Annotated in this window: 35 protein-coding genes; 20 read left to right on the plus strand and 15 right to left on the minus strand. The window is 41.8% G+C overall.

Going from position 1 to position 52,541, the window contains the following annotated elements; genetic code table 11:
• The first annotated feature begins 344 nt into the window (after positions 1–344).
• The 8 genes from H5185_RS05005 (at position 345) to purF (ending at position 11,790) form a co-directional block, all read left to right on the plus strand.
• Positions 345–1,481: a 4-phosphoerythronate dehydrogenase gene (locus tag H5185_RS05005; protein WP_182741527.1), complete on the plus strand. Its 1,137-nt coding sequence runs from the start codon at positions 345–347 to the stop codon at positions 1,479–1,481.
• A gap of 180 nt (positions 1,482–1,661) precedes the next feature.
• Positions 1,662–2,678: an aspartate-semialdehyde dehydrogenase gene (locus H5185_RS05010; RefSeq protein WP_124016162.1), complete on the plus strand. Its 1,017-nt coding sequence runs from the start codon at positions 1,662–1,664 to the stop codon at positions 2,676–2,678.
• A 290-nt stretch (positions 2,679–2,968) separates the two neighbouring features.
• Positions 2,969–6,634 (plus strand): FimV/HubP family polar landmark protein, encoded by a 3,666-nt coding sequence (locus H5185_RS05015; protein WP_182741528.1) that lies wholly within the window; start codon positions 2,969–2,971, stop codon positions 6,632–6,634.
• Between the two features lie 128 nt (positions 6,635–6,762).
• Positions 6,763–7,548, plus strand: coding sequence for a tRNA pseudouridine(38-40) synthase TruA (gene truA / locus H5185_RS05020; protein WP_182698500.1), 786 nt, complete (start codon positions 6,763–6,765; stop codon positions 7,546–7,548).
• Between the two features lie 89 nt (positions 7,549–7,637).
• On the plus strand, positions 7,638–8,915 hold the full coding sequence (gene folC, locus H5185_RS05025; RefSeq protein ID WP_182741529.1) for a bifunctional tetrahydrofolate synthase/dihydrofolate synthase: 1,278 nt from the start codon (positions 7,638–7,640) through the stop codon (positions 8,913–8,915).
• Between the two features lie 71 nt (positions 8,916–8,986).
• Positions 8,987–9,601 (plus strand): SPOR domain-containing protein, encoded by a 615-nt coding sequence (locus tag H5185_RS05030; protein ID WP_124016158.1) that lies wholly within the window; start codon positions 8,987–8,989, stop codon positions 9,599–9,601.
• A 152-nt stretch (positions 9,602–9,753) separates the two neighbouring features.
• Positions 9,754–10,242 carry a CvpA family protein gene (locus tag H5185_RS05035; protein ID WP_182741530.1) on the plus strand — a complete coding sequence of 163 codons (489 nt, stop codon included), beginning with the start codon at positions 9,754–9,756 and terminating at the stop codon, positions 10,240–10,242.
• Positions 10,243–10,275: 33 nt separating this feature from the next.
• On the plus strand, positions 10,276–11,790 hold the full coding sequence (purF, locus tag H5185_RS05040; protein ID WP_124016156.1) for an amidophosphoribosyltransferase: 1,515 nt from the start codon (positions 10,276–10,278) through the stop codon (positions 11,788–11,790).
• A 481-nt stretch (positions 11,791–12,271) separates the two neighbouring features.
• Here purF and H5185_RS05045 read toward each other — a convergent pair whose 3' ends face one another.
• Positions 12,272–13,012 carry a tRNA (adenine(22)-N(1))-methyltransferase TrmK gene (locus H5185_RS05045; RefSeq protein WP_182741531.1) on the minus strand — a complete coding sequence of 247 codons (741 nt, stop codon included), beginning with the start codon at positions 13,010–13,012 and terminating at the stop codon, positions 12,272–12,274.
• A 177-nt stretch (positions 13,013–13,189) separates the two neighbouring features.
• Between H5185_RS05045 and H5185_RS05050 the strand changes: the two genes are divergently transcribed.
• The 3 genes from H5185_RS05050 (at position 13,190) to H5185_RS05060 (ending at position 18,237) form a co-directional block, all read left to right on the plus strand.
• A complete protein-coding gene (locus tag H5185_RS05050) occupies positions 13,190–15,157 on the plus strand; it encodes a DNA topoisomerase III (protein WP_182741532.1) in 1,968 nt (655 codons plus the stop codon).
• 520 nt (positions 15,158–15,677) lie between these two features.
• On the plus strand, positions 15,678–17,147 hold the full coding sequence (locus tag H5185_RS05055; protein WP_182741533.1) for an ATP-binding cassette domain-containing protein: 1,470 nt from the start codon (positions 15,678–15,680) through the stop codon (positions 17,145–17,147).
• A 433-nt stretch (positions 17,148–17,580) separates the two neighbouring features.
• The gene (locus H5185_RS05060; protein WP_182741534.1) at positions 17,581–18,237 is read left to right on the plus strand and encodes a nitroreductase family protein; all 657 of its coding nucleotides are present in this window, start codon (positions 17,581–17,583) and stop codon (positions 18,235–18,237) included.
• 368 nt (positions 18,238–18,605) lie between these two features.
• Here the strand turns inward: H5185_RS05060 and H5185_RS05065 are convergent, their stop codons facing one another.
• The gene (locus tag H5185_RS05065; RefSeq protein WP_124016150.1) at positions 18,606–19,895 is read right to left on the minus strand and encodes an alpha/beta fold hydrolase; all 1,290 of its coding nucleotides are present in this window, start codon (positions 19,893–19,895) and stop codon (positions 18,606–18,608) included.
• A gap of 194 nt (positions 19,896–20,089) precedes the next feature.
• Between H5185_RS05065 and H5185_RS05070 the strand changes: the two genes are divergently transcribed.
• The 6 genes from H5185_RS05070 to H5185_RS05095 all read left to right on the plus strand — a co-directional run bounded on the left by H5185_RS05070 (position 20,090) and on the right by H5185_RS05095 (position 26,883).
• A complete protein-coding gene (locus H5185_RS05070) occupies positions 20,090–20,734 on the plus strand; it encodes an MBL fold metallo-hydrolase (protein WP_124016149.1) in 645 nt (214 codons plus the stop codon).
• A gap of 123 nt (positions 20,735–20,857) precedes the next feature.
• Positions 20,858–21,880, plus strand: coding sequence for an XdhC family protein (locus H5185_RS05075; protein WP_124016148.1), 1,023 nt, complete (start codon positions 20,858–20,860; stop codon positions 21,878–21,880).
• A 15-nt stretch (positions 21,881–21,895) separates the two neighbouring features.
• Positions 21,896–22,504: a nucleotidyltransferase family protein gene (locus tag H5185_RS05080; protein WP_182723482.1), complete on the plus strand. Its 609-nt coding sequence runs from the start codon at positions 21,896–21,898 to the stop codon at positions 22,502–22,504.
• A gap of 2 nt (positions 22,505–22,506) precedes the next feature.
• Complete coding sequence (locus tag H5185_RS05085; protein ID WP_182698489.1) at positions 22,507–22,959, plus strand: (2Fe-2S)-binding protein; 453 nt, start codon at positions 22,507–22,509, stop codon at positions 22,957–22,959.
• Between the two features lie 2 nt (positions 22,960–22,961).
• A complete protein-coding gene (locus H5185_RS05090; protein WP_182741535.1) occupies positions 22,962–25,205 on the plus strand; it encodes a molybdopterin cofactor-binding domain-containing protein in 2,244 nt (747 codons plus the stop codon).
• Between the two features lie 232 nt (positions 25,206–25,437).
• The gene (locus H5185_RS05095; protein ID WP_182741536.1) at positions 25,438–26,883 is read left to right on the plus strand and encodes a methyl-accepting chemotaxis protein; all 1,446 of its coding nucleotides are present in this window, start codon (positions 25,438–25,440) and stop codon (positions 26,881–26,883) included.
• Between the two features lie 351 nt (positions 26,884–27,234).
• On the opposite strand, the gene xthA is transcribed toward H5185_RS05095, so the two are convergent.
• The 5 genes from xthA to astB all read right to left on the minus strand — a co-directional run bounded on the left by xthA (position 27,235) and on the right by astB (position 31,787).
• Entirely contained in the window at positions 27,235–28,041 is an 807-nt protein-coding gene (gene xthA, locus H5185_RS05100) for an exodeoxyribonuclease III (RefSeq protein WP_182698486.1), read from the minus strand.
• Positions 28,041–28,340 carry a YciI family protein gene (locus H5185_RS05105; protein ID WP_182698485.1) on the minus strand — a complete coding sequence of 100 codons (300 nt, stop codon included), beginning with the start codon at positions 28,338–28,340 and terminating at the stop codon, positions 28,041–28,043. Before H5185_RS05105 ends, xthA begins: the two co-directional genes overlap by 1 nt.
• A gap of 40 nt (positions 28,341–28,380) precedes the next feature.
• A complete protein-coding gene (locus tag H5185_RS05110) occupies positions 28,381–28,932 on the minus strand; it encodes a septation protein A (protein ID WP_124016141.1) in 552 nt (183 codons plus the stop codon).
• Between the two features lie 307 nt (positions 28,933–29,239).
• Positions 29,240–30,142, minus strand: a complete 903-nt coding sequence (locus H5185_RS05115) for a hypothetical protein (protein WP_259396170.1) — start codon at positions 30,140–30,142, stop codon at positions 29,240–29,242.
• Between the two features lie 310 nt (positions 30,143–30,452).
• Complete coding sequence (gene astB, locus H5185_RS05120) at positions 30,453–31,787, minus strand: N-succinylarginine dihydrolase (RefSeq protein ID WP_182698483.1); 1,335 nt, start codon at positions 31,785–31,787, stop codon at positions 30,453–30,455.
• A gap of 392 nt (positions 31,788–32,179) precedes the next feature.
• Between astB and topA the strand changes: the two genes are divergently transcribed.
• On the plus strand, positions 32,180–34,819 hold the full coding sequence (topA, locus tag H5185_RS05125) for a type I DNA topoisomerase (RefSeq protein WP_124016138.1): 2,640 nt from the start codon (positions 32,180–32,182) through the stop codon (positions 34,817–34,819).
• A 244-nt stretch (positions 34,820–35,063) separates the two neighbouring features.
• Here the strand turns inward: topA and pta are convergent, their stop codons facing one another.
• The gene (gene pta / locus H5185_RS05130; protein ID WP_124016137.1) at positions 35,064–37,211 is read right to left on the minus strand and encodes a phosphate acetyltransferase; all 2,148 of its coding nucleotides are present in this window, start codon (positions 37,209–37,211) and stop codon (positions 35,064–35,066) included.
• Positions 37,212–37,272: 61 nt separating this feature from the next.
• A complete protein-coding gene (ackA, locus tag H5185_RS05135; RefSeq protein ID WP_124016136.1) occupies positions 37,273–38,475 on the minus strand; it encodes an acetate kinase in 1,203 nt (400 codons plus the stop codon).
• Between the two features lie 227 nt (positions 38,476–38,702).
• On the opposite strand from ackA, the gene yfbV reads away from it, so the two are divergent.
• Positions 38,703–39,140 (plus strand): terminus macrodomain insulation protein YfbV, encoded by a 438-nt coding sequence (gene yfbV, locus H5185_RS05140; RefSeq protein ID WP_182698518.1) that lies wholly within the window; start codon positions 38,703–38,705, stop codon positions 39,138–39,140.
• Positions 39,141–39,193: 53 nt separating this feature from the next.
• On the opposite strand, the gene pflA is transcribed toward yfbV, so the two are convergent.
• The 6 genes from pflA to cysK all read right to left on the minus strand — a co-directional run bounded on the left by pflA (position 39,194) and on the right by cysK (position 50,872).
• A complete protein-coding gene (gene pflA / locus H5185_RS05145; RefSeq protein ID WP_182723504.1) occupies positions 39,194–39,934 on the minus strand; it encodes a pyruvate formate lyase 1-activating protein in 741 nt (246 codons plus the stop codon).
• A 74-nt stretch (positions 39,935–40,008) separates the two neighbouring features.
• Positions 40,009–42,291 carry a formate C-acetyltransferase gene (pflB, locus tag H5185_RS05150; RefSeq protein WP_182741538.1) on the minus strand — a complete coding sequence of 761 codons (2,283 nt, stop codon included), beginning with the start codon at positions 42,289–42,291 and terminating at the stop codon, positions 40,009–40,011.
• Between the two features lie 401 nt (positions 42,292–42,692).
• On the minus strand, positions 42,693–44,225 hold the full coding sequence (locus H5185_RS05155) for a DUF3360 family protein (protein WP_124016132.1): 1,533 nt from the start codon (positions 44,223–44,225) through the stop codon (positions 42,693–42,695).
• Between the two features lie 862 nt (positions 44,226–45,087).
• On the minus strand, positions 45,088–45,978 hold the full coding sequence (locus H5185_RS05160) for a LysR substrate-binding domain-containing protein (protein WP_182741539.1): 891 nt from the start codon (positions 45,976–45,978) through the stop codon (positions 45,088–45,090).
• Between the two features lie 365 nt (positions 45,979–46,343).
• Positions 46,344–49,211, minus strand: coding sequence for a TonB-dependent receptor domain-containing protein (locus tag H5185_RS05165; protein WP_182741540.1), 2,868 nt, complete (start codon positions 49,209–49,211; stop codon positions 46,344–46,346).
• Between the two features lie 695 nt (positions 49,212–49,906).
• Positions 49,907–50,872: a cysteine synthase A gene (gene cysK, locus H5185_RS05170; protein ID WP_182741541.1), complete on the minus strand. Its 966-nt coding sequence runs from the start codon at positions 50,870–50,872 to the stop codon at positions 49,907–49,909.
• 398 nt (positions 50,873–51,270) lie between these two features.
• Here cysK and H5185_RS05175 point away from each other — a divergent pair, with 398 nt between their 5' ends.
• Entirely contained in the window at positions 51,271–52,392 is a 1,122-nt protein-coding gene (locus H5185_RS05175) for a beta-ketoacyl-ACP synthase III (RefSeq protein WP_124016127.1), read from the plus strand.
• The last annotated feature ends 149 nt before the right edge of the window (positions 52,393–52,541 follow it).

Raw genomic sequence — 52,541 nt, forward strand, 5'->3', positions numbered from 1 at the left:
GTCTTTGATATATCTAAACCAATTGTTGTAATCTTCATATTCGGACCCGCCCTTTGTTGATAAAGTGTACAAACTTATCATTGCTCACTATGAAGCCGATTAGAAGGGTGGGTCCATCTCATTATCCCGGTAACGCTTTTGAGCCGGGATCCATTCTTGGCTTTAGCTTTTCATTCCATAGCGCCGATGTCGCTTTGCAGTTAGGGGCTATAACATTAAAGTCTACCGCTGGACTCCCAATAACCGATCTTGGGAATGACGAGCTGGGTGCATTTGGTATAAGATACTGGCCATAAAAAAACGCGATACCTTGTCGTTAAACTCGCAGTGAATAAGATACCCAAATGAAAATAATTGCCGATGAAAACATGCCTTATGTTGATGCCTTATTTGGCTACTTAGGCAAGATAGAATATGTAAACGGCCGAACCTTGACCCCTAAACAAGTCGAAGATGCTGATGTGTTACTGGTGCGTTCGGTGACGAAAGTGAATGCTGCATTAATTAACAATGCACATAAACTTAAATTTGTCGGCAGTGCGACCATTGGTACCGATCATGTTGATCTTGAGTATCTTTCGACACGCAATATTTACTTCACTAACGCCCCTGGTTGTAACGCCACAGCAGTCGGTGAGTATGCTTTTATTGCCATGTTGGAATTAGCTCAGCGTTTTGGTGAGTCTTTAGCCGGTAAAGTGGTGGGGATTGTCGGGGCTGGTAATACCGGCACTGCAGCCGCGAAGTGTATGCAAGCTTATGGGCTAAAAGTGTTGTTGTGTGACCCCATTAAAGCCTTGCAAGGTGATACCCGTGAGTTTGTGTCACTTGATACGATTATTGAGCAGGCCGATATTATCAGTTTGCATGTACCTATCACCAAAGAAGGTGAGCATAAAACTTGGTACTTGTTTGATGAAACTAGACTGAATAAGTTAAAACCCAATACTTGGTTACTAAATTGCTGTCGAGGTGAGGTGATTGATAACCGAGCGTTGATCAGATTTAAACAGCAACGCGATGATGTCAAACTGGTGCTTGATGTGTGGGAAGGTGAACCTAACCCAATGGCCGAATTAGTTGCCTTGGCAGAGTTTGCAACACCGCATATTGCTGGTTATAGCCTTGAAGGCAAAGCTCGCGGTACGTTTATGTTGTATCAAAAGTGGTGCGAGTTACTTGATTTTCCAGTAAAGAAATCATTGGAGAGTTTATTACCGGCGTTTCAATTTAACCAAATTGTTAGCCAAGGCGATTTAACTGAAGGCCAATTGCTGAAATTGTCGCGTTTGGTCTATGATTTACGTGATGATGATTTTAACTTTAGGGGGTGTTTTTCAACCGCGACAGGTTTTGATCTAATGCGTAAAAATCACACTTATCGTCGTGAATATAGTGCTATCTCGTTAACGCAATCTGTAGACTATTTATCTGCTGGTTCGATAAACCCATCGATGTTGAATGCTTTAGGTTTTAATTGATAAGCTAATGTGAATATTGCCGACAAGCGTACAGATTAAGGCTAAAAAACAGTAATTTTAGCCAGTTGAGAAAAAATCACTTCAAAGTCGGCTTTTTTAGTACATTAACCCTAGTAAAGCACAACTAAACTAGGGTAGATTGATTGTTCAAACTGGAAAATATGGAGTCGGGCGTTAATTATGTCTCAAGAATTTAATGTAGTCGTTTTAGGTGCATCGGGCGCAGTGGGTCAAACTATGATTGAGATCCTCGAGCAGCGTAATTTTCCGGTTGCTAAGTTGTTTCCATTAGCGAGCAGTCGCAGTGCTGGCGAAACGGTCAGTTTTCACGGTAAACAAGTTGAAATTCTTGACGTAGAAACGTTTGATTGGACCCAAGCACAAATTGGTTTCTTTTCTGCTGGTGGCGATGTTTCGGCTAAATGGGCGCCTATTGCAGGTGAAGCAGGTTGTGTCGTTATCGATAATACTTCACATTTTAGATATGACGTTGATGTGCCATTGGTCGTGCCTGAAGTTAATCCAGAAGCGATTGCTGATTTTCGAAATCGCAATATTATCGCCAATCCTAATTGTTCAACCATCCAAATGTTAGTGGCGCTTAAGCCTATTTATGATGCGTTTGGCATTTCACGTATTAACGTGGCGACTTATCAGTCTGTATCGGGTACCGGTAAAAAGGCGATTGATGAGTTAGCGGGTCAATCTGCTAAATTACTGCAAGGTTTGCCTTCAGAGCCGTCGGTTTATCCAAAGCAAATTGCGTTTAACGTATTGCCGCAAATCGATGTGTTCATGGAAAACGGCTACACCAAAGAAGAAATGAAAATGGTGTGGGAAACGCAGAAAATTTTTGGTGACGATGAGATTGTCGTTAATCCAACGGCTGTGCGCGTGCCTGTTTTTTATGGTCACTCAGAAGCTATCCACATTGAAACTCGTCAACCTGTTGATGCCGAAGATGTTAAAGCCGTATTACGTAACGCACCTGGCGTAGAATTATTTGACGATGATAGCGAATATCCAACAGCTGTCACTGAAGCCGCTGGTAACGATCCTGTTTATGTTGGTCGTGTTCGTAAAGATATTTCTCATTCTCACGGTATAAATTTATGGGTTACTGCCGATAATATTCGTAAGGGTGCAGCATTAAACAGTGTGCAAATCGCCGAGATTTTGATTAGAGATTATTACTAGTCACGTTTTTATGATCAGTAATGACTTAATCAGTTACGCGATTTAGTTTAAAAAGCCTGCAATGCGCAGGCTTTTTTCGTTTTACTGATCCCAATAGTAGCAGGTGTGGTAAATCTAGTTTATAGTCGTAAACATATCATTTTTAACATCAATAACATTGAAATTGCCTGCGAAATTGGCTCATCATGGATGTGATCAGATATAGTTAACGACCATAATACTAACGATAAAAATTGCCTAAAGCCTGTTGCCAAGTCGGTAACTCAATAGCGCTAAATGGGAAGGATGGGATGACTTTGCGTACTTCATATATTGTAGGTTTGATCGCCTGCACAGCCGTTGGCTTAACCAGTGTACAAATTATTGAGTCGGCACAAGCTGAAACGCTCAAAATTACTGGTCCCAATGGCGAGGTTAAACAACCAGCCAAACGCCAATATGGTCCGACGACGTCAAGAGATACCTTTTGGAGTATTGCGCAAAAAGTCAGACCCAGTGACAAGGTTAGTGTTTATCAAGTGATGGCGGCGTTATTTGATGCTAATCCGCACGCATTTAGCGGTAATAATTACAATACATTAGAGCGAGGAATGATATTACTGATTCCTTCTGCCGATGAGATAGCCGCTATTCCCAATGATGTCGCTAAACGCCGCGCAGAGCAAGATGACAGCCGCATGAGTAGACAAACTCAGCCCCGTCCCGCCAGCAAACCGGTGCAATCTCCTAAAGTGGATATTGCCAAAAAACCTACAGCAACAAAACCACTGCAAATAGCCCCACAACCCCCTGCTGTTGAGGTTCAAACCAAAGCGATTAACCAAGCGAATGTTGTTGAAGTGAGTGAGCTAAACAGCTCGCTAGATAAAGCGAATGCAAAAACATTAATGCTTACCGATGAGTTAGCGCGCTCACAAGATGAGTTAATGGTCAGTAACAATGACAATCAAGCGTTAAAAAACAAAATTGAACAAATGTCATTAAACATTTCGTCGCTTGAAGAAGATTTACAGCTATTACGCGAAAAATTTGATGCCCTAAGTTTAGAAAATAAAAAACTCGTAGACCAAGGCGAGAATGCTGCGCCCGTTATTGAGGAGCCGACTGACTTTTGGCGCAGCTTAATGGACAACACTATGTTGCTGATCTTGGCTGCATCGGTGCCACTTTTGGCGATATTTGGGCTTATATTTTGGTTACTCAGTCGCCGGAGTAAGAAGTCTCAGCTTTCTGAAGCAAATACAGAAACTCAAGCCGAGAAAGCGCTCGATCCAACACAAGCCGCTGACGACTCTGACGATATAGTGGTTCATTTAGATACCGATGATGAAGAGTCGATTGATGATTTATTGGATTTAGATAGCGTTGATTTACAGCCTGAAGTCCAAATGAGCGGTGATGCTGAGATGGACATGGCTTCAGATATGTTCATTGATGAAAAAGTGCCTGAAGATGAGGGCACTTCTTTAGACGATTTATGGGCTGAAGCCATGGATGATCAAGATTCTGATCTGCCACCGCTTGAAGATGACGATGATCTAGACAGTCTGCTTGCTGGGTTAGATGATGATCCTGATCAATCCCTAGATTCTACCGGGTCAGAGGATGATATAAACTCCTTATTAGCTGAGCTAGATGCTGACGACATTGTAAATAATGACACTGATGCTTTAGATGCAGCTGCCGAAGATGACATTGATTCGTTATTAGCTGAATTTGATATGCCAGCAGAGTCGGTTGCTGCAGCTGCTGCTGTAAAACCTCAGCAATCAACTGCCGAAGATGATATTGACTCTTTATTGGCTGAATTTGATATGCCGGCTGAGTCTGACGATGCTGATACACCCATTATTGCGGATAGCGCCGAAGATGATATTGATTCGTTATTAGCCGAATTTGATCTGCCAGCTGAGTCTGATGCTGCGCCTGCAGTAAGCAAATCCGAAGCGGCCACAGCCGAAGATGATATCGATTCGTTATTGGCTGAATTTGATCTGCCAGCTGAGTCTGATGCTGCGCCTGCACAGAGTAAACCCGAAGCGGCCACCGCCGAAGATGATATCGATTCATTATTGGCTGAATTTGATCTGCCAGCTGAGTCTGATGCTGCGCCTGCAGAGAGTAAACCCGAAGCGGTCACAGCCGAAGATGATATCGATTCATTATTAGCTGAATTTGATATGCCGGCTGAGCCTGATGCTGCGCCTGCACAGAGTAAACCCGAAGCGGCCACAGCCGAGGATGATATCGATTCATTGTTAGCTGAATTTGATATGCCGGCTGAGCCTGGAGATGTGGCTGCTGAATCGGATGAGACTATATCTGCAGATGACGCTTTATCCACTGATGACACCAATGATAATGCTGACGAGCTGCTTGCTGGCTTATCTGCCACCAAAGATGAGAGTGATCAAGACGGTTCGCAGGATAGCGGCGATAACCGTGCTGAAGCAGACGAATTGGCACCTCTTACCAGCGATTCGGTTGACAATGATGATGACATTGCCGCGTTAATTGCTGCTGAGTTACAAGATGATGCTGATGACCAGGATGAACAGAGTAGTGATGAAGATATTGATTCATTATTAGCCAGCTTAAATGAACCGGTTATTGATTCTACATTTGCCGAAGAAGATGATGATTTAGCTGCGCAAATTGCGGCAGAATTAACTGATGAAGATATCACTGATGCTAATGACGATAATGAAACCAGTGATGATGACATCGATGCATTGTTAGCTAGCCTTAATGACCCGGTTATTGAGTCTGATACCACTGATAAGGACAATGCTGCGCTACAAGCACAAATTGCCGCTGAGTTAGAGGATGATACCGCTGCTGAAGAACTTGTCGCCGATGATGAATCTATCGATGATGATATTAATGCTCTATTGGCCAGCTTTGAAGAGAAAGCAACCGACGATTCACCTTCTGCCACTGATGCTGAGAGTTCGACATCTGTCGAAGAAGCTCTTGAAGATAATGAATTATTTGACGAGTTTGACCAATATCTTACTGAAACTGAAACTGACTTGGCTTCAACAGACGATGATGTTGAAGCTAACCAAGCTCCTGCGGCAGCAGAACCCAAAGTTGATACTGCAGTCGACAGCGAAGAGGAAGACAACAGCTGGTTGGAAGCTGAACTTGAGGCTGCATTAGCATCAAGTAGCGCGACTGACAGCGATGTTGATAGTGATACCGAGGTTGAGCCAGAGCCTGCTACTAAAATAGCGGCAGAGACAGATGATGATGGTCTTGAGGCATTGTTGGCTCAAATGGACGATGACGATACGCCGCCATCGGTCGCGCAAAATAAGGCCAATAAAGATTCTGGTTTCTTTAATGATCTTAAATCGAGCAAACCTAAACCTGAGTTATTAGATTGGGAAAGTGATTTACTTAATGCGGTTGAGTCAGCGGCTGATGAAAGAGAAGTCTATGAGCCACAGGTAAGTGATGATGATCTATTGGCAGCATTTTCACAGTCATTAAAAGATGATGACAATGATGATGACTATAGCTCTGAAGACGATTATATCCTTAGCGATAACAACTTAACGGTTGATGAAGCATTAGCGGCACTTGACGAAAAAGAACGTAGCAAATCTTCAGCATATAAAGCCAGTGATGATGACTTAATGCGTTTTGAACGTGAAAATGGCTACATTGATATCGATAAATTGTTGAACGATGCGGATGAAGATGACGATAAAACAGATCAATATAAAGACGTTAGTGTTGATATGGGCTCTGTAAACTCGTTAATCGGCAATCCAGATATGGTTGATGTTGATGATGAAGAAAACTCTGTTAATGCCAAACTTGATTTAGCCAGGGCATACATTGAAATTGAAGATCAAGACAGTGCTCGAGCATTATTAAAAGAAGTGCAAATCGACGGTAATGAACGTCAACAATTAGAAGCTAAGAATTTAATTAACAGTTTCAGTTAACCCACTAAATGAGGTTTCATAGGCTTAAAATACAGGCTTATGTTGACCATATAAAAGCAAACGGCGCAGATACATGCGCCGTTTTTTTGTGATAAACTGCGCGCCATTATTGAGTAGAGGATATAGGCATGCGGGTCGCGTTAGGTGTTGAGTATGATGGTAGTGGGTTTTGTGGGTGGCAGCGCCAACTCGATGTCGATTCAGTGCAAGCCCAGATTGAGAAAGCGTTAAGTTATGTGGCTAACGAGCCTATAACCGTATCGTGTGCTGGACGAACTGACACCGGAGTACATGGTACTGGGCAAGTGGTGCATTTTGACACCAATGTGCAACGTCCAATGACGGCGTGGACACAAGGCGTTAATGCTAATTTACCCAACAGTGTGGCGGTGAGATGGGCAAAAGAAGTTGATGACAGTTTTCATGCCAGATACAGTGCATTGGCCAGACGCTATCGTTATGTCATTTATAATCATAAGCTACGCCCTGGTATTCTCAGTGCCGGAGTGAGTCATTATCACGGCGATATTGATGAAAAACTGATGCATCAAGCTGCGCAACTTTTTGTTGGTGAACACGATTTTACCAGTTTTAGAGCGCTGCATTGTCAATCTAAAACCCCATTTCGTAACGTGCATCAAGTCAATGTGACTCGCCAAGGCATGTACATCATGGTCGATATTCAAGCTAATGCATTTTTACATCACATGGTGCGTAATATTGTGGGTTCATTATTGCAAATCGGTTTAGGCAATCAACCTATCGAGTGGATCTCTGAACTGTTGGCTCTGAAAAATCGCAAGCAAGCTGCTGCGACGGCTAAACCTAATGGATTGTATTTAGTCGATGTGACTTACCCAGAGCAATATCAACTGCCTAAGTTGTCTCTCGGGCCATTGTTTATGCTCGACTAAAGTGATGTTAGTCATTTTTGAGTTGTTAAACCCAGAGTATATTACTGCAACACCTGCTAAGGTTTGCATACGTTAAATGGTATTGAATTATGTCAATCGCGTCTGAAATTACTGTTCCTAATCAACAATCAAGCTTAAATCAATGGCTGGATTATTTACTGGCTATTCATCCTAGTGAAATTGATATGGGATTAACTCGAGTGAGCGCTGTTGCTAGGCGTCTTGAGGTGATTGATTTGGCTCCTGCTAAAGTGATTACTGTAGCCGGTACCAATGGCAAAGGCACAACCTGCGCCATGCTCGCGTCGATTTTACGCCAAGCTGATTTGTCGGTGGGTGTTTACAGCTCACCGCATTTACTGCACTACAATGAACGAGTACAGATTAATCAGCAAGACGCCAGTGATGCCTCTCTTATTGAAGCCTTTTGTGCCATTGAGGCCGCTCGTGGTGATATTTCATTAACCTTTTTTGAATATGCTACCTTAGCCGGTTTATATTTGTTTAAAGCTGCTAAAGTCGATGTGATTATTCTGGAAGTGGGCTTAGGGGGCAGGTTAGATGCCACCAATATAATTGATTCCACCGCCACGATCCTTACCTCTATTGATCTTGATCATCAAGAATATTTAGGTGATACCCGTGAACTGGTTGGCAGAGAAAAAGCCGGTGTGTTTCGCCCCGATTGCCTGGCCATTATTGGTGAACCCGATTTGCCGATGAGCGTCACTGAATATGCGCATCAAATTGGGACTACACTTTATCGTGTTGGTCATGAGTTTGATTACCATAAAGACCAGAGCCATTCAGACCAATGGCATTTTACATCGATGCAGCAAACATATTCAGGGTTGAGTGTACCAAAGCTACCACTGGCCAATGCGGCGAGTGTTGTAGCCTTGCTAAGCCATATTTGGCCGCACATTAGTCAGCAGCAGATTAACCAAGGTTTGCAGCAAGCTCAACTCGCTGGACGATTAGAGCAAGTCAGTGAGCAACCATTAGTACTCTTAGATGTGGCACATAATCCCCATGCGGCCAGATATTTAGCCCAGCAATTGCAGGCGTATCAAGGTCGTCGTATTGTAGCCTTGTGTGGCATGCTTAAAGATAAAGATATTACGTCAGTATTAGCGACATTAGCCGAGCAAATTAGTCACTGGAACTTCGTCAGTTTAGATATTCCACGTGGCGCATCAGCGCAAGCTCTACGTCAAGCATTGCCTAATGATATATGCCGTGACCGTGCCAGTGAGTTTGTTGATATCAGCAGTGCATGGCACGCGATCCAAACGACAGTGAAAGCCGATGATGTAGTCATTGTATTTGGCTCTTTTTATACTGTCGCAGGGTTTAAATTGTTATAAACACTATTTGTTTAAGACGTCGTTTTTAGAAATCATCATAAACGTCATTTGGTTAAAGAAGGGAATTAGCTTTGAATCGTCAATTTCAAAATCGTTTGGTAGGAACCATAGTACTCGTGGCCTTGGGGGTGATTTTTTTACCTGATTTATTAGACGGTAAAAAAGCTCAGGTTGTTGAGGAGTTCACTGAAATTCCTTTACGACCAGCTAGATTAACAGCTCCAAATCGCCCTAATTCTGCTGAAAAAGTAGAAGAGTTCCAAGTATTAACGATTGCAGAACCACAAGACCTTAGCAACGATATTGTGGCATTAGGTGAAGAGGAAGCAACCAAAGAACCGGCTAAAGAAGTGGCTCAAGTAGTTGAAAAGCCTGCTGTGGTTAAAACGGTCAAAAAACCTCAAGTCCAGGTAGCGAATAAAACCTCTGCACCGATCACCGCAGGCTTTACGCTGCAGTTAGGCGGTTTTAACAATATTACTAATGTAAAAGCGTTGATTATTCAACTGCGTAAAGCCGGATTTACGGCTTACACACTGCCTAAAACACCTGTCGAGGGAAAACTCACCCGAGTGTTCGTTGGCCCTGAAGTATCAGAAGATAAACTTAAAGCTCGTCAGCAACCTATATTCAAATTAACCGGATTAAAAGGCAAAATCGTTGCCTATAATCCACAAGAACAATAACCTATTCAGACGGTATTTTGCTTGGGTGATTAATATTTACAATTTGATTGTTCTTAATCACGCAAGAATAATTTGTACAATCAGAGGTGAGAAACATCTCTGTCTCTGTTAGAATCCCGCCGTCTTGAACCCTATACCGGATCCCCATCTTCATGGTTTGGATTGATTACGCAATTATTATCGTCATCGGGTTATCAACTGTAATCAGTTTGATCCGCGGATTTGCCAAAGAAGCCATGTCTCTTGTGGTTTGGTTTGCTGCATTCTTTATCGCTAGCCAGTTTTACCTCGATCTTGCTGCTCATTTAACCCAAATGCAGGACGAGTTAGTCAGAAACGGTGTGGCGATTGCTATTCTTTTTATCATTACCCTGATCTTAGGGGCTCTCGTTAATTATTTACTCGGCCAGTTAGTGGCCAAAACAGGCTTATCGGACACAGACCGAGTGTTAGGCCTGTGTTTTGGTGCCATTCGTGGCGCGTTGATCGTTAGTGCTTTACTGTTTTTCATGGATGCGTTTACAGCATTTCCAGATTCTAAATGGTGGCACGATTCTATACTTGTACCTGAATTTGGTGTGGTTATTCAGTGGTTTTTTAACTATCTGGAAAACACGTCAAGCTTTGTACCCCAAATATAAACATAAAACACTTTACAGTGAGGAACCTTACCCATGTGTGGTATCGTCGGAATAGTAGGAAAATCAACAGTTAATCAGACCATTTATGATGCGCTAACTGTGCTTCAACATCGTGGTCAAGACGCAGCAGGTATTGTGACTGTTGACATGAATGCGTTTCGTTTACGTAAAGCAAACGGCTTAGTCAAAGATGTGTTTGAGCCTAAACATATGCAGCGTTTACAAGGCAATGCCGGTATTGGACATGTTCGTTATCCTACTGCTGGTAGCTCGAGTGCATCAGAAGCTCAACCGTTTTATGTTAACTCGCCATTTGGTATTTCGTTAGCACATAACGGTAACTTGACTAATACGATTGAACTGGCTGAAAGCCTAGTGACAAAGCGTCGTCATGTTAATACTACTTCTGACTCCGAAATCTTGTTAAACCTGTTAGCCGATGAGTTACAAGAAACGCGCAGTTTAACCTTAAGTGCTGATGAAGTGTTTGATGCTGTTGCCAAAGTGCATGCGCAAACCCGCGGTGCTTACGCTGTAGTGGCCATGATCATCGGTCAAGGTTTAGTTGCATTTCGTGACCCATTTGGTATCCGTCCATTGGTACTTGGTAAGCATGAAACGCCTACCGGCACTGAATATATGGTTGCTTCAGAAAGTGTTGCTTTAGATGCAGTTGGCTTTGAAGTGATGCGTGACGTGGCACCTGGCGAAGCTATTTATATTTCACTTGATGGGCAATTATTTACCCGTCAATGTGCTGCAGATCCTAGCTATGCTCCGTGTATTTTCGAATTCGTGTATTTTGCACGTCCTGATTCGAGCATTGATAAAGTGTCTGTTTATGCTAGTCGTGTAAACATGGGCGCCAAGTTGGGCGAAAAAATTAAGAAAGAATGGGAAGATCATGACATTGATGTGGTTATTCCTATTCCTGAAACCTCGTGTGATATCGCCTTAGAAATTGCCCGTTGCATGGATCTACCGTATCGCCAAGGTTTTGTTAAAAACCGCTATATTGGTCGTACGTTTATCATGCCTGGTCAGCAAGAACGTAAAAAATCAGTTCGTCGTAAATTGAATGCGATTAACACTGAGTTTAAAGGCAAAAACGTACTATTAGTTGATGACTCAATAGTACGTGGTACTACGTCTGAGCAGATTATTGAAATGGCGCGTGAAGCAGGAGCAAAGAAAGTGTACTTTGCATCAGCAGCTCCTGAAATCCGTTTCCCGAATGTCTATGGTATCGATATGCCGACCTCAAATGAGCTTATTGCTCATGGTCGTGATGCTGACGAAATTGCTAAAATCATTGGTGCCGATGGCATTATTTTCCAAGACTTAAGCGACTTAATTGAAGCCGTAAGAATGGAAAATCCAGAGATTAAGCGTTTTGAAACATCAGTGTTTGATGGTCATTACATTACTAATGACGTTGACCAAGCTTACTTGGACCATTTAACACAATTACGTAATGATGATGCCAAAGCTAACCGCTCAAAAGACATTGGAACTAACTTAGAAATGCACAACGAGTGTCATCCATAAGCTAGCCAGGTTTTCATAGCCATAGAAAGCCAGCATGAAAATGCTGGTTTTTTTATGTCCGCTTTAAACACTCGGTATTACTTGATAACAGACGATAACAAGATAGATTCTCGATACTAGGTCGCTTCGCGGCTAGTAGCCGTAAGATCGATAAGATCGATGACAAGTGATAACCTGAGAATACAAGCGCATCGGATTTAAGGGCTCGCTTTCATATATGACCATACAGCAATATTGTCTACACCTTCTATCAGACATCATTAGTTCGCCTTCAATCAGATAGCGATTGCTATCACCGCAACCAGATATGATTATTACAGCATCAGTCCGATAGCGATTACTTTCATCGTCAGACGAATATGTCTGCTACTCCATCAATCAAATAGCGATTACTTTTATCGTCAACCAGATATGATTCCTTTTACCGTCATCCCGGTAATGCTTTTGAGCCGGGATCCAGCGTCTAAAATAGCGCCGTACTCTAGGAGGTCGACGTCCGTTCTTTACGCTCGACTTGTGCTTTAATTGCTAGATAATCTTGCAACGCCTGTGATGCTTTTTGCGGATTCGACAGGGTTATTTTTTGATAGTGAGTCAGCACTTTGTGTAAATATCGTATAGCAATATTGCGCTCGTGGTCATTGTTACATTGCCAAAATTTATCGCCCACAGCGCTAATGTTAGTGGTAGAACTATCACTATCACTTTCTATTCGCGACGATGTACTGTCACGCCTCACATAGATAATTTCATAAAAGCGGCGATTTTCTTCAATCAGTTTTTCATCAATTAAACGGCAATCAAGTTCAATGAGTTGGTGGCGAAGTTCGTACTGGTGATGGACCGGACACAAGATAAAATCAATTTGACGGTTAGGGTGCAATTGGCAAAGTGTATTCACTAACTCGATCATCAAATCTCCGCCAATACCAGCAATGATCACTAATGGGGTTTGCTCATCTTGCTCCAGAGGTATCGCTGACACATCTAAACAATGTACTTGCCATTGATTGGCAGTTTGCCGTGGGTAAAAAAGTTCAAGCTTAGCGGTTAACTGCTGCATTAATGCCGGCACAATATCGACAAAATGGATCGTGTTTGCAGCATCCCTATCGAGTAATGCCGCACCAAGAAATCCATGGTCGCAACAACAATCCCAAATATGGCTATAACCCATGGGGATCATACTGTTGATTTGTGCTAAACGCTGGCCGAGTTTCATCTGTTCATCGTGTTTGGGATTTAAGCTGCGTATTGTAATATTTTGACGATATAAGTGGTGAATTATTTCGTATTTGCAGCTTGGCGTATTTAGCGCTAATCTATACTGTAAATTTATACAGTTAAGCGGTGCCATTGAGTTTTATCTAATTGAACTTTAGCACCCTAATAATGGATTATGATTCTATATATTGCTGAAAAACCCAGTCTCGGTCGTGCTATTGCCGATGTTCTGCCAAAACCACATAAAAAAGGTGATGGCTTTATCACTGCCGCCAATGGTGATTGCGTGTCATGGTGTATTGGCCATTTATTGGAGCAAGCCGAACCTGATGCTTACGATGATGCATTTAAATCATGGAAGCTAGAACATTTGCCCATAGTGCCACAAACGTGGAAGCTCATGCCTAAAACCAAAACTCGCAGTCAACTTACTGTGCTGCGTAAACTGGTTAAGCAAGCCTCAGTAATCATTAATGCTGGCGATCCAGATCGTGAAGGGCAGTTGCTGGTGGATGAAGTGATTGCTTATTTAGGCGTCAAGGGTGACAAGCTCAATCAAGTTCAGCGACTATTAATTAGTGATTTAAATCCACAAGCAGTCAAACGTGCGTTAGGGCAGTTACGCAGTAATCGTGAGTTTATTCCTTTATCGACTTCTGCATTAGCCCGCAGCCGCGCTGATTGGCTATATGGCATGAACATGACTCGTGCTTATACCATTCAAGGGCGCAAAGTGGGTTACCAAGGCGTGTTGTCTGTTGGCCGAGTGCAAACGCCTTTGCTTGGCTTAGTGGTGCGCCGTGATGATGAGATTGCCGATTTCAAGCCAAAGTCTTTTTATGAAGTGCTGGCCCATCTGGTTACCGAGCAGCAACAAACCTTTACCGCCAAATGGCAACCGAGTGAAGCCTGCCAACCATACATGGATGAAGATGGCAGAGTGTTAGCCAAAGGCTTAGCTGAAAATGTCGTTGCTCGTATTAATGGTAAACCAGCGCAAGTGACTAAACTTGAAGCCAAAGATAAGCGCCAAAACCCACCATTACCCTACAGCTTATCAGCATTGCAAATAGACGCAGCTAAACGTTTTGGCCTCTCAGCAAAAGAGGTACTTGATACTTGCCAAAGTTTGTATGAGCGTCATAAATTAATTACCTATCCGCGTTCAGACAGTCGCTATTTACCTAAAGAGCAACATGCTTTGGCACCAAAAGTATTGGACGCGGTACTCAAAGGTGCTGCTGCATTAGTTGATGGTTGTGAAGCACCAAATGCCAAGCTTAAGTCTAAAGCTTGGGATGACAGTAAAGTCGATGCTCACCATGCCATTATACCCACAGAGAAAGTTGCTAATTTGTCATCGTTATCCAGTAACGAAGCCAAGTTATATCAACACGTTGCGAGGCAATATTTAGCCCAGTTTTACCCAGCTCATATGTATGCTGAAACCGCTGTGGAAGTGACTATTGCTGGAGGTTTGTTTACCACTAAAGCGCGTCAAGACAAAAGCTTAGGCTGGAAACAACTGTATAAGCGTGCGACCACAGTAAATCAAGCGAGTTCTAATTCTAGTTCAACTAGCAGCGATGACGATAACGACGACACGGTACAATCATTACCGCCGCTGGTTAAAGGGCAAATACTCCAATGTGAGCGTGGTGAATTACTAGAAAAAATGACTCAAGCGCCGAAGCATTTTACCGACGCGACATTATTAAGCGCTATGACTGGCATTAGCCGTTATGTGACAAACAGCGATATTAAGAAAATTCTTAAAGAAACTGATGGCTTAGGCACTGAAGCGACTCGTGCTGGGATTATTGAATTACTGTTTAAGCGCGGTTATTTAGTTCGCCAAGGTAAATCAATACTGGCTACACCTGTGGGTGTTGGTTTGATCCGCAGTTTACCTGAATCTGCAACCACACCAGACATGACCGCATTATGGGAAAATAGCCTCGATGCCATCAGTCAAAAAAGGCTTAAGTATGATGCGTTTATGCAGCCATTACTCAGCCAATTAGATAACCTAATTACCCAAGCATCGAGTCAGTTACCTTCTGCATTACAAGGTGTTGCCAGAAGTGCACCAAAGCGCAGCTTTAAAAAGCCATATAAAAAGAAAACTAAAGCGAAAAGTTAACAGGGTGGCAAGCGATGAAAATTGTTAAGAGGGATGATGACAGGCAAACTTACCCAGGCTAGTAGCCTTGGCCAGACTAGGTTGGTGACGACATGTTTTAAAACAGTCAGGTGTCAAAGAAAGATTATTGCCAGTAACCTATCAACATCTTCTTAGAAGTATAGGGGCAAGCTTGATTAGGCAAAATACAAGTTTGAAGAGCAATAAAGGTGATGCTAGCTAGGCTGATTTTATGTTTTATGAAATCTGGCCGGGCCGTGAATTATGCCAAGTTCCTATGGAGACTTAGTATTAAGCTGATTATGTAGCAATGGCAGAGGGTGCGATAATTGAATCTACGCTACATGAAATGGCCGTTTTCGTGAATAATCGTCAGTGTGATCAACTGAAGTGATTTTAATCGCAAAGTAGAACCAAAATGTTCTACTTTTTTTGTCGATTTTTTTAAGACTCCTGTGAGACACTCAGAAGATAAACTCTGGTGAAGAATCAGTATTAATAGACAGGGATAAGCGCCACAATGGAAATTCGGTTTACTCAGCTGCAATGCCGTTCGTCTAGTGTCACCATGAACATTGAAGATTGGCTCATTGAATCACAACAATCTTGGGGCGTGTTTAGTACCGAAGGTGATTTAGGCGCCATATTGGGCCAGTTATTGACTCAGCAAGCACAAGATAACGCTTTGGCCTATTCTGGCATACTATCGGGTGTTGACTACTCGCAGGTCGCTTTGGTGTCACTGCATGAACAGCAGCTGTTACTCGAACAGATTCTTGAGCAAGATGACAGCGAGGCTTTAGGCTACATCGACCCTAATACTAGCGTTTATGGGGTGATTTTTACCCTATGTGATGATCACGTACTGACAAAGCGCTTATTAGAACAGCTGGATCTCACTCGGTTAAGCGATAGCCAGTTTACTCAGCTTTCTACCGGTGAAAGTCGCCGAGTCATGCTGGCCCGTGCTGTGGCAACCCAAGTGCCATTTTTAGTCCTCGACGAACCTTATGCAGGGCTTGATGTGGGCCATCGACAAGCGTTAAGTCAATATTTACAGCTGTTGTCGCAAACGGTACAAATGCTGGTGGTCGTGTCACGTGAAGAAGATATGCCTGACTGGATTGAGCATGTTGCGATGTTTAATCATGGCGCGTTAGACAGCATAATGACTAAGACTGAGTGGGATAATCATCCGCTGATTAGTCAACTTACAGCGCAATCAGGCCAACAAAGTGAAGATATGTTGGCCCTTATTCGTCGTCACAGACATAAGCCCTTATTCGCAAATCCGGTCTTTCAGTTACACAATGGCCGAGTGGCTTACAGTGACAAAGTGATTTTTTCTGGGGTTAATTGGCGCATCGATAATGGCGTACATTGGCAAGTTAAAGGCCCAAATGGTTGTGGTAAAAGTACTTTGCTAGGGCTTATTTTTGGCGATCATCCACAATGTTACAGTAACGACATTGATATTTTTGGTAAAAAAAGAGGCTCAGGCGAGAGTATTTGGGAGATAAAAAAGCATATCGGCATGGTGTCATCAGCGTTGCATTTACAGTACAGAGTTAATTGCAGTGCCTTAGATGTAATTGTATCGGGCTTTTATGACTCGATTGGTTTGTATCAACAACCGACAGCGCAACAGTTAGCTATCGCATCCGAATGGTTAGCCATTTTACACATGAGCCAGTTGAGTAAAACGGCCTTTAGGCAATTAGAATATGGCCAGCAACGCTTGTTGCTCATTGCTCGCGCTATTGTGAAACAGCCCACGTTGTTGATCCTTGACGAGCCTTACCAAGGCTTGGATTACTTAGGCCGAAGATTGATTAAAAATGCCCTTGAACTCATCGCTAAAGAGCACTTGAGCCAATTGTTGTATGTGTCACATTATCAAGAAGATAGCCTTGATAGTATTCAGCACTTTATTGAGTTTGTCGCCGACGAACATCAAGGTGGCTATCGTGCTGTGGTAACTGAAAGCTAATTACTGCATGGCTATTATTTAAGGCGATGACGCTTATCTAAACAGCTAGCATTTGTTGGTTGTTTTTCTTTATCTGCTTAATGGCAAAACACACCCGATAACCTTGCCATCATGGCACTGTATGCGGCAGCTAAAGTCGCTAGGCAGATTGAAAATCTGAATGACTTTATACCCGCAGTGAATAGCATCTTTGGGCGGCTTGGTCGAATAGCCTAATCGAACTTTAGTTAGTGATAAACCTTGAAAACCTCATGTTTTGGCACCATAACCGTCTTATAGTGTATTTACTCAATTTTTTTAATATTGTTTTGTTGTTTTATATTGTTCGTATCAAGTCTATTGAGCCAGATTGTAGGTTAATCGATAACATTACGACATGTCGTTTCACTGCTAACTCTTTCTCTGAGTGTTTAAAATTAATATGGAGTCTGACATGACCAACGCTATTATTACTGATTTAGAAAAACGTTACACCGCCAAACGTTATGATGCGACTAAGCGCGTATCACAACAAGATTTAGCCGTCATTTATGACGCAATGGTGTTATCACCTTCATCTATTAACTCTCAACCATGGAAATTTATCGTGATTGAAAGTGATCAAGCAAAACAACGCCTACATGACTCTTATGCTAACAAGTTTCAGTTTAACCAACCGCATGCTAAAGCGGCTTCACATACCATATTGTTTGCATATAACCCTAAGTATACCCGTGAAGATTATGCCAAAGTGGTTGATCAAGGCATTATCGATGGCCGTACTAAGCCTGAAGATCGCGAAGCTGCATTTGGTGGATACGCATTTGTTGACTTAAACACTGATGAAGCGGGCAACAATGCGGCATGGACTAAGTCACAAACCTATTTAGCATTAGGTAACACTATGCATGTTTTAGCTCGTCTTGGTATCGATTCTACGCCGATGGAAGGCGTAGACAGTGAGTTGCTAGGTGAAATTTTTGCTGAAGAACTTGGCGGTTATGTGTGTGAAGTTGCATTAGCATTTGGTTATCATCATTCGGATGAAGACTATAACGCTAAGTTACCTAAATCTCGTTTGGCTAAAGAGCAAGTATTACAGGTCGTATAAATAGGCTTTGATATTGATTTTATTCGTTTCAATGTCGAATAAACCTTGGTTAGAAAATATTAACTTTGTAGCGCTTCGCCCACAGAGGATCAACAAGGGGAACACTGCTTGCCCTTGTTGATCACTCCATCAATTCCGCCAAGGTGTTGATCTTCCATATCATAATAACAATCACCTCATAGCCCAGAGAGTACATCTGATGTGAAAAACCTCTGACGCCGTGATGTGTGATAAATTGCATGATGTTACCACAGGGTTCTCATCATGCTATTTCGAACACTTCGGACGGTGACTTTAGGTTTATCGCTTTGTTTTAGTTAATCTTATGCCAGTTTATTTTCATCACACAAACTTGGTTGATTGATGCATTAACGTAAACAATGACCGCGGTTGAGGCTAATAAGCTTATCAAGAATGCGTTCGCCATCCATGCGGATGCCGTTGTGTTCATATTCTGATGTGAGCCAATACTTGAGATTGTTGACTTGCTTAGCGGTTTCTAGGCTGTATTGCATTTCGACAAACATGTCGTTGCTGTAAATAGCGGCTGCTACCGGAACCTTATTATTCGCTAACGTTTCAAGGTCATATAATGCCGGCCAATCTTTCTTAGCCGCGATTAAGTCTGCTGCAGGTTGTAATGGCATTAATGCTTCAAATTGAGCAAACATCCATGGGTAAATCATTTCACCTGTAAACAATAATGGCTTATTCGGACGGTAATTGAATTGTTCAAACTGCGCTCTCACTCGATGGGCCGCCCACGCTGAAGCCTTATGTTGGCAGTAAATAGATTCGTGCAATAAAGCAAAAATAGGATTAGTGCTGTAGTCGAGGAAATGACTAAATTGATGTAAAAATAACGGATTAACATCAATACCGTGGGGTGTTTCGATTAAGGCTTGTTCAAGCAAATAGTAGACCGCTTCTGGCCCTTGTTCCATGCCTAAATTAATCCCTAACAATTGCAACATTTCAACTGTCAGTAATTCGCCTGTGGCTAAGTACACTTTGTTTTGATAAAGGTGGCTGGCTAAGTTATCAACTAAACTGCGGGCATCACTAAAGCGTTTGAAAAAGTCATTGTTTTTGGCGATGACTCGTTGATATGTCGCTTGATATACTTCATCAGCAGGGCGGCTAAGTGAAGGTATGCCGCCAGTAATGTAGGCTTCTTTTAGGCCTTCAGGCGCGGCAGACAAATAATGCAGCACACAAAAGCCACCAAAGCTTTGGCCTAAAATACTCCAAGGCTGGTCTGGGGATAGTTTGGCTCTAATATATTCTGCATCGCGAATAATGTTGTCGGCACGGAAAAAACTTAAATAATCAGCCTGGTCGGTGGCGTTCATATAACTTAAGCTGGTGGCATTGATTGGGCTTGATAATCCGGTGCCCCGCTGGTCGAGCAATAACACTCTATATTCAGTTAACGCACGTTTTATCCAGCCGTTATTGCTGATCGGTCTGACGGCACCAAATCCTGGCCCACCTTGAAAGAATACTAAATAAGGCAGTTTTTTATGTTGGTTTTCAACACTGACAATTTCCCGAGCGAAAACCGTAATCTGTTTACTGGGACTTTGTTGATAATCTAATGGCACCGAGAAAAAGTGCTTACGAGCAACAATGTCTGCTAAGGTGAGTTCTGTGTGCATAAAATGCCTATTGGGTCATGATTAATGGTGATATCAAGCTTATTCAGCCGTAAGTAACGTTATTTTATGAGCCATGTTAATGATTAACAATCACTAACTTGATGCAAATCATCTTAAATAGCTATCTAGATCAAATCTGCCTAGGTAGAATTAACCGATAATTAGCCACTGATTATTAAACAACGAGGTTGTCAATGAAGTATCAAATCATCCCCGTAACGCCTTTTCAGCAAAATTGTAGTGTTATTTGGTGCGAAAAGACCTTGAAGGCTGCGGTAGTTGATCCTGGTGGTAACATTGATAGGATTTTAGCCGAGGTGGCTAAGTTAGGCTTAACGGTTGAAAAAATATTATTAACCCATGGGCATATTGATCATGTTGGTGGGGCGGCGGCATTGGCGAGCGAATTAGCTATTCCGATCATTGGTCCGCACATTGCGGATAAATTTTGGTTAGAAAACTTGGTTAAACAAAGTCAAAACTTTGGGTTTCCGCGTGTAGAAGCTTTTGAGCCAACCCAATACCTTAATGAAGATGATGAGTTAAGTGTTGGTGAGCAACATTTACGAGTTTTGCATTGCCCTGGACACACACCGGGACACATTATTTTTTATAATGCTTTTGCTAATTTAGCCTGGGTGGGCGATGTGCTTTTTCGTGGCTCAATTGGTCGTACCGATTTCCCGCAATCCAATCATCAAGACTTACTTCAATCAATCACCACTAAGTTATGGCCATTAGGTCACAATGTGAGTTTTATTCCTGGTCATGGCCCAATGTCGACGTTTGCAGATGAACGACAACATAACCCTTTTGTTGCGGATCAGTTATTTGATTAACACTTTTCTACACAATTAGGTCGTTGAGGTTATTTATTAATAAGTTGAAACTATTGATTCTTTGCATTGTAAACCCAGTCTGTTAGCTTAAGAGTATGCGTTTACATATGATGGACAGTTCAAATGGTTCAACACCTCGTTGATTTACTCGATACCTGGTTACCTTCTTATCAAGAAGACTGGGTACTCGCCGTTCTTACTCAAGTACAAGGCTCTTCTTACCGTAAACCAGGCGCAATAATGCTATTTCATCCCATGGGCAAAAGCTTAGGAATGTTAAGTGGTGGTTGCCTTGAAGCGGATCTCCGTCGTCACGCGCAACGTGCGATTCAAACTCAGCAAGTTATTCAGTTAACCTATGATGCAACTGACGAGTCTGATACCAGTTATCAACTTGGTTGTGGTGGCATCGTTAATATCATGATGGTGTCGTTGAATAAATCTAACAATTATCTTGGTTTAGTGAGTGTTCATGATGCTTTGATGCGCAGTCATTCAGGTGTATATCAAATTGATATCGTTGCTGATGGCACGCCGGCCGATCAACTCAGTGGTCACTTTGTTGAACAAAAATCAGAGCAAGCTACCGTTATCACTCTCAATACTAAAACCCACAAAGAAGCCTTTGAAGATCACTCTGTGTTACATATTCCTATTAGACCACCTGTGCATATTGGTATTTTTGGCGGCGGTTTAGATGCCCAACCAATTGCGCAAATGGCGCAAACGTTAGGTTGGAAAGTCACTGTATTTGATGAACGTACTGCGTACGCACGCACTTATGATTTTCCTGGCTGCCAGATCATCAAAAAAGCGACCAAGGATGTGTCAAGCTCACTGTTGGCCAGTTTAGATGCTGCCTTTGTGATGAGTCATAATTTACAGATTGATGCTAAAACATTACAGGTACTGCAAACTTTATCCCTAGCGTATATTTCATTATTAGGTCCGACTCACCGCCGTGACAAGGTGTTGAGCATGGCTGAACTTAATATCGATGACTTTAGTGGTTATTTTTCGGCACCAGCAGGGTTGGCATTAGGGGGCGAGCTGCCTGGTTCGGTTGGACTGAGCATATTGTCCCAGTGCCATGGCGTACTTTATCAAAGCAAGATAACTAGTCTTGATACTGTAATGCTGTCTTAGCGAGTTGATACGTAAATGACGGCAAACATAGTTACAGTGATCCTAGCTGCTGGGGCAAGCAGCCGATTTAACAGCGCTAAAATTGTTGCTAAAGTGCAAGGCGAACAAAGTTTGCTGGCACACAGCTTACAGACACTTGATGTTGTGACTCAAACGGCAGGTATTGCACCTGCGGTGGTGATGTTGGGTGCCCATCAAACCGATGAAGTGTTAGCGATAACGGCCAATCATCAGCGAATTATTAATCATGATTGGCATTTAGGTTTGTCCAGTTCAGTGAAACTTGCTGGTCAATATGCCCAAACGCAACAGGCGGATGCTTTACTGGTGGTGTTAGCCGACCAAGTCGCATTACAAAGCAGTAATTATTTACAATTGATCCAAGCGTATATCCATAATAAGTTAACTAGCTGTGCTTTTTACCTGCATAGCGTAGGTGTACCTGCTATCTTTTCAGCTGAAGATATTAAAATATTGATGTCTCTTGATGGCGATAATGGTGCAAAAAGCATTTTAAAACAAAATGATAAAAATAATAGCTTGAACATTATTGTGATGGAACAAGCGCAATTTGATATTGATACACCTGCTGACTTAGTACGTTGGTTAGATAATAAGGATTGATTATGACAACCCCAACACAAAAATTGATGGTCAATGGAAAGGATTTTACCCTTGATGCCGACCCGAATATGCCAGTACTTTGGGCATTGCGTGACATATTAGGTCTAACCGGCACTAAATTTGGTTGTGGAGCAGGGCTTTGTGGTGCATGCACTATCCATGTTGACGGCAGTCCAATGCGTGGTTGTTTAACCAGCTTAAAGCAAGTTCAGGGTAAGCAAGTTACCACTATTGAAGGTCTTGAGGCTGAAAAACTAAAGCAAGCTTGGTTAGCGCATAATGTGCCGCAATGTGGTTATTGTCAGGCTGGGCAGTTAATGTCTGCCGCAGCCTTACTCACCAGCACGCCTAAACCGACTGAAACCCAAATCCTTGATGCGATGTCGGGTAATATTTGTCGTTGTGGTACGTATCCACGGATAAAAGCCGCCATTCAATCGGCTTCGGAGGCGTGATCATGACCACATTCACAGCTGTTGAGAATATTAGTCGCCGTAATGTATTAAAGTTATTTGGTGCAGTCGGTGGTGGACTCGCTCTAGGGGCAACCAGTTTAAGTTGGAGCCCAATGGCCTTAGCTGAAGACAAGCAAGCGCTGATGAACTTGTTTGTTGCTATCGGTGAAGACAATAAAGTGTATTTGACTTGTCATCGTTCTGAGATGGGACAAGGGATTAGAACAGGCATACCGCAAATTTTGGCTGACGAGTTAGAAGCTGATTGGGATAAGGTTGTAGTGGTGCAAGGCTTAGCGGATAAACGCTATGGCAGCCAAAATACTGATGGTAGCCGCAGTATTCGTAAACATTATCATCGTATGCGTCAAATGGGCGCGACCGCAAGAACCATGCTTGAACAAGCTGCGGCGCAAATTTGGCAAGTTCCGGTTGCGGAGGTGTATGCTAAAGCCCATAAGATCCATCATAAAGGCAGTAACAAAAGCCTTAGTTACGGTGAGTTGGCTGTAGCGGCATCGAGATTACCGATGCCAGAATTAGATTCTGTAGTGCTAAAGCCAGAAAGTGAATTTACCCATATTGGTCAATCTCATACTATTGTCGATATGGATGCCATGCTCACGGGCAAAGCGATTTACGGCTATGACATTAAATTAGACGGTATGTTGTATGCCAGTATCACTCGTCCGCCAGTATTAGGCAGTGATGTGCTGAGCCTTGATGACACCAAAGCCCGTAAAATAGCCGGGGTGGTTGACATTATTACCTTACCCGTTCCGAAAGGTGCACCATTATTTCAGGCTTTAGGCGGCGTCGCAGTGATTGCCACTAACAGTTGGAGTGCGATTGAAGCGCGTAAAGCGTTGGTGATTACCTGGTCTAAATCGATTAATGATAGCCACAATTCAGACACATACCTGCAGGGGTTGGTCGAGAGAGTAAACCAACCAGGTAAAGTGATGCGCCAGTTGGGTGAGTCAGTCACTGATTGGCCTGAAGCGTCAACAGTTAAGGCTGTTTACACTGTGCCCTATTTAACCCATGCTATGATGGAGCCACCAGTAGCAACAGCAAATGTAACTGCTAATGGATGTGAGTTGTGGGCTTCGAGCCAAACCCCACAAAGTACCCAGCAAAATGTGGCTGGTGCATTAGGGTTAAAAGAAGAGCAAGTTACCGTTAACGTGACTTTACTGGGTGGTGGTTTTGGGCGTAAATCTAAGCCTGACTTTAGTGTTGAAGCCGCCATTTTATCGCAAAAGCTCAATAAACCCGTCAAAGTATGTTGGAGCCGTGAAGACGAAATTCAGAATGGTTATTATCATGCTATCAGTGCGCAGATGTACCAAGTCGCTCTCGACAATAATAAGATGCCCACCGCACTATTAGCCCGTACAGGCTTTCCGTCAATCAGTTCAACATTTGCCGAAGGGGTTGAATACCCTTCAGCTGGTGAGCTCGATTTAGGTTTTAGTGACGTACCGTTAGCGCTTAAGCACATTCAACTTGAAGCCGTCAAAGCGCCCGCGCATACGCGTATTGGTTGGATGCGTTCTGTGTGTAATATTCAGCATGCTTTTGGTATTGGCAGTTTTGTTGACGAGATAGCCGTAAATGCTAATAAGCCCTGTGTACAAATGTGGCGTGATTTATTAGGTAAAGCGCGTATCGAACCGTTTGAAAACCAAAACTTTACCTATGGAAATTACGGTGAAGACTTAGCCGATCATCCCGTGGATGTAGGGCGTTATCATAAAGTGCTCGACAAGTTAGAAGCCGTAATGGCAGATGCCCCTAAAGCGGCTAAAAACCAAGGTTGGGGTATGGCGGTGCATCGCAGCTTTGTTAGCTATGTTGCCGTTGCTACGCTAGTTGAAGTGGTAGATAAACAGCTTAAAGTATTGAAATCTATTGCGGTGATGGATGCTGGGAGAGTGATTAATCCTGATCGAGTGAAATCACAATTAGAAGGTGCGATCATTTTTGGTTTAAGTTTAGCGACCATGGGCGAAATTACCTTTAAAGACGGTAAAGTCGAACAATCTAACTTTCATGACTATCCGTTATTGCGTATGCCGCAATCGCCACAGATTGACACTTATATTATTGAGTCGATAGCAAAGCCTGCTGGTGTCGGTGAGCCCGGTGTGCCTCCTGTTGCGCCCAGTTTAACCAATGCCATTTTTGCGGCAACGGGGATACGATATCGCGATTTACCGCTTAATAAATTTTTATCGGTTTAGCCATTTTCGTGAGCTACAACACTTAAGTTTACTGCGCTTAAGCCGATAATAAATAAGCTAAATGCCTAAGTGTATTCGCACTTAGGCATTGTTTTTTTTTACGATAATTTAAAATCACTCTCAATTGAATCGTTAATGAATTTTAGTATTGATTCAGATTGAGTGGGTGCTGTTGTTTATTTAATCTTATTCTCATATTTGAGATAGTAACGCATTGCCTTAGGAAGCTTATATGAAGCAAATTCAGTTTAGAACCATTGATGCAATTTTGATTAAATTTAGCCTGAATGGAAAATTTTGGGTGGTGTGTTCGCTGGTTGCATTGATCACCAGTGTTATTGCTCTGATGAATTACCAACAAACGACTGATTTAATTGCTCAGTCATCATTACAGCGGGTTAAAGCAAGTGCTGAAAGTTATGCCTCGGTTGCCAATAATCAAGGCTTAACAAATACTGCTCTGGAGCAATTTGCACAAACTCATCAATTACAGTTATCTGGTCGTGATAATACTTTTCGCAGTGGTGATCAAGTTACAGCATCAGCGAGTGTCGGCGATCAGTTTCTAAGCGTGAGTCAAAATGTTCAATCCTGGGAACAGGAACCATTAAGCCAAAGCTATTTTATGCTAATCATCGCATTAGTTGGCTTGCTACCATTATTTCAACTGAGTTACTGGATCTCAACCTCGTTAGGTGGCGGTTTATGGGATATGTATATGGCAATCAAACGATTAGCTGATGGTGATTTAACCTTGAGATTAAACTTCTTTGGTACTGACGATTTCAGTTTAATCGCCAATGAAATTGATCGCTGTGCTAATAATATGAGTGAAATGGTAACCGCTATTCGTAGTAATGCAGAAACCCTAGCGACTGCCGCCAATGAGTTTAACCATCAAGCTAACACTAATGATGACTTAATTGATCAGCAACATCATTATTTAGATTCTGTAGCGCATGCCATGGATCAAATGACCGGAGCCATTGCAGATGTATCACATCATGCGAGTGATGCATCTTTGAATACTAAGCAAAATGCTACCCAAATGGGTCAGAGTCAGGGCAAGATTAATGATGCAGTTAAGCGGATTGGCTATTTGTCTGAGCGCATTGCTGAAGCGTTTTCATCTGTAGAGCAGTTATCTCATGATGCCACCCAAATTAATGTTGCTGTTACTACCATTGAAAGTATTTCTGAACAAACTAATTTATTAGCGTTAAATGCAGCCATTGAAGCGGCGCGTGCCGGTGAGCAAGGCCGGGGTTTTGCTGTGGTGGCTGATGAAGTACGTACTCTTGCAGGGCGGACTCAACAAGCGACCGTTGAAATTCAAAATATGATCGAAGGCTTACAACAAGGTTCTAAAAAACTGACCAGCATTACCAATGTGATTGTTACCGAAGCCGATCAGGGCAGTGCAAGTATTAAAGCGGTCGGTGACGATATTACCGACATGGCTGAGTCGATTAATGCCGTGTTTGATATGAGTAGCCAGATAGCCGCCTCAGCTGAACAACAAAGTGTCTCAGCTGGTGATATTGCCTCGCAACTTAATCAAATCCGTCAGCAATCGGAGACGATTCGCAGTACTGCAAAACATGCCGGAATATTAGCGAAAGATTTACATCAATCATCTCAAGGTTTAGCGGCGATTTTAAGTCAATATAGAATTTAATTTTGTATCAAGCAGCCCATAACAACGTTCAGTGATAGTTAGTTAAGGTGCTCGATAAAGATGGCATAGTAGTGATGATAATCACTTGGGTTACTAATATGCATGCTTAGCCATTATTTGATTTTTATAGCAGCAACCTTTTAAGGGCGATTATTTGGCCTGTAATATACTAACGTGAGTCGTTTACTCTGCTCATGTGAGCGTGTTGACAAACTATCAAACTATCAAGCTATCAAGCTTAGCCGGTGGTGAAGGAATGCTGTAAAACTAAAAAAGCTATAAGCAAGATTGCTTATAGCTTTTTTGTTGCTAAGCGATGTCGGGGGCTAGGTTATGTCAGCACCCTAACGATTAACTAAACGTAGTCCAAATGGGGGCATGATCGGACGGTTTCTCAATCGCGCGTAATTCGTAATCGACATCAGATTCGACTACGCGTGACACTAATGAGTCGGTCACTAATATCACGTCGATGCGCAGACCACGGTTATCATCAAAGCCTTTACTGCGGTAATCAAACCACGAGTAACGTTCAGTGCGATCTGGATGCAATTGGCGGAAACTATCAATAAAGCCCCATTGTTGTAAACGTGCTAACCATTCACGTTCTTCTGGTTGGAAGCTACATTTTCCGCTTTTTAACCAACGCTTAGCGTTCACTTCACCAATGCCGATATCTAAATCGGTGGGCGATATATTGATATCACCAATGATTGCTATGTCATCGCTTGGTTGGTGATGTTTCTCTAAATATAGCATTAAGTCTTGATAAAACTTACGTTTAGCCGGGTATTTTGTTTCGTGGTGAATGCTTTCACCTTGTGGAAAATATCCATTGAATACCGTTAATACTCGGCCATTATCTTGTGTAAATTGGCCAATAATAAGTCGACGCTGAGCATCTTCATTATCAGATTCAAAACCTTTAATAATGCTAATGGGTTCAGCTTTTGACAGCATGGCTACGCCATAATGTGCTTTGCCGCCATGGTAATGAACTTTGTAGCCCATTGCCTCAACATCTGCAACCGGAAAGGCTTCGTCGTGCACTTTGGTTTCTTGTAAGCCAATAATGTCAGGCGCGTGGCTGTCTATAAGTGCTTGCAATTGATGCAGTCGAGCACGTATGCCATTAATGTTAAAAGAAACAATCTTCATTATGGGAGCACTCGTTTAAATGGCTTAACAATAACGCTTTTATACACACCAGCACCAATGTAAGGGTCCACATCAGCCCATGCTTGTGCATCTTCTAATGAGGCAAAATCGGCAATAACTAATGAGCCGGTAAAACCTGCTTCACCAGGGTTTTCGTTATCAATAGCAGGATGTGGTCCGGCAGTTAATAAACGGCCTTCATCAGCTAAATCTTGTAAACGAGCTAAATGTTCAGCGCGAACAGATAAGCGTTTCTCTAAACTGTTTTCCACATCTTGAGATGAAATCATATACCACATATCGTTGCTTCCTTTATTTGATTTTATTTTACATGAATGCTTATTGACCATCAGTTGTTTGCGAATCGTCATCTTGCATATTTTTATACAAATAAACGACCGTAATAACGGTGTTGATTAAGGTGAGGGCGGTTAGGCCAAACACTTTGAAGTTTACCCAGGTTTCCAGAGGTAAATTAAACGCAATGTAAATATTAGCAAAGGCACATAAGACAAAAAATCCAACCCAATACCACGTGACTTGAGCCCATATTTTATCGTCAACTTTCATTTCTTTACCAAGCATGCTTTTAAGCGCAGGTTTGCCCATCATTTGTGAGGCAATTAGTCCTATGGCGAATAAGGCATAAACGATACTGACTTTCCATTTGATAAAGGCATCGTCATGGAAAAACAGTGTGAGTGAGCCAAACACAGTGACCAAGGCGAAGGTGGCTAAATGCATTTTTTCAATGTGTTTATAAAGCAGATAAGTGATCACAAGTTGAAGCGCTGTTGCCGCAATCAATACTCCTGTTGCGGCGTAAATATCATAGAACTTGTAAACCGCAAAAAAAATGACTAATGGTAAAAAATCTAACAGTTGCTTCATATAAATCTCAGGCTAGGGAAACGATAATGTCTAGTTCGGACATGATTGCATCATATTTTCAATCGTAATTGTGGCCAATTGTAGCATGATGTTATTGCCATTCGCATTAATATGGTGGTTAATCTGCGGATTCTAAACCACGATTGTGCAAAAGAATGTAAACCTTTTTAATTAGGTTTGTGAATAATAGAAGGTGATTATAGTAGTGCTAAACCTGTTGTGGGTTGTTTTAATGTATTGATTTTCATTATTTTTTATAAAACCTGCAATCTCTGTATCATCAATGAGCATCGCATAGGTTGAGCATTTAATTGTAAAGTGGTACTGCAATAGCGTTTGCTGCTTTGATGGTTAACCATAACTTAGGCTCATCAAGAAGACTGGCACTTTTTTCTGACAACAAGGGATTATGCAGAACAAATTCTTTACGTTTGTCGAGTTCGGATTTTTCGAGCATGCCATCGGTGATGGGGTGATTATAGAACATGGTATTAAAGCTGCCGTCATCGATGGCGAGTCGTAAACCATATTCAATTCGCTCAGCTAACCGAGGATTGTCTTTACTGACAAAAAAATAAATCGGGGCTGTGTAGCGTATTAAGATATTTTTTTCTAACACTAATTCACTGTGACGAGCAAGGTCGCGCCAAGGTTCAAAAAGAGCACGAGGATAATAATCAAACCGATTTTTAAGCAACATACTAATTAAACTCTTTTCTGGTCCTGGGACCACATTAAAGCCATTGCTGTTCAAAATATTGGTATCAGGCCAATCTAAACCTTGACCCATAAGGATTTTTTTTAGGTCTTCTAGGCTGGTGAGTTGATCAAATTGTGGCTGGTCGCCTTTACGTATAATCCCAATTCTATATCCCATAAGCCCTTTTAATAGTGGGATATAGACCGCTTGAAGCTGTGCTTCCCGTTCAATACTTGTCATGCTCCACGCGACATCGATATTTTTGTTTTCGGCCAGCATTTTTAGGGTACGACTTTGAGGCATATTAATCATGGCTGCACGCATTTGAAACGTACCGTAGCGGCTAGCACTTTTATCCAGAGCAAGTGCTAACAGTGAAATAAAATAGGCTTGTTTAGGATCTGCACCTTGAACGGAGGCATTATAATTAACTATGGTGTGTTCAAGCTCTAACGCATTTTCTGAGGCGTTTGAGGTATTGAATGAACATAAGATTACAAGTGTTAACATCCTTATTAACTGACTTTTCATACAGCGCCGATTTAGTGATTGATTGATGATAAATAAAGTATAGTTAACAATAAAAAAATAGCTGGAATAATTACTCTTTTTTGTTATTTTTATCAGTAACCTATAAGCGGGATAAAAAACGTTTATTAAACCGTTATTTGCCCGCTAGTGTGGAAAATTTAACTTGCTAAAGCTTAGCGCTGGATACGTTATTGTTTCTTGCTTGGTAAACACATTACTCGTTTGATATGAGATGGGTCAAGTTTATGATTTTGTAAATACCGCTATCATTTATTGACCCCGTTTAAGTTTACTTTTGGAACTGATACACACTGCCTAGTTTCAAAATTTGGGTTAGCTCATCTAACGCAGTGCGCGATTCAATAATCAATTGCGGGTCGGCTAAATCTTGAACCGTTAATTGGTCGCGATAATGCCTATCAACCCAGGTATTTAGACGAGTAAATAAGCTATCATTCATGAGGGTGTTTTGATTAACTGCGGCAACTTCTTGTTGGTTCATTGCCACACGTAAACGTAAACAAGCTGGCCCACCACCATTTTGCATACTTTGTTTCACATCAAAATAACGCACTTGTTTGATTGGCGTGCCTAAGGTTATCAGTTCATTTAAGTAAGCAAAAACTGCGGGATTTTCTTGGCAGTTTGTCGGTGCAATAATGGCCATTTCACCAGACGGTAAGGTAATGATCTGCGTATTAAACAGGTAACTTTTGACCGCATCATCAATTGACACTTGGCTGGTTGCCACTTTGATAAAATGCATGTCACTATCCATTTTTCGGCGAATTTCATCAAATTTTGCTTCGGTATGTAAAAACGCCTGTTCATGATAAAAAAGGACGTTTTGATTACCAACAGAAATCACATCGTTGTGGAATACACCTTGGTCAATCACATCAGGGTTTTGCTGCATAAACACGCAACTTTCATCTTCAAGCTGATGCAAACGAGCAACGGCTTGTGATGCTTCTAAGGTTTGACGGGCGGGATATTTTTTCGGTTTTGGTGCATCAGGATTGGTTGCCGATTGTCCATAAACAAACAGTTCAACACCAGCATGGCCGTATTCAGCACATAGGCGGGTATGATTTGCGGCGCCTTCATCACCAAAACTTGCATGTTCTGGTAAATGTTGGTGATGTTTAAAATGGCGATCGTTGTTAAATGTTGCCTGTAAAATATTGCCTGTGGTGACAGGCTCAATGCTGCGGTGTAATTTGTCGACTAAGTTAGCTGGCGTGAAATGAACTTTACCGTCCCGGGTATCGGCACTGGGGGATACGGTTGCCGCGTTAGCAGTCCACATACTTGATGCACTGCAACAAGCATTAAGTAGCGCAGGAGCCTGTTGAGCCGCTTTTTGTAAAACTTCAGCGTCTGACCCAGAAAAACCAATTCGACGCAGTGTATAAAGGTCTGGACGCTCTTGCGGGGCTAATACCCCTTGTACCATTCCCAAGTCTGCTAATGATTTGGCTTTTTGCAAACCTTGTTTAGCTGCCGCTTTGGGATTTGAGGTTTGGGCCGCATTACTAAATGAGGCTACATTACCAAATGATAATCCGGCATAGTTATGGGTTGGTCCTACCAAGCCATCAAAGTTTGCTTCAAAATGCTTCATTCGTGATCCTTGAGAGTTTTTAGTGAATAATTATTATTGTTGTTGCACTTATTTGTGTTACTTATAAAAAAGGAACGTGATTGCTGACTACAGTTAACGCTAATTTAACCCCAGTATACTGAAGCTATAAGGGTTAACAAGGTGTGGTTAATTTGTACAAATGTGTATAAATGACTAAAAATGCACTGAAGGTGCTCGCAAGTATCATTAAGTGAAAAATTACGTTTAAAAAACGCATATTATTTTTCGCATTTTTTATTATTGAATAAATTTTGCTTAAAAAATGACTTACTAGCCATGTAAAAGAGGGATTAACTTGAAACTATTGTCTCAACCCTCTATATATGGAATCAATTTTCTTTTTTTCGAGACTTTTTGGCGCAAATAAAACTATGGGTAAATCGCTAGTTATTGTCGAATCGCCGGCCAAAGCCAAGACAATTAATAAATATCTTGGTAAAGACTTCATTGTGAAGTCGAGTGTAGGTCACATACGTGACTTACCAACTTCGTCTACTTCTGACGGTACAACTGTGACTAAAACCGCAGCAGAAGTTAAGAAATTATCTCCTGAAGAAAAAGCTAAATACAAGCTAATCAGAGACAAACAAGCGCTTGTGGCGCGTATGGGTGTCAACCCAGATAAAGGCTGGGCGGCTAAGTATCAAATTCTGCCTGGTAAAGAAAAAGTTGTTAAAGAACTCAAAGCGTTAGCAGAAGATGCTGACCAAATATATCTCGCAACGGATTTGGACCGTGAAGGGGAAGCCATCGCCTGGCATTTGCAGGAGATCATTGGTGGTGATGCTTCACGGTATCAGCGAGTTGTGTTTAACGAAATTACTAAAACTGCGATTCAAGATGCATTTAGTAACCCGTCTGTACTTGACACTAATATGGTTAACGCCCAACAAGCACGTCGTTTCTTAGACCGTGTCGTTGGCTTTATGGTGTCACCTTTATTATGGAAAAAAGTTGCTCGTGGTCTATCAGCTGGGCGTGTGCAATCGGTTGCGGTTCGCTTAGTTGTAGAACGTGAAAGTGAGATTAAAGCATTCGTTCCAGAAGAATTTTGGGACATACATGCTGAATTAAATACGCCAACCGCAGCAAGCTTGAAAATGCAGGTGATGAAGTATCAATCTGCTGCATTTGAGCCGATTAATGAAGCACAAGCTAAAGTGGCAGTAGATGCATTGCGTGGGGCGTCTTACGTGGTCAGTGCGCGTGAGGATAAAGCAACCTCAAGCAAACCAACAGCACCTTATATAACCTCTACATTGCAGCAAGCCGCGAGTACTCGTCTAGGTTTTGGTGTGAAGAAAACCATGATGATGGCGCAGCGTTTATACGAAGCGGGCCACATTACCTATATGCGTACCGATTCAACCAATTTAAGTAAAGAAGCGGTTGAAAATTTACGTGAAATGATTGCTTCTGAGTTTGGTGATAAGTATTTACCAGCTGAACCTATCCGTTATGGTAGTAAAGAAGGTGCCCAAGAGGCGCATGAAGCGATTAGACCGTCGAACGTTGCTGTGCAGTCTGCATCCCTAACCGACATGGAAAGAGACGCTCAGCGCTTGTATGAGCTCATTTGGCGTCAATTCGTGTCGTGTCAAATGACCCCAGCTCAGTATGACGCAACACGTTTAACCGTTACTGCGGGTGATTACGAATTAAAAGCCAGTGGTCGCACATTACGCTTTGATGGTTGGACGCGTGTTCAACCACAGATGAGTAAGAAAAACGAAGACGATAAAACACTGCCAGTAGTCGAAAAAGGTGACAAGTTAGTGCTTGAAACCTTATCGCCTAAACAGCACTTTACCAAGCCTGCACCACGTTACAGCGAAGCCTCTTTAGTTAAAGAGCTCGAAAAACGTGGTATTGGCCGTCCGTCAACGTATGCGACAATTATTTCAACCATTCAGGATCGCGGCTACGTCAAAGTGGACAATCGCCGTTTCTTTGCTGAAAAAATGGGTGAGATAGTTAGCGAACGTTTAGTAGGCAGTTTTAAAGAATTAATGAGTTACGACTTTACCGCAAGCATGGAGCAAACATTAGATGATGTTGCTCAAGGTAAGCTTGACTGGAAAAAAGTACTCGATGGTTTTTACGGTGACTTTACCAAACAATTATTGTTGGCTGAGTTAGACCCAGATGAAGGCGGCATGCGCCCCAATGAGATGGTATTAACAGATGACATTAAGTGTCCTACCTGTGGCCGTCCAATGGGGATCAGAACCGGTTCTACTGGGGTGTTTTTAGGCTGTTCTGGCTATGCTTTACCGCCTAAAGAACGTTGCAAAACCACGCTTAACTTAACCCCAGGTGAAGAAGCGGTTAGCGACAATGAAGATGGTGAAACGGAAGCGTTACGGGCTAAACATCGTTGTGGTAAGTGTGGCACAGCGATGGACAGTTACCTGATTGATGAGACGCGTAAATTACATGTTTGTGGTAATAACCCCTCATGTGATGGCTACGAAGTGGAAGCCGGGCAATTTAAGATTAAAGGTTATGAAGGTCCAATTATTGAGTGCGATCGTTGCGGCAATAATATGGAACTGAAAAATGGTCGATTTGGTAAGTATTTTGGTTGCACTAACAGCGAGTGTAAAAATACGCGTAAGTTGCTAAGAAGCGGCGAAGCTGCGCCACCAAAAGAAGATCCCATTTTTCTACCTGAACTAAAATGCACTAAGTCAGATGCGCATTTTGTGCTTCGTGATGGTGCTGCTGGCATATTTTTAGCGGCAAGTACTTTCCCTAAATCGCGTGAAACACGTGCGCCATTAGTGGAAGAGTTAGTTCAGTATCGTGATCTGTTATGGCCTAAATATGCGTATCTTGCTGACGCACCTACAGAAGATGATGATGGTAATAAAGCCTCGGTTAAATTTAGCCGTAAAACCAAAGAGCAGTATGTTGCTACTGAAGTTGATGGTAAAGCCACCGGTTGGTCTTCTAAGTTTATTGGCGGTAAATGGGTCAGTGAAGCAACTAAGAAAAAAGCCAAGAAATAGTTTCTAGCTTTAGTTACTTCATCGTTGTTGATTAACGCTACCCGATTGGGTAGCGTTTTTGTTTGCGCCAGATACGGGGTTATTGCATTTTTGTATAGTGAATAGCTGGGCCAACGTGTTGTTTAGACTCTGACCAACAAGTTAATTTAGCCAAGCAGACACAAAAAAGCACTGATAATAATCAGTGCTTTTTTAGTGATAAAGTATTGCGTATTACCTCAGTGTTAAACCGAAATATCGCAAATTATTTGGCACTGTTTTGCGCAGCTTGAATCGCGGTTAATGCAATCGTGTAGACAATATCATCGACAAGTGCACCTCGTGATAAATCGTTAACCGGTTTACGCATACCTTGAAGCATAGGACCGATACTGATCAAATCCGCGCTACGCTGTACGGCTTTGTATGTAGTGTTACCAGTATTTAAGTCTGGGAACACAAACACAGTAGCTTTGCCGGCAACAGGGCTGTTAGGCGCTTTAGATTGAGCGACGTTAGGCATCACTGCGGCATCGTACTGCAAAGGGCCATCGATAATTAAATCTGGACGTTTTTCTTTAGCAATTCGTGTGGCTTCGCGGACTTTATCCACATCAGAACCTGTACCAGAGGTGCCCGTTGAGTAACTGATCATCGCAACGCGAGGTTCAATACCAAAGGCTTTAGCGGACTCCGCTGACTGAATTGCAATATCGGCTAACTGCTCAGGATTAGGATCTGGGTTAATCGCACAGTCACCATAAACAAGCACTTGATCAGGCATCAGCATGAAGAAAATTGACGATACTAAGCTAGAACCCGGTGCCGTTTTAATCAACTGTAACGGTGGGCGAATAGTGTGGGCTGTGGTATTAACAGCGCCAGACACAATACCATCGACCTCATCTTGTGCCAGCATCATAGTACCAAGCACCATGTTGTCTTCAAGTTGCTCACGGGCGACGACTTCGGTTAAGCCTTTGCTGCGACGTAATTTAAGCATTGGTTCTACGTATTTTTCACGCACGGTTTCAGGCTCAATGATCTCAATGCCATCACCTAAAACGACGTCTTGCAACAATGCAACGCGTAAAATTTCTTCGCGGTTACCTAATAACACACAGCGAGCGATACCGCGTTCAGCACAAATAGAGGCCGCTTTAACGGTTCTCGGTTCTTCACCTTCCGGAAGCACGATAGTTTTACGTGCAGCACGGGCTAATTCAGTTAACTTATAACGGAATGCTGGTGGCGATAATCGGTGTTCACGGGGAGAATCTTGAGTAACACTTTCAATCCATGTTTGATCGATATGGCTGGCAACGTACTCTTGCACTTTCTCAACCCGTACAGCATCATCAACAGGCACTTCATGATCAAAGCGTTGAATATTGAGCGATGTCTGCCATGTATTTGAATCTATTAGAAATACTGGCAAACCAGTTTCAAATGCTTGCTCACATAGGTTCATGATTTCTGGTTCAGGCGAATAGCCACCAGTCAGCAATAATGCACCAATTTTCACACCATTCATGGCAGCTAAACACGCTGAGACTATGACGTCAGAGCGATCGCCTGAAGTCACTAAAAGTGAGTTGGTTTTGATGTGAGTGACCAAGTTTGGAAGGCTGCGAGCACAAAATGTCACCCGGCGCATACGACGAGTATGCATTTCACCGGCATTAATGATTTTTGCATTTAAGTGCTTAGCTAAATCAGATGCGCGTGGGGCAATTAACTCTAAATTATATGGCACACTACCTAATATGCGCAGTGGACTTTTACCCGGCAGTTGGAACATCCCCGAGCTATCAACCGCGTTCATGTTTTTATCATCAAAGACTTCTGATAAATCAGGACGTGTACGACCTTCGTTGTCAACGGGGGCACCAATTTTATTGATGATAGCGCCAATTAAGCGTTTGTTTTTCTGTCCACCCCAAGAGTTAAAGGCGATCTCTAAGCGATTCATTAATCCATTAGGCGTATCGTTGCCTGGGGTTGCGATGAAAATAACATCTGCATCTAATGCTTTAGCAATTTCGTAGTTAATGTCATCAGCAAAAGGGTGGCTTCGTGTTGGCACTAAGCCTTCAATCACTAAAGTTTCAGTATTATTGGCGCATTCCGACGCGCGGGCAATAATCTGTTCCAATAGGACATCAGTTTGCTCTGAGCGGATTAAAGCTTCAGCGTGTTCCATTGAAAAAGGCTCCAACGGATTAACCGTAGGAGAAGTACTTAAAATAGTGGTTGAACGCTCAGGACCTGTATCACCAGATCGAATTTGTGCAATAGGTTTAAAAAATTGCACTTTAACGCCTTTGCGTTCTAGGGCGCGAACCATACCTAAACTAAGCGATGTTAATCCTACTCCAATACCAATTGGAATAAGCATAATATTACGAGACATGACGACCTCTTATGTGCGTAGTGTTCATGATAGTTAACCGAATATAAACCTAATAGCGGTTTTACTTAGCTGTGATCAGCTTAATGGCATCTTCGGCAATAACCCACTCTTCATTTGTTGGTATGACCATAGCAATAGGGGTACCTGCTTGGGTTATTACACCCTGTTGGCCAAAACGAGCAGCTTTATTCAAGATGTCGTCAACTTTGAAGTTAAATATTTCTAATAAATTAAGGACTTTCTCACGAATAAGATTCGAGTTTTCGCCAATACCGCCAGTAAAAATGATGGCGTCTAAACGCCCTAATGGCACAGTGTAAGAGGCAATATATTTAGCTAAACGGTAGCAGAAAATATCCAAGGCTAACGTGGCCCCTTTATGGCCATCATGATAACCTTCTTCAATTCCACGACAATCATTAGTCAGCTCTGAAATGCCCAGTAAACCACTTTGTTTATTCAGTAGGTTGTTTACTTCATCCAGGGTATAGCCAAGTTGTTTGACTAAATGAAAAATAATCGATGGGTCTAAATCGCCACAACGGGTACCCATGACTAAACCTTCAAGCGGGGTTAAACCCATTGAAGTGTCGACGCTTTTACCGCCTTTAATGGCTGCAACTGATGCGCCATTACCTAGATGAGCACAAATAACATTGATGTCTTTAACATCTTTGCCTAATACTTTGGCCGCTTCACGGCAAACGTAAAAGTGGCTAGTTCCATGCATGCCATAACGGCGAATACTATGTTCACGATACAATTTGTAAGGTAGGGCATAAATATACGCTTTCTCAGGCATGGTTTGATGAAATGCGGTGTCAAACACTGTCACTTGTGGCAACTGAGGAAAAGACGCTATCGCTGCGCGAATACCAATTAAATGGGCCGGATTATGTAGCGGTGCTAATGAGGCACAATCTTCGATGCCTTGGATGACTTCAGGGGTGATAATGACAGAGCGGGTAAATTTTTCACCACCGTGAACGATGCGATGGCCAATAGCCTTAATTTGTGCCGCCAGTTCTGGGTGTTCCGCCAAGATGTTATTAACGATGAATTCTACTGCTTCGCGATGTGCAGTAAAGGCGCCTAATTTGGCTTCATTTTTACCGCCATTAAATTTCCATTTAATGCGCGAATCTTCTAAACCAAAACATTCAGCTAATCCAGAAATTTTATCATCGCCTGATTGAGCATCAATGATGGCAAATTTTAATGATGAGCTACCGCAGTTGAGCACGAGTACTAATTTGTCTGACATGTTAACGCCTTTTAAGTCAATGAAACTAAATAAAATAGTAAAATTCCATTTTGATTAAGGTTTATGAACATTATTCATAAACGCTACACTTTGGTGTTCTTTTGCTGATTGGCACAGTAAGCTAAATCATTAAAGTGTCAAATCGGCCAGTGCATTTTGGGTACGACACTGTATTATGGTAATGTTTCACTCATGTCCTAAGCAGTAAAGGTAACCGTATATTGAACATGAATCTGGTTAAATTACTTGGCGACGGTCAACGTTATATGAAGACTTGGCCAATGGTTAGGCAACTTGGGTTTTATTTCCCCGAGTACCGTGTCGTCAAAGCGACTCAGTTAGCGATCATCGCCATGCCGATTTTGGCATTAGTGGTTGCGGCCAGCCAACTCTACGTTTTGGGCTGGAATTACTTACCGCAAGCATTAACAACACTGCTCTTTTTTATTAGCCTGCCACTACAAGGCTTATTATGGTTAGGCTGGCGAGCGAGCCACCCATTGCCTTTATCGTTATTCGAGTGGGGCAATCAACTCAGTGCTAAATTGACCGAGATGGGTATCTATTGCCAACCCCTAGGTGCCAGAGCCTGTTATTCAGACATGGCCGCCATCTTGAAATTGGCTTTTGAACGTTTGGATCAAAGTTACTGGGAAGAACTCTAATCTATCTGCTTGGTAATCTGTTGCTCATTTAAGTCGGTTTATTTTTGTTATGACTAAAATGTAGCGCTAATGCCTCGATCTAAAAACACTTGTTGAATTTTTTGCATCGTCTCAGTACTTGGCGGTGCAATATCAGACAAGGTGTATGCTTCGCCAAAGGCTTGCCATTTATGTTGACCTAACGGGTGATAAGGCAGTAGCTCAACTTTCTCAACATTATTCATCGGTTTAATAAACTCAGCTAATGCAATGGCCGACTCTACGTCTTCGGTAAATCCGGCGACAACCACATATCGGATCCAGGTTTTTATGTTTCGTTTAGCGAGATATTGAGCAAATTGTAATGTTCTATGGTTACTGACTTTTGTCAGTTCGATGTGTTTAGCATCATCCATTTGTTTTATATCAAGTAACACTAAATCGGTATTGTCGAGTAACTCATCAATCACAGGTTCGTATTTGCGCACAAAACCGTTAGTGTCTAAACAGGTGTGGACACCCTGATCTTTGCAGGCTTTAAATAATTCACTGACAAATTGAGCTTGTAAAATTGCTTCCCCACCACTGGCCGTAATACCACCACCGCTAGCGTCTAAAAAGGGTTGATAAGCAATAACTTGTTTCATTATTTCATCGACAGATATTTCTTTGCCGCCATCCAAATCCCACGTATCACGATTATGACAATATTGGCAGCGCATAAGGCAGCCCTGCATAAAAGTAATATAACGGATCCCCGGACCGTCTACGGTTCCGAATGATTCCACTGAATGAATGCGACCTAAGGTCATTATTATTCCTCAAATATCTATAAAAAAGGCTGTATCGATAATTTGTTACACATCGATACAGCCAATTTTAGCAGAGACTACATACTTTTAGTAAATGTACGAGTAATCACGTCTTGTTGCTGCTCTGGAGTGAGCGCATTAAAGCGAACGGCGTAACCTGATACACGGATTGTTAATTGTGGATATTTATCCGGATGAACAATCGCATCTTCTAACATTTCACGGTTCATCACGTTAACGTTTAAGTGTTGACCACCTTCACGATTTGGCTTGCTTAAGAAGTAGCCATCCATTAATGACGCTAAGTTAGTACGACGACCAGTGTCATCTTTACCTAATGCATTTGGCACGATAGAGAAAGTGTAAGAAACACCATCTTGTGCGTGAGCAAATGGTAGCTTGGCGACTGATGTTAATGAAGCAATTGCGCCATTTTCATCACGACCATGCATAGGGTTTGCACCTGGAGCAAATGGTGCACCTGAACGACGACCGTCTGGAGTGTTACCGGTTTTCTTACCATAAACCACATTTGAAGTGATGGTTAAGATTGATTGAGTTGGAATGGCATTACGATACATTTTCTTATCGCGAATTTTTGCCATAAAACGTTCAACTAAATCGCAAGCAATGTCATCTACACGAGCGTCATTGTTACCAAATTTTGGATAGTCACCTTGGATATCAAAATCAACGGCAATACCATTTTCGTCACGGATAGGCTTAACTTGAGCGTACTTAATTGCAGACAATGAATCGGCAGCAATTGATAAACCAGCAATACCACAAGCCATAGTGCGGCGCACATCGCGGTCATGTAATGCCATCAACGCAGACTCGTAAGAGTATTTGTCGTGCATATAGTGGATGGCGTTAAGTGCAGACACATATTGTGTTGCAAGCCAGTCCATTAAACCGTCAAGACGAGACATCACATCATCAAACTCAAGTACATCGGCAGTGATTGGATCTGCTTTTGGAGCAATTTGAGTTTTAAGTTTTTCGTCAACACCACCGTTAATGGCATATAACATGGTTTTGGCTAAGTTAGCGCGAGCACCGAAGAACTGCATGTGTTTACCCACAATCATTGGGCTAACACAACAGGCGATGGCGTAATCGTCAGACTCGAAGTCTGGACGCATTAAATCATCGTTTTCATATTGAATTGAGCTGGTGTCAATCGATACTTTTGCACAGTAGCTTTTAAACCCTTGTGGTAATTTTGTTGACCACAATACGGTAATGTTTGGCTCTGGGCTTGGGCCCATGTTGTACAAGGTATGTAAAAAACGGAAGCTAGATTTTGTGACTAATGTACGGCCATCAAGACCCATACCTGCGATAGACTCAGTTGCCCAAATCGGGTCACCAGAGAATAGTTCATCGTATTCAGGTGTGCGAAGGAAACGAACCATACGCAGTTTCATTACGAAATGGTCAACCATTTCTTGGGCTTGCTGTTCAGTAAGAATACCATTTTTAATATCACGTTCAATATAAGCATCAATGAACGTTGAAGTACGACCCAGTGACATTGCGGCGCCATTTTGGCTTTTTACTGCAGCAAGATAACCAAAGTAAGTCCATTGAATGGCTTCTTTAGCATTTTTGGCCGGTACAGAAATATCACAACCGTATTTAGCTGCCATCACTTTCATTTGGCCTAAAGCACGATGCTGCTCAGAAATTTCTTCACGTAATTGAATCACACTTGATAAGTCTTCGCCTGCTTCAAACTGCGCTTGCAGTGAACTGAATTGGGCAAACTTATCTTTCATTAAGTAATCAATACCGTATAAAGCAATGCGGCGGTAATCACCAATAATACGACCACGGCCGTAAGCATCAGGTAAACCCGTTAATATACCTGATTTACGACAAGCCATAATTTCAGGGGTATAAACATCAAACACACCCTGGTTGTGGGTTTTACGTAATTCAGAATAAATGTAATTAACATCGCTGTTAAGTTCACGGCCATATGCTTTACATGAACCTTCAACCATACGAATGCCGCCATTAGGCAACATGGCACGCTTTAATGGTGCATCAGTTTGTAAACCGACAATAGTTTCAAGCTCTTGATTAATGTAACCAGCATTATGAGAAGTAATGGTAGAGACCATTTCAGTATCGAAATCGACAGGAGCATGAGTTTGGTTCTCTTGCTTGATGCCTTCCATAACTTTGTCCCACAAAGTTAATGTTGCATCTGTTGCACCTGTTAAGAATGACTCATCACCCTCATATGGTGTGTAATTTTGTTGGATAAAGTCACGTACATTAACTTCTGTTTTCCAATCGCCAGCTACGAAACCTTCCCACGCGTTGGCAAATAGTTCGGTTTTATCTGTCATTTACTTAACCCTCTGGTTGATTTTCAACGGATACTGTCTCAATTAGCACGAGCTGGTATCCGTGAGTATTTACATTCTGTCATCTAGGCGCATTCGCTAGATTGAGCTGTTAACATCTTCTGCGACATTGGTGGCAGAAATGTTCCGCCTGGTTTTTATAATGACGCTAATCGATATTGTTTTAGTTAATGAATTAATTGGTAAGACCATTTATCCATGAGTTGATAATAGCACAGCTAAATGACGATATCGGCAGCTTTTGATAATTGAATAACAAAAGTGTTAACTGGCTAACATATCTGTTTAGAATTAAGAGTAGCACACATTAATATTAGCCAATAAAAAAGCGAAATCGTTGCCGATTTCGCCTTTTAAGAGTGATATTACCAAGTACAACGCGATTATAAGAAGGCTGGGATACCTTCAATCATACCTACTGCTAACATCGCCGCTAAACAAATCACGAATGCTAGCGTTGGGATCACGATCCGGTCGGCAAACGATAATGTTTTAGGACGTTCTTTGTCACCAATTAAGCCGTTGTTATCAAGCAACATGGTTAATGCCCATGCTAATACCGGATTGGCTACAAATGAGGCAAAAATACAGATCCCTGCAGCTTGGCTACTGGTGGTGTCTTTAACCATCTGTAAGCCGGCTTCCAGTAACGGTAGGAACACACCGACTAACAATGCAATTGACATAACCGGGCGCCATACTGTGATATCCATAGGATAACCAATGACAGCGACAATAATACATAAGCTGCCAAGCAAGATTGCGCCAGCAGGAATAGGACGTTTGGCTATTGCAGCAGGGATCATATAGGTTCCCCAAGAAGAGGTAATGTTACCGCCACCTACTGCTGTACCTACGATCTGTCTCACTGAACAGGTGGTCATGGTGTCATCGACATCCATCAGTACTTTTTCAGCCCCTTTTGGGTAATTTAATTCTTGGAAAATACGATGACCAAGGAAGTCTGGTGACCACATGGCAACAGCAAGAATAGCAAACGGTAATGATGCAATAAAATGGGCCATATTAGGTAAACCTAACTGCCAACCGTGTTCAGTTGAGCCCCACCAATACACAGGGTTTAAATTAGGAATCCCAGGCGCCGTGGTAAACTGCAAATCTAAGCCTGCACCAAAAGCAAATGCCAGTGCGACTGCTGCAATCGAACACAAAGGAATGGCTAACCAGCGTTTACCAAATTTAGCTAATGCTGCATAAATGATCACATTGATTAACAATATGGCAAAGGCAACATAACCGAGTGAGTAGTCCAAGTTATGCTTGGCTTGCAGTCCGCCAGCCCAGTCGAATAACGAGCCTATTTGACTTTTCGCTCCCATAAAGCCTAAGAACACTAATAAGCCGCCAGCCACGCCGCTACTGGTGAGATTGACCAGTTTCGAGCCACCTTTGAAATAACTTAAAATTAAGCCAAATATACCAATGAGAATTGCTAAGGCTAAAGGGTGAGCACCGGCGAGTGCGATAGTACCAATTAACGGGATCATTGGTCCATGGTTGCCGCCGAGGTTTGCCCTTGGGTTAATAAAACCTGAGCTAATAATACAGAATAGTAAAGCTGGGATGAGCATTTCTACCCGCACGACTTGGATAGCAAAGTCAGCGCCAAGATTGATGTGGTCCCACTTTTCGCTTAAGCCAGCAGCCCAAGCAGCCATTACTGCTGAATACATCACAGTAATACCAATGGTTCCTGCGATAGCTGGAACTAAGTCTTCCCATTCAAAGCGAAAATCACGTCCAGGGAGGTTAAGTCCCCAGCGTCTTGGTTTCATTATTTTTAGTTCGTTTTCTAAATAGGCATCGCGAGTATCAAATTCACTCGCAGGGCGGTGAAGTTCGCGATAGCTGGCTTCTTGTGCTTGTTTTTCTGAATTGCTGACAGTTTCTGACATAATTTCTCATTCTCCGAAAAGAACAGGTTAATCCATCAAATGATGAAGTTTAAGTGTGTTCCCTTGAAGTGATGGCGATATCCATAAGAGCTGCTTGCCAGTGAGCGGCTAATAGCTCTTATCACTTTGCTCATCTGTAATGTTTCATTTGTGAAGCATTACAGTGATGTCCTTATTTAAGTCTTTCTTGGTAAGACCAATTTACCTCACGAATTTTAGCATAGTGATTTAATTGCATCACTTGGTATCAATAAAGTTGATGTTTTGTTTGTTGGAAGTGAGAGCTGGATAACAAGTTGACTGCATTATTAGACGAAGAAATGAGTCTAAAAGTTAGCTCGCTTAGCCCTTTGCTGTTAAAAATATCATGCCACATCAATATAATTGATACAAAGTATCGTCATCGTTCAATCGTAGTTGATATCAAAGCAGGTTATAGCATCAATACTAGACAAAAAAATTTTGTTTAGATAAAAATTATCTCGGCTTATGCAAATCGTTTGAAGGTAAAACTGAGTATCGAGAAACTTGATACTGATGATAATGACGAATCTTACTGTTGCTTAAAGCTCAATATTATTTTAATTAATATGACTGTAGCAGGAATAATTAACTCGAGTTGACGTTTAAATACAATCGACATGTGTTAGCTGAGTTTACGCCAACTTAGCCTGCCACAGCGCGATGTTATGAGGCAGGTTAGTCGGTCGTATCAAAATAGATGCAGCAAAGCAGGCGAGCATAACCTGTTACTATTGCGCTTAGCGCTAATGGAGTGGTGTTTAAGCTGCGAAGATAGAGGCCATGCCGATTAACAACCGGCACTAAATATGTTGTACAAGTTCTTGGTCAATAATGAAGCTTAACTGCGAGTAACACACTTTGCTTCTGCAATAAGGCAATCTCTGAGTGGGTTATCACCAGTATCTTGGCGCCAGATAAATGATAAATGTCGTTTTAAGTTTAATTCGGGCGTAGTTAACACAACTAATTCGCCATTGGCGACATCTTGTTCGACATCCAAATAGGGCAAGCAGCTTAAATACACGCCATTTTTAACTAAAGCTTTTAATAATCCGACGTGATCGTATTCTTTCCAGACATTTAATTTAACAATTACCCCATGGATGGCGGCATCAAAAATACGCCGAGTGCCAGCACCTGGCTCTCTTAAAACCCATTTGGCTTGTTCAAGTTGAGCGATGCTAGTGCGTTTGTTTTTCGCAAACGGGTGGTGCGGAGAGACAACAACAACCAGGTGATCATCAATCCATGGTTCTTGATGCAATCGACTGTCATCAATTCGACCTTCAATAACCCCTAAATCAAATTGATAATCGAGTACCTCTTGTGCTACATGGTCGCTATTTTCAACGGCAATTTCGATTCTGAGCTCTGGAAAATCGTTATCAATTTTACTGATCAAGGCGGGTAATAAATGCTCCGCAGCGGTTTGGCTCGCGCACAGTTTTACTGTGCCACTAATAATATGTTGATCGTGAAGGCCCAGAGAGATTTGTTGTGCGTCCTGCAGTAGTTTTTGTGCCCTTGGACGTAACCATCTTCCCCAATGACTCAAGATAAGTCGATTTCCCTGGCGGATAAATAATGGTCGACCCAATAAATGTTCGAGTTGGCTTAACGACATGCTAACCGCTGATTGACTCATTGACAGTTTCTTGGCTGCTGCGCTAACGCTCTCTAAACTTGCAACAGCATCGAAAACGGCTATTTGCTTAAGCGTATAATGCATGAGATCCCTTATTGGTGAAAAACAAGATATAAAACAATGTTTCCATGATCAGCTATTTTTGATCCTAGGTATACTTAACACTATAAAATTTGTGGCCTTGCTTCAATAATCGTTATTTATCCGTTGGAAAAATCGCCATACCTGCTATCTAACAATGTTCACTTTTACAATGCTTAAATCTAAATGATGAAATTAACTGGCGAAGTGAACAAGACAAAGGTTTACGATCTCTATAAGACGTTGCCTGAATTTTGATGGGCATCAGATTGTAATTGAATGAATTAACGAATAAAAAAACGGCATCCTAAGATGCCGTTTAACCTATCTAACCTTAGTGGTTAGATAAATAGCTTAGCGCTCAATGTTTAAAACTTATAGCTAGCGGTAGTATGGAAGAAGCGACCAACGTTATCGTAAGCTGAGCTGGTGGTATCTGTACCTGTATAGCCGTAAGGCAAGTCACGGTTAAATACGTTATCGATACCAAACTTCAAGGTAATACCTGAGTTAAAGTTATATGCAACTGCCATATCACTGATAAAGTAATCACCAAATTCCATGTTGCTGTTTGGATTCGCATTTAAGGCTAATTCTTTATCGGTATAAAGGCTTACACCCTCAACAAAGCGTGTTCTCCAGCTAATATCCCAGCTATCGATTGAGTAACCTAAGCTCCAGTTTGCTTGCCATTTAGCATAACCGGCAGTGCCTGCAAGTTCTTCAAATGTATCTGGCTCATCCTGGAATGAAAAGTCTTTACGTTTTAATAGGCGAGTCGCAATAAGGTTAGTGCGTACATCACCACTAAAGGCTTCAAAGTTATAACCAATATCAAAGTCGATACCAGCAGCTTCAAGCGACGCAATGTTTAACGAGAACTGTCTAATTTGAGTAATTTCATGGCTCGCTGGATCACGAGTAATTAAGCTACAGTACTCGTTATTCACACCAGTTTTAGAATCGACACAACGGTCAATAATATCTTGAGCACCAACGGCACTGATGGCGTTTTCGATCTCAATATTCCAGTAATCGGTAGTGATCGATAATCCATCGATAAAATCAGGTTGATAGACAATCCCTAGGGTAAAACTTTTCGATTCTTCTGCTTTTAGCTCGCGGTTACCACCACTTAATCCTTCAAGCGTTTTATCGTCGTAGTCTGCATCAAAGCCAGCTGGGATCCCTAAAGCGGCACAATTTGTCTGACGTTGAGTTGGATCTTCTAAATCATTTAAGTATTTAGCACGGCAAGAATCATTTACTGAGAAGAATGTTTGGCTTTCTGCACCATACAACTCACTAATGTTTGGCGCACGCATGGCTTCAGAGTATGTTGTACGAACGCGGAGTTGATCGTCGACCTCCCAGCTTAAACCTGTTTTCCAAGTCGTTGCATTGCCAATAGTACTGTAATCGGCAAAACGAATCGCAAGATCAAGATCTAATTGGCGCATCATAGGTAAATCGGCTAATAATGGTAGCGTGATTTCAGCAAAAACCTCACTGACATCAAAATCACCTTTATCTTCACCTAATGCATTAAAGAAAGTACCTGCCGCATTTGATGGTTCAAAAATCTCGCTCTCTTCTTTACGGTATTCAACACCGGTAGAGAAGCCTGCATAACCGGCAGGTAATTCAAATAAACTCGAGTTAGTTAATGAGCCACCAAGTACAGTTTGCTTAATAACTGAAGTACCTGTTGAAGTGGTATTTATATAATTGATTGCATCTTGACTTGGCGCGCCAAAACCAAAGATGTTAACCGGCACACAGCCAGTATCTCTAGCGGCTTGATCTCGACATACCGCAACACCATTTTCTAAAACTGAATCAAGTGCGTTGGTATAATTATCATAGATTAAGTTATTTTTATTAACCCGCTCTAAATCCGTTTGACCGTATATAGCATAGGCGTCGTAATCCCAATCTTGAAATACTATACCTTCAAGACCGACAACATAGCGTTGGGTTTCACGAGTATCATCTTCAATGCGTGCACCCAAGTCCGTCATAAAACGACGGATATTGAGAGTGTCTAATGGCGCAGCATTTCCGTCGCTATCTTTATTTGCTTTCATTAAAGCAACAAGTTCAGGATTGATAAAAGCGTTATCAATTTTAATATTGTTAACCGGGTTACCAAAGAAAAATGCCGGTTGACCTTCATCTGTTGATTGGCTGTTAACGTATTTAGCTTCAAAATAAACGTTATGTTTATCATTAAGCTGGTAGTTTGCTTTGAAGTTAATATTGTAACGTTCAAATTCGGGTTGTAACTCAACAAATTGATTCAAGTTGGTTACATCGCAATTAGCACAACGAATGCCATCAACATTTTGACCACTATAGACATCTCTTAACGAGCCATCAGGATTAAAGCTTTTCCAACCGTCTAAATTGAAAGTGCCCGCATTACTAATGGTGTAATGACCAGCATTAGGTGTCCATATTTTATCTGGATCTGATGGGTCATTATTATCGGTAGGACGATTTTTATTTGCTAGACTCGAAAATGAAGTTGATGTTTGATCGCGATCAAAGGCGCGAAGTTGCTCTTGAGCACTGTATTCAACTGCGAAGGCAACATTACCATCACCTTGGGCGAAGTCAGTTCCATAAGATAAAGAAAAACGATCCTTATTGTGGCCGCTGTCATCAGCCCAACCTTTGGTTGCTGATACATCTAAACCGTTAATGTCTTTCTTTAAGATAAAGTTAACTACACCAGTTACCGCATCAGCGCCATAAATAGCGGATGCACCGCCGGTGATCACTTCAACTCTCTCAATCCAAACACTTGGGATAGTATTAACATCAACAGAGGATGTACCAGCAGAGCTTGATACATGACGTTTACCGTCGACTAATACTAGTGTTCTGGCGGTGCCCATGCTTCTTAAATCGAGCAAGTTAAGACCAGATGTACCAATAAATCGCCCAGAGTTGGCTAGCGAGTAGGTATTACCGAGTGCAGGTAATTGGTTTAGCGCTTCACCAATATTAGTTACACCTGTTGATAATAACTCGTCGCCAGTAATTACTGTAACCGGTGTTGGTGCTACAGCGCCTTCACGAATAATACGTGACCCCGTTACAGATATTCTTTCTACCGGTGCAGCTGCAGTGTCTTCTGCTGCAAAAGTATTAAAAGTAGTTGCAGCAGACAGTGCCGCACCACCGATTAGCGCTACGCGAATCGCATTGGCTAGTTGTGAATTTACTTGCATTTATCTCTCCCAGAATTATTTTTTATTATGTGATGATTTTTTTAAACATTTTTAATATAAAAATGAAACAAAATTACACCAATATGGATATAACCATAATGAGATTAAAATACAATACTTATAAATCAGCATGTTACCTAAATAGGCGTTAACACATTAAACATCTTTAATTAACACAAAATAAGCAATTCAGTGTCTAAAATACTTGATTGTGAGTTTTTTAATGCTAATTCGTTTAGTTGTTTTTGGTTTATTGTTGAATATATGTTTAATTATTGGGGTGTTGAGCGGGTTTTAATTACTGGTTGTTATAGGGTTGTAATTTTTGTTGGTGTAAAAAAAGATGAAATTATTTAATGACGCTGAAAATGATAGGGTAAATAATCCTTTTTAGACTAAGCAGTATTAGTCATTAATAGAGTTATGAATAACGCTATTAATAACTTAAGTGACTCGTGCGATATTATTTTCTTACTAGGAAAGATAATTGAAGTGGTATTTATGCGGTTATCTTGATTTGTTATTCCTGTTTAATCGGTTGTTGATTAGTGGTTAATTTTTATTCGGTAATATCTAACTCACAAGAGCAGACAAGTAGGCGAGGGGGTATTAGTATTCACGATAAAAAATGCCAGCAATTTGCTGGCATTTTTGGGTTAATTTAGCGCTTAACGATTAAATTAAGCTAACCGGTATTACTGCACGTTTTCACTGTCACTAAATTCACCAGCAAATAATGCTGTTGATAAATATCGCTCTGCGGCAGATGGAAGAATAACCACAATCATTTTATCGGCAAATTCTGGTAATGCTGCAATACGGTTAGCAGCAACAACAGCAGCGCCAGAAGAAATACCTACAAGGATACCTTCTTCTTTCATTAAACGACGGGCCATTTCGATTGACTCGTCATTTGTAACGGCTTCTACGCGATCAATAAGAGATAAATCTAAGTTACCAGGAATAAATCCAGCACCGATACCTTGAATTTTGTGTGGACCGGGCTGTATAGGCTGTCCAGCTAAAGCTTGAGCAATAACAGGTGAGTCAACAGGCTCAACAGCGACAGAGGTAATGGTTTTACCTTGTGCTTTTAAGAAACGACTGACGCCGGTCAATGTTCCGCCAGTACCTACACCAGCGACAAATACATCAACTTCACCATCAGTATCATTCCAGATTTCTGGACCTGTGGTTTGTTCATGAATTGCTGGGTTAGCAGGATTATCAAATTGGCCAAGTATTAGATATTTTTCTGGTGCTGATTGGCGAATTTCTTCAGCCTTCTCAATAGCACCTTTCATACCTTTAGCGCCTTCTGTTAGCACTAAGTTAGCACCTAATGCCTTAAGCAGCTTACGACGTTCTAAGCTCATCGTGTTTGGCATCGTTAAGGTTAATTTGTAACCACGCGCTGCAGCAACATAAGCAAGTGCAATACCTGTGTTACCAGATGTAGGTTCAATTAACTCGATATCTTTAGTGAGTAGACCTTTTTTTTCAGCATCCCAAATCATGTTCGCGCCAATACGGCATTTGATACTGAAACTAGGATTACGTGATTCTACTTTTGCTAACACATTGCCATTGCTGACGCGGTTTAAACGAACTAGCGGTGTGTAGCCTAAAGTATATGAATTATCTTCGAAAATTTTGCTCATGGATTATTTGCTCCTATGGTTGCATTGTCTAATCATAATCTGCTTAGCAGGATTTAGAAGTGATAATTTGTTCTTCTTTATTCCTTTTAGTTATTAAGGTGTAAACCTTTATTCTAAAAAACCTCTATATGCTGCTATATTAGGCTTTTGGGGCGAATTATCATCATTCAATGGTCTGACCATCAGATAAATTTAATTTAGTATGCCAAGAATAAATCATAAAATACTAGAATGGCGTTAATCAGCAAATGTTTCTATGTCGTGCTACCCAATTGACGAGCATGGTTTATTGATAAGGGAGAGTAAACCTTTCAATAAATTAGATCGATGAATTGATGTCGATCTCTCTGGCGCAGATGAACTTTCGCTAACTCATTCACTAAAAATGGTAGAGCAAAATGAATAAAGTTGTGATTTCAGGCAGTGGTTTATACACACCACCTTACAGTGTCTCTAACGACGAACTGGTTAACAGTTACAACAGCTATGTAGACCTATTTAATCAGCAAAATGCAGCAGATATCGAAGCCGGAGCCACGGTTGCAATGGCGTACTCTTCAAGTGAGTTTATCGAAAAGGCCTCTGGGATAAAAAGCCGTTATGTGATGGTGAAAGAGGGGATTCTCGATACCGATATCATGATGCCATTAATTGCTGATAAGTCTTCTGAATTACTATCTATGCAAGCTGAAATGGGGATTAACGCAGCCAAACAAGCCCTAGAGCAAGCAAACCTAACGGCTGAAGACATTGATTTAGTGATTGTTGCTTGTGCTTATACACAGCGGGCTTACCCGGCGATTGCGATTGAGATCCAGCAAGCTATGGGCACTAAAGGATTTGCTTATGACATGCTTGTGGCTTGTTCATCAGCGACTTTTGCGATTGTGAATGCGGTTAATGCGATTCGTGGCGGTACGGCAAACAGAGTATTGGTCATCAATCCTGAATTAACCTCACCACAAATCAATTTTCGTGATCGTGACAGTCATTTTATTTTCGGTGACGTTGCTACCGCAGTTGTGGTTGAGCGCGAAGAGTTATCGACCTCAAAACGTGCCTTTAGCGTATTGTCTATGCGTTGTTTAACTGATTACTCTAGTAATATTCGCAGTAATTTTGGCTTTGTAAATCGTTGCGATCCTGAAAATGCTACTACGGCTGATAAATTGTTTCATCAACAAGGTCGTAAAGTATTTAAAGAATTATTACCGATGATTTACCAGCATTTAGATGCCCAATTTACTGATGAGCAAATAAAGCCTGAAGAATTTAAGCGTTTATGGTTGCATCAAGCCAACATTAATATGAATTTATTTGTGGTGAAAAAGCTTCTTGGCGACAATGTTGAAGCAGATAAAGCACCAATAGTACTCGATGAGTATGCCAATACCGCTTCTGCGGGATCGGTTATTGCTTTCCATAAATTTAATCAAGATTTCAAAACCGGTGACTTAGGTTTATTGTGCTCATTTGGTGCGGGTTATTCTATTGGGAGTATTGTACTTGAAAAGTGCTAATTGGCTGATAGGCCGTCATTAAGATGCCTACCTTGCTAGCGCCGATTGATTCAATATAATAAAAGTAGCTCTTGTTCTATAGCTAAGTGAGCCGTTTGAGCCGATAAGATCTGTAATGAATAAGGCCGTTGATACTCAGTATCAACGGC

Origin of the sequence: Shewanella sp. SG44-6 (assembly GCF_014164185.1) — a bacterium.
Taxonomy (GTDB): domain Bacteria; phylum Pseudomonadota; class Gammaproteobacteria; order Enterobacterales; family Shewanellaceae; genus Shewanella; species Shewanella vesiculosa.

Bases quoted from the DNA above. Each gene is read 5' to 3' on its own strand.
- H5185_RS05095 (WP_182741536.1), top strand. From the start codon at position 25,438: ATGAAGCAAATTCAGTTTAGAACCATTGATGCAATTTTGATTAAATTT.
- folC (WP_182741529.1), top strand. From the start codon at position 7,638: ATGTCAATCGCGTCTGAAATTACTGTTCCTAATCAACAATCAAGCTTA.
- H5185_RS05045 (WP_182741531.1), bottom strand. From the start codon at position 13,012: ATGAAACTCGGCCAGCGTTTAGCACAAATCAACAGTATGATCCCCATG.
- H5185_RS05010 (WP_124016162.1), top strand. From the start codon at position 1,662: ATGTCTCAAGAATTTAATGTAGTCGTTTTAGGTGCATCGGGCGCAGTG.
- H5185_RS05155 (WP_124016132.1), bottom strand. From the start codon at position 44,225: ATGTCAGAAACTGTCAGCAATTCAGAAAAACAAGCACAAGAAGCCAGC.
- cysK (WP_182741541.1), bottom strand. From the start codon at position 50,872: ATGAGCAAAATTTTCGAAGATAATTCATATACTTTAGGCTACACACCG.
- truA (WP_182698500.1), top strand. From the start codon at position 6,763: ATGCGGGTCGCGTTAGGTGTTGAGTATGATGGTAGTGGGTTTTGTGGG.
- astB (WP_182698483.1), bottom strand. From the start codon at position 31,787: ATGAAGCATTTTGAAGCAAACTTTGATGGCTTGGTAGGACCAACCCAT.
- H5185_RS05065 (WP_124016150.1), bottom strand. From the start codon at position 19,895: ATGCACACAGAACTCACCTTAGCAGACATTGTTGCTCGTAAGCACTTT.
- H5185_RS05160 (WP_182741539.1), bottom strand. From the start codon at position 45,978: ATGCATTATACGCTTAAGCAAATAGCCGTTTTCGATGCTGTTGCAAGT.
- ackA (WP_124016136.1), bottom strand. From the start codon at position 38,475: ATGTCAGACAAATTAGTACTCGTGCTCAACTGCGGTAGCTCATCATTA.
- pta (WP_124016137.1), bottom strand. From the start codon at position 37,211: ATGTCTCGTAATATTATGCTTATTCCAATTGGTATTGGAGTAGGATTA.
- H5185_RS05050 (WP_182741532.1), top strand. From the start codon at position 13,190: ATGATTCTATATATTGCTGAAAAACCCAGTCTCGGTCGTGCTATTGCC.
- yfbV (WP_182698518.1), top strand. From the start codon at position 38,703: ATGAATCTGGTTAAATTACTTGGCGACGGTCAACGTTATATGAAGACT.
- H5185_RS05060 (WP_182741534.1), top strand. From the start codon at position 17,581: ATGACCAACGCTATTATTACTGATTTAGAAAAACGTTACACCGCCAAA.
- H5185_RS05085 (WP_182698489.1), top strand. From the start codon at position 22,507: ATGACAACCCCAACACAAAAATTGATGGTCAATGGAAAGGATTTTACC.
- xthA (WP_182698486.1), bottom strand. From the start codon at position 28,041: ATGAAGATTGTTTCTTTTAACATTAATGGCATACGTGCTCGACTGCAT.
- H5185_RS05165 (WP_182741540.1), bottom strand. From the start codon at position 49,211: ATGCAAGTAAATTCACAACTAGCCAATGCGATTCGCGTAGCGCTAATC.
- topA (WP_124016138.1), top strand. From the start codon at position 32,180: ATGGGTAAATCGCTAGTTATTGTCGAATCGCCGGCCAAAGCCAAGACA.
- pflB (WP_182741538.1), bottom strand. From the start codon at position 42,291: ATGACAGATAAAACCGAACTATTTGCCAACGCGTGGGAAGGTTTCGTA.
- H5185_RS05105 (WP_182698485.1), bottom strand. From the start codon at position 28,340: ATGTGGTATATGATTTCATCTCAAGATGTGGAAAACAGTTTAGAGAAA.
- H5185_RS05005 (WP_182741527.1), top strand. From the start codon at position 345: ATGAAAATAATTGCCGATGAAAACATGCCTTATGTTGATGCCTTATTT.
- H5185_RS05110 (WP_124016141.1), bottom strand. From the start codon at position 28,932: ATGAAGCAACTGTTAGATTTTTTACCATTAGTCATTTTTTTTGCGGTT.
- H5185_RS05115 (WP_259396170.1), bottom strand. From the start codon at position 30,142: ATGTTAACACTTGTAATCTTATGTTCATTCAATACCTCAAACGCCTCA.
- H5185_RS05055 (WP_182741533.1), top strand. From the start codon at position 15,678: ATGGAAATTCGGTTTACTCAGCTGCAATGCCGTTCGTCTAGTGTCACC.
- H5185_RS05015 (WP_182741528.1), top strand. From the start codon at position 2,969: ATGACTTTGCGTACTTCATATATTGTAGGTTTGATCGCCTGCACAGCC.
- H5185_RS05175 (WP_124016127.1), top strand. From the start codon at position 51,271: ATGAATAAAGTTGTGATTTCAGGCAGTGGTTTATACACACCACCTTAC.
- purF (WP_124016156.1), top strand. From the start codon at position 10,276: ATGTGTGGTATCGTCGGAATAGTAGGAAAATCAACAGTTAATCAGACC.
- H5185_RS05075 (WP_124016148.1), top strand. From the start codon at position 20,858: ATGGTTCAACACCTCGTTGATTTACTCGATACCTGGTTACCTTCTTAT.
- H5185_RS05080 (WP_182723482.1), top strand. From the start codon at position 21,896: ATGACGGCAAACATAGTTACAGTGATCCTAGCTGCTGGGGCAAGCAGC.
- H5185_RS05090 (WP_182741535.1), top strand. From the start codon at position 22,962: ATGACCACATTCACAGCTGTTGAGAATATTAGTCGCCGTAATGTATTA.
- H5185_RS05035 (WP_182741530.1), top strand. From the start codon at position 9,754: ATGGTTTGGATTGATTACGCAATTATTATCGTCATCGGGTTATCAACT.
- H5185_RS05070 (WP_124016149.1), top strand. From the start codon at position 20,090: ATGAAGTATCAAATCATCCCCGTAACGCCTTTTCAGCAAAATTGTAGT.